The organism is Clostridium grantii DSM 8605, assembly GCF_900129965.1.
GTDB lineage: Bacteria > Bacillota > Clostridia > Clostridiales > Clostridiaceae > Clostridium_AF > Clostridium_AF grantii.
The window spans coordinates 1-57,671 of record NZ_FQXM01000011.1 but is presented as its reverse complement, the minus strand read 5'-3'; the positions used below and the strand labels follow the sequence as shown (position 1 = coordinate 57,671).

Here is a 57,671-nt window from a genome sequence, read left to right as displayed (position 1 = left end):
GCTCAATGTTGAACTAATAAACATGTTTAAAAAAGTGCATATATGGTAAAATTATAAGTATGAGAGGAAGTGAATTAGATGGAAAACTCAAATAAATTAATAAGATTCGATTGGTTTATAAAAAAGATGTTACGAGATAAAAGCAATTTTAAAGTTTTAGAAGGATTTCTAACAGCACTACTTAAAAAAGATATTGTTATTTTAAATATTCTTGAAAGTGAAGGAAATCAAAGCAGTGAAACAAATAAATTTAACAGAGTAGATATTCTTGTAGAAGATGAAAATAAAGAGAAAATAATTGTTGAAATACAAAATGAGAGAGAGTCTGATTATTTAGAAAGAGTTCTTTACGGTAGCTCAAAGGTTATAGTTGATTATTTTAAATTAGGAGAAGAATATAAAGATATTTCAAAAGTTATTTCTGTAAGTATTCTTTATTTTAATTTAGGTACTGGAAAAGACTATATTTATTATGGAACCACAGAATTTTATGGAATGCACACAAATGAAAAATTGAAAGTAAAAAATAAAGTAGTACAGATAGATGATAAAGGGGAAAATAAAGTGACTTTTAAAGAGAAAGCAAATATATTCCCAGAGTACTATCTAATTAATATAGAAAGATTTAAGAATATTGTAAAAGAAGATATAGATGAATGGATATATATGCTTAAAAATTCAGAAATCAAAAAGGAATTCAAATCCAAGTATATCAAAGAAGCAGAGATGCAATTAAATCTTACAAAGTTAGAGCAAAAGGATCGAAGAGCTTATGAAAAACATTTAGAAACTATAGCAATTGAGAGAGATATAATGTCTACAGCTAAGGCAGAAGGATGGATTGAAGGAAAAGAAGAGGGAAGAGAAGAAGGAAGAGAAGAAGGAAGAGAAGAAGGAGCAGCCTCAGCAAGAAGAGAAGATATATTGGATAATTTAAATGAAATAGAAATTGTCACTGATGAGGTGATTAAGCTGATTAATGAAGAAGATAACAATGATACTTTAAAGAAATGGTTGAGATTTTCTGCAAAAGCAGATAGTTTGGAAGATTTTATTTGCAAAATCAAACAATAAAGCAAGACTTTGAATTCTTAAGTCTTGTTTTTTTTGTGTTCTATTTTGTTGACAAGTAAGATAGCTGGGCATATAATACTTATATACTCATATGAGTATATAAGTATTAATGTGTAAATGATTATGAGGAATTATGAGAACATAAAAATATATTAATATAGCATATTTATGTATGTGGGAGATGATATTTTTGTCAAAAAATATTCAAGTTAGTGTGGGCATAATTGGTGGAGGGCCAGCAGGTTATGTTGCTGCAATCAAAGCAGCACAACTAGGGGCTAGCGTTGCAATGGTTGAAGAAAGAGAGATTGGAGGAACTTGCCTTAATAGAGGGTGTATTCCTACAAAAGCATTACTAAGGACTTCGGAAGTAACTTATTTAATTAAAAAATCCAAGGAAGTTTCAATAGATTCCACATTAAATTCTTTGGATTGGAGTACTGCAAATTCTAGGAAAGATAGAGTTGTTAAAAATCTAAGAATGGGTATAGAACATTTAATGAAAAAGAACAACATTCATGTAATAAAGGGTTCAGGAAGAATAGTTAATTCATCAGAAATAATGGTGGAAACAGAAAGTGAAGAAATTCATATAAACTGTGAAAAATTAATAATAACTACTGGTTCAAAGCCCTTAAAGCCTGATATTTCTGGTATTGATCTAGAAGATGTTATTACAAGTGATGAAGCCCTAGAATTAAAAGAGGTTCCTGAAAATATAGTAATAATAGGGGCTGGAGCTATTGGACTTGAGTTTGCAACTATGTTTAATTATGCGGGATCAAAAGTTACTGTTATAGAGCTTATGGATAATATACTACCATCAGAGGATAAAGAAATCACAAGTGAGCTTGAGAAGATAATGAAAAGACAAGGAATTAAAATAAATTTGAATACAAAAGTAATAGATATTGTGGAAAGTGAAAAAGGATTAATATTACATACAAACGAAAATGAAAAAGAAAAATTTATTGAAACCCAAAAAGTTTTAATAGCAGTTGGACGTAAGCTAAATGGCGTATCAAAAGATATTGTTCAATTAGGAATTAAGACGGAAAAAGGTAAAATACTTGTAAATGAAAACATGGAAACAAATATAAAAAATGTTTATGCAGCTGGAGATGTAATCGGAGGAAAATTACTTGCTCATCTTGCTTATGCAGAAGGTCGAGTTGCAGCACAAAATGCTTTAGGAATTAAAAGTAAAGTTAATTATAATGCAGTACCAGCTTGTGTTTATACACATCCAGAAATAGCTTCTGTAGGTTTAAATGAAGAAGAAGCAAAGAACAAAAATATAGAAGTTAATATAGGTAGATTTAATTTTAGAAATAACAGTAGAGCATTGTGTCTTAGCGAGAGAGAAGGATTTGTAAAAATAGTTGTGGACAAGAATTCTAATATTATATTAGGGGCTCAAATTTTAGGAGCTAATGCTTCAGAAATAATATCTGAACTTACTTTGGCGGTGAGTGCAGGAATTAAAGCTGAGATTATGGCAGAAATAATACATCCACACCCAACTTTAAGTGAAGCAATAATGGAAGCTTGTGGGGATGCAGTAGGTTTAGCAATTCATAAATAAATGATAATAATTTTGCAAAAGCAAAGTTATAAAAAACAAAAAAAGTGGAGGAATATTTTTATGGAAGAAAAACAATTGCCAGGATTTATTATGTGTGTGTGTACAGGAAAATGTCCAGGATTTCAAGCGATGGATATTTGGGATTTTATCAATCAGGTTAGAGTTGAATTACCTGTAGAGTATGGATTTATACATCCGCAACTTTGCGAAGAAGATGGAGATAGATTTTTAGCAGATTTCTTAAAATCTCATAGAAAAGTGGTAATAGGAGCATGTGCACCTAATATGCAAAAGAAAATGTTTAAAGATGCATTTAAAGAAGCAGGTTTAGATATAGAAAAAGATGCAGTTATGCTTGATATCAGAGATATGACCAATGAAAAAGCTATAAGTGTAGTAGAAGAGGCATTAGAAAAATTAGGGTTGGAGGTATAAAAATGAGCGAAACAACTTTCATGGGAGTTCCAAGAGATAGCATTGATTGGAGTCCAATAATAGATTTTGAAAAATGTAATTATTGTAATGATTGCGTAGAATTTTGTCCTCATAAAGTTTTTGAAGTGAGAGAAAATGAAGAGCAAAAGCTAGTTGTAAAAAATCCAAATAATTGTGTAGTTTTCTGTAGAGCTTGCGGAAAAGCATGTGGTCTTGATGCAATTGATTTTCCAAATAAAGCAGAGGTAACTAAAAAAATCAAGGAAACAAGAAAGGCGATGAAGGAAAATGAGTAAAAAGTATGCTATTTTACCTTGTAATGGTCTTGATAAGTGTGCAGGGTGTATTTCTAGTGAAGTAGCTATAAAAGTTTGTGAGGAATCTGAAAGTGAATTAATTTGCCCAGTTTTATATAGAGTGGCTGAATCTAGATATAACAAAGTGGCAGAAGAAAATCCACTTCTTGTAATTGATGGATGTGCAACTAGATGTGCAAGTAAACTAGCAGTTGAGAAAGGGCTAAAAGTAGTAAAGAAAATTACTGTAACAGAAGAAGCAAAGAATAATGATATTATCATAGGTAAAGCTTTAAGAATTGATTCGGAAGAACAGAGATTAGTTGATATTATAAGTAAAGATATTTTAAAAGAGGAGGACAAGGAGGAAAAATCATTAGATAATAAGGTTGGTTTTCCTGAAACAATAGAGTATGAGATTTATAAAAAAGACAAATTTATATTTAAAGTTCCCAAAGAAGGTTTTTATTTTAATGAAAATGATTCATGGGTTTATATCTCAGGAAATATTGCAAGAATAGGGGTAACTGATTATGTACAGCAAAGTCTTTCAGATATCATGTTTTTTAATGAACCAGCAATTGATTCAGAAATAGAACAATTTGGGGAGCTAGGAACAATAGAATCAGGAAAAGCAGTATTTGAGGTTGTTTGTCCTGTTTCAGGAAAAATAATTTCCATTAATGATGAGATTATAGCAGCGCCTGAATTGATTAATGAAAATCCTTATGAAAAAGGATGGATAGCAGAAATTGAACTTGGGGATTTAGAGGAAGATAAAGATTTTTTATTGAATTTTGAAGATTACTTTAAAATATTGAAGAGAAAGGTTGATGATTTCCATGTCTAATAAAATTAAAGTTATTCCTTGCAGTGGTATGGGTAAGGTTTTAGGATTAGTTTCTAGAGAAGTAGCTCTCAAGGTTGCTAATGAATTATGTGCCCATCAATCAGAAAATATGTGCCTTGCTTTTGTATCAACAGATGGCGAAGCTTCTGGTAAATTAATAAAAGGGAAAAAATGTATTACTATTGATGGATGTCCTAAAATGTGTGCGGCAAAAAATGTTGCTAATGTTGGGGGAATAGTGAAAGAAGAATATAGAGTTATAGATGCTTTTAGAAAGCATAAAGGGGCTAAGGCTGGAACTGCTACTGAACTTACTGAAGAAGGCTGGGAAATAGTTGATGAAATAGCTGATGAATTAGCTAAAAAGGTAAAAGAATTAAGTAAGGAGGGTAATTAGTTATGGCAGAAAATAAAGACAACTTAAAGATTGGTGTAGTATCCTGTAGTGGGGAAGATTGTTTAGGTGGAACTATATCTAGATTGGCAACAAGAAAGATGCTTGACGAGATTATGCCTGAAAAAACAGTTACTATATGTTTACCACTTTTTAATGCAGGGGGAGAAGAAGAAAGAGGATTTGCAAAAAAATATCCTACCATTGTAGTAGAGGGCTGTGATAAATGTTGTGCAAAAATAGCTACCGAAAAGTATAGTGGTAAAGTTAGTGATACAATAATAGTTTCTGATATTTTAGGCAAGGAAATAGCGGAATCAAAATTAGTATCCACAAGATATTTAACAGAAGAACATAAAGAAATGGTGGAAAAAGTTGCAAAAGAAATCGAAAAAGTTATGATGAAATACTTATAACAGCAACAAAATTTGGTTGAGATAAAGCTTAATAAAGCACTCTTCCTAATGAGAAAAGTGCTTTATTAAGTCCTAAGAAAATGTGACACGAACAGTGAACCATATTTATTGTAAATAGCCAAGAATCTTTTATTTAATTGAATTTTCTTCTATTATGGTATATTGCCAAAATTAATATAATGGATGAAACAGCTGCAAAGAATATAAAGGATTGGATAAAAGGAACAAAATTATAGCTACCACCTTGCCAAAAATCTATAAATTCTCCGCTGATATAAGTTGTTGGAAAAACATATGCCACAGCCTTTAGTGCATCTGGAAAATCCTTTGCTTGCACACCAAACATTCCGCTTAAAATCATTATTAAAAAATATAATATCATAGTTATGGCAAAAGTTGGTCCAAATTTCTTGAAAAATAATGATATTCCATGAGCTAACATAAACAAAATTGTAGATAGTAAATATAAGGATACTATTAAAATAAGTGCTGAGCTTAAAGTTGGTACCTGTATTTTTAATACTGAGATAACTACTGCTGTGTAGATAACCAGTGATATGGTTATAAAAATCAAATGGGCACATATTTTAGAAATCAATATAGTTTTTTCACTATACCCAAACAACCGAAATCTTAATGGTGTGTTTTTTTCTAGTTCCTGGGAAAATATTGCGGAATATCCTACAAGAATAGATGCTAAGGGAATAATTAAACTTTCAGTAATAAAAATACTTGTTAAAACAACATCTCTCATATCCTCAGGCACATTGCCTACCAATATTTTTCCAAAGAATATGGTCATTCCAATGGGAAAAATCACCCCAAAAATTAGGGTAAATGTATTTCCCATTAAATTTCTAAGTTCATATTTTATTAGCGCTAAATTAAATAGCTTTGTATTCATTGCTTATACCTCCCTTTAATTCACCATTAAATCTTGCTTTTGCATTAATAGACATAATTTCAATATCATTATTACTTCTTTTGAAATTTATATTTTGTTCTATTAATACCTTTACTATTTCTAATTCCTTATTCTCATTTAAGCAAGAAAGAGCTATTAAATGTTCAGGTGCAATTATTTTGGGTAAGTTTTTACTCAATTCTTCATTTCTTTTATTGTTTTCAATAGTTATTGTTGATTTGCCGCAGTATTTTTGGAATAACTGTTCCTTAGTTCCGAAATCAACTACTTCTCCATTATCTAAAATCAATACCTTACTAGCTAGTTTTTCCAGCTCTTCATAGTAATGAGATACAATGCATATGGTAGCTTCTTTATTTTCATACCACTGAGTTATTTTATTCATTAATTGTTGACGAGTTTCAAAATCTAATCCTGAAGTAACTTCATCAAAGAATACCAAAGGAGTATCTTGAATTAAAACTAAGATGATCGTTAAACGTTGTTTTTGTCCTCCAGATAAGGCACTGAATTTTTTATTAAGACAATTCTCAAAATTAAAAAAACTAATTAATTCCTGTAATACTTTATTACTTTTTATTTTTGTGTTCAAAATAGCCTCAATTATATACTTAATTGCCATAGTGTCCACATAATTATTTTCTTGCATATGTGCGGACATTTGCTCTGGCTTTAAATTAGTTTGAATTCTACCATTATAATTTGTAAGCCCTAATATTGATTTTACTAAAGTGGTTTTTCCAGCACCATTTGACCCAATTATCCCTATCCTGTCCCCAGTTTCAAAAGTTATTGGTGATTTTATTGATAATGCAATTTGCTGTCCATATTTCACTTCTAAATTATTTATAGTTACCATAATTAATCTCCTTATTTAACAAATTTCTATAGTTAAATTATACCAAACTCATATGAATTTCATATGAAGATTATATGTGAATATTATGGTGATTGTATGAAATACAAAGAGCCTTCAACACCCTCATTAATATTTCTAAGGGTAATTTGATAATTCAATAGTTTTGCGTAATAGGCTACAATGTAAAGCCCTAAGCCATGTCCACGATTTTCGCTATTACTTGAAACAAAGGGGTCAAAAATATGTGGCAATAAATCTTCTTCTATAAATGAATCATAATTAATAATTGTTAATGCTTTATAAGATAAAGTTATTTTTATATGACCATCTTTTGGAGTATAATTTATAGCATTATTTATTAGATTATCTATTATTTTAAAAATAAGCTTTTTATCTGTATCTATATTTACTGTGGTTATTTCTTTTTCTATAGTAATACCTTTTAGTTTCAGTTGCACTTCATAGGATAAAAGACTTTCTTCAATTACCTTACCAATATCTATGCTTTCCTTTTTAATAGTTTCAATGGAATTGTTAAGATTTAAAATATCATCAATTATTTTTCTCATAGATTGCAATTGAAGTTTTACTTGTGGCAAATATTGTTTTGTATCTTTGTATTTTCCGATTTCATTAATCATACCCTCTACCAGTAATAAAGATGCTGCCACTGGAGTTTTTAATTGATGGGAGGATGCTCTCAAAAATACTTCTTGCCTTTTATTTTGCTTTGAAAGATAGTTATTCCTTTTCTCAAGTTCCTTAAAGTTTTCATTTAATTTTAAATATAATTCATTAAGAGTCTCACCTAAAATTGCAATTTCATCCTGACCTTCTATTTTCATTAGTTCAACTTCTCTATGAGTATTTTCTTTCATAAACACAGCATGATTTACCAGTTTTTCTATTGGAATCACTATTTTTCTTGAAAATAAAATAGTTGATACTAATATTAATAAAAAAGCGGTGGCAATAATCATTGGTAAACTTTGAAAAATTATTGGTTTTATTTCTTCTATCTTTGGAGTCATTGCAGTGAAAACCGATACAATAATATCATTTTTGTAAAGACTCAAAGCTATATAGTTAGTATAATAATTACTTCCATCAAATACTTTACCTTCATAAATAACGGTATTATCATCTATTACATTAATTTTTGAGGATATTTCTTCATAAATATTAGTAGAATCATTTTCTAAAAATTCAAAGGTCAAAGGTAAACTATCCTTAAATAGCTTATTTTTAAAAATTTCTTCAATGTTATTAGTAAAATCAAAATCTTTCTTTTCTAAATTTTCTATTTCATCCCTGTGAGTAGAATAGTATCTTACTTTTTCAAGAATTTTTAATATTTCATCATCATTAATAGTGACTTTTATAGAGCCTAGTTTATTAGAGATAAAAACTTTATTACCCTCAGCTGGTATTTTAATAGTAGCTGACCCTACAGGATTACTTGAGGATATATTTTTATAATTTCCATCAATTATATAATTTTCTTGTATAGATTTTATTGAATTATAATTAAGTTTTCCCATATAATCTACATATAAAGAAGGTAACATAAGTACAAAATATGCTATCATTAAAGCCACTATTGTTCCTGATATAATGGCACTATAAAGAAAGGTTTTTTTTGATAAATTCATCAATTAACCTCCTGATCAAACTTATAGCCCACACCAGTTACCGTTTTTATATATTTTTTGGGTAGTTTTTTTCTCAGGTTCTTCACATGAGCATCTATTATTCTGTCGTTGCCAAAGTACTCATCATTGAAAATTTTCATTATTAATTTTTCACGAGTAAAAACATGTTTTGGTTCTTTCATTAATGTTTGTAGAAGTAAAAATTCACTTAAAGTTAATTGTAAAGAATCATTGTCGTAGTAAGCTTGAAATTCTTCATCATTTATATACAAACCTTTTGATTCTGATATTTTTGCGCTATTTCCCATGGTTCTACGCAATATTGTTTCTATACGTTTAAGCAATAATAAAGGTGAAAATGGTTTTATTACATAATCATCCGCATAAAAGTTAAAGGCTTTTAACTGTGTTTGTTCATCTTCAAGGGCGGTGAGCATTATTGTAGCTATTTGAGGATTTGTTTTCTTTATATGTTCAAGAACAACTAATCCACTTACTTTTGGCACCATTATATCTAATATAGCTAAATCAAAAAAATTGCTTTCTAGTAAATCTAAAGCCTCTTGCCCATCCTTAGCACAAACTACTTCGTATTTCTGCATTTTCATATATTCTGTGGTTACTTCTGATATAGTGGGTTCGTCCTCTAAAAATAAAATTCTTGCCATCTTTCATTTCCCCTTTATTATAATTTATAACGAAGTTTTTCTATATATAAATCAGCTCTTCTTTTACTTTGGAATCTATAATTTAAACTGGGCTTAATTTCTGGATATTTTTCTTTAAAATAATGATACAGAATTATTTTTCCCATCTTGTGATTTTCAGATTCCTTTATAACTGCAAATTTCCATTTATTAAATCACCTCAAAATAAAATAATATCTATACTCTTATTATTTTATCATAATTTGCTAATATTGGAGTTATTATTAATTATGAAAAAAGTTTAGTGGAGAATATAGATTTCTATAAAAAAAATAAATAAAATTTAAAAATAACTCTTGACCACTGGAAACCGATTACCTATAATAGAAGTATAAACTTTATCACTTATGAAATAGCATATCTTTGAAGAATGCTATAGTTTGTTTTGTGAGCATATATATTTTTGCTTTTCAGGAAACCGGTTTCTTGAAAAAGGAATTAGAATTAGCTCTATTAAAGGTTAGATCAGGCTATATTTTGAAAATAATAATTAAAAATTGGGAGGTTTTATTATGTGTAAAAATTTAATCAGTGACAAAATAGCTCTTGCATCTCAGTGGGTTGCCCCTAAGATTTTGGATTTAAATAGTATTCAAAAGGGTGATATGCCGGGAGACAAAATTAGTATTGATGAAAATCATTTAAAGAAAGCTGAAAAGATTTTTCCGGAACTATTAAAACTATTAGTACCTGTATTTAATAACCAAAGTAATCAAAAAGCAGTTATTTCTGTACATGGTGGTTCGGGTGTAGGTAAATCAGAGACAGGCTCTTTACTTGCCTATTATTTTAATAATATGAACATAGGTAGCTATATTTTATCAGGAGATAACTATCCACATAGAATACCCAAATATAATGATGCGGAAAGATTGAGTGTTTTTAGAGAAAGTGGTATAAAGGGGTTAGTAGCAAGAGGGGAATATAATAGCGAGAGAAATGATAAATTAAAAGAATTACAAGAAAGTGGTAATGACTCTAATTCTGAATACTTCAAAGAGTTTCCTTGGTTAGAAGTTTATAAAGAAGAGGGAATTAAGGGACTTAAAAATTACTTAGGAACAAATAATGAAATAGATTTCTCAGAATTAAGCAATATTATTGCACAGTTTAAAAATGGAACAGAAAATATTATGCTTAAAAGAATGGGTAGAGAAGAAAATGAATTATGGTATGATTCAGTTGACTTTAGCAATACAAATGTTTTGATAATTGAATGGACACATGGAAACAATCCAAATTTAGAAGGAGTGGATATTCCAATACTTTTAAATAGTACACCAAAAGAAACTCTTGAACACCGTAGATCACGTAATAGAGATGGAGCAATAGACAGTTCTTTTACAATGATGATTTTAGAAATTGAGCAGGGTAAATTGGTTTCTCAAGCACATAATGCAAAAATCATTTTAACAAAAAATGGAGATATAATCTCTTTTGAAGAGTATACAAAATTAATGGAAGAATAGCAGGCTTAGGAGGAAAAAAATGAACATTAATTCTATTGAGAAAAAAGAAGAAAGAGCCATCAAGGCTGGAGCTATGCTAAATGCATATCCAGATAGTATAGGTGGAACCTTAAAAGATATTGTAGAATTTATAAAAAATCCTAATGTTAAAGGTGCTTTTGAATCATTTTATATTTTACCAAGTATTTTTAATACTGATTTGGATAGAGGATTTTCCGTAATAGATTATGAAATGAATGATATGCTTGCATCCAAAGAAGACTTAAAGGAACTAAAAAATAATGGAATTGCATTTAAGTTTGATTTTATTTTAAATCATGCATCAGTGTTATCAAAACAATTCCAAGATATTTTGAAAAATGGTGAAGACTCTAAATACAAAGATTTTTTTATCAATTGGAATAAATTTTGGGAAAATCATGGAGAAATGACTACAGAAGGGTATATTCAACCCAATGCGGATTTAATTAAAGACATGTTTTTTAGAAAACAAGGACTTCCTATTCTAAATGTAAGAATGCCAGATGGAAAAGAAGTTCCTTATTGGAATACTTTTTATCAAGAAGTAAAGTATGAGACAATAGATGCGCAAGATCTTATGAGAGAAATGAATATTCAATATTCTTCAGCAGAAATATTAGCTAATATAGTTAATAAAGCTTTAAATTCAGGAAAAAAACCTAATGAAATTGAATTTGATAGATTCACAAAATATGAAGAAGATGTCATTAATTTACTTGAGTCAAGACGTAAGTATTTAGGACAAATGGATTTGAATATTAAATCCCCGTTAGTTTGGGAATTCTATGAAGATACTTTGAAAAAGCTTTCTGGATATGGTGCTGAAATAGTAAGACTTGATGCATTTGCATATGCTCCAAAAGAGCCGGGAGCTAAGAATTTTCTTAATGACCCTGGAACTTGGGATTTACTTCTTGGGGTAAAAGAGTTAGCGGATAAATATAATTTAAAACTTTTACCAGAGATTCATTCAAAGTATGAGGAAAAAATTCATGAGAAAATAGCAGATATGGGATTTATGACTTATGATTTCTTCCTGCCAGGACTTATTATTGATGCTTTTGAAAGAAACACACATGATTGTTTAATTAAATGGATTAATGATATTCAAGAAAAAAATATTAAAACTGTAAATATGCTTGGTTGCCATGATGGTATTCCTCTTCTTGATTTAAAAGGGTTGTTGCCAGATGAACAAATAGATACACTTATAAAAACAGTTATCAATAGAGGCGGTTACGTTAAAGATCTCCACGGGGCTAAAAATATTTACTATCAGGTAAATGCTACTTACTATAGTGCATTGGGTGAAGATGATGAGAAACTTCTTTTAGCTCGTGCAATTCAAATGTTTATGCCAGGAAAACCACAAGTATGGTATCTAGATCTTTTTGCAGGAAAGAATAATCATGAAGCAGTAGAAAAAGCAGGTTCTGGGGGACATAAAGAGATTAATAGAACAAACTTAAGTTTAAAGCAGGCTCAAGAAGGGGTTAAGAATAAAGTTGTGGAAGAACAACTTCAACTTCTTAAATTTAGAAATACTTGTCCGGCTTTCGGATTTGAGGCTAAATTAAAAGTTTTAGAAACTGACCATCATATTCTAAAATTAACTTGGGAGAATAATGGTTACACTGCAAGCTTAGAAGCTAATTTAAAGGATTATAGTTATACAATTGAATCAATTGATCCAAAGGGGAAAATTGTAGAGTATTCATTAACGAAATAATTATATTGAATTAAAATATACAATTATCTTGACAACGGGAAACCGATTACTTATAATAGAATTGTAGATGATTTAAGAACAAATTTTTAACAGGAGGAAACAGTAATGAAAGCAACTATAAACGATGTAGCAAAAATGGCAGGAGTATCTAAAGCTACTGTTTCTAGAGTACTTAATGGAAGTAAACCTGTTAGTGATGATATTAGAGACAAGGTTATGAAAGTAGTTGAGGAAACCAATTACAAACCAAGTTCTTTAGCAAGAAGTTTGGTAAGTAAAAAAACCAATATATTTGGAATTATAATACCAGATGTATCAAATCCTTTTTTTTCAGAGTTAGTAAAAGGTGTTCAAATGACAGCAAATGAAAATGGATATAATATTTTACTTTGCAATACCTATGATGAATTTGATAAAGAAATGGAGTATCTTAACATCTTAGATGATAAAGAAGTTGACGGAATAATATTTTTAACTAGTAAAATTGAAGAAAAGCATAAAGAATTTTTTTCTTCTTATAAAAATCCTATTGTAACTGTTAGTAGAAGGTTTGAAGATATGCCTATTTCAAGTGTTGATATAGATAATTTCAGTGCTGCTTATGAAGTAATGAATTATTTGATAAACTTAAATCATAAAAAAATTGCTATGATAAGAGGACCTTTGTATGACAAGTCTACAGGGTATGATAGATATAAAGGATATGAAAAAGCCTTAGAAGATAGCAATATTAAATTAGATGAAAATTTGATTGTTGAAGGAAAATTCAAAGTAAAAGATGGCTACAATGCAATGAGCAAACTGTTAACTTTAAAAGAATTACCAACAGCAGTATTTTGTGCTTGTGATGAGATGGCTATAGGAGCAATAAAATGTATTTATGAAAGTGGTTTTAAAGTTCCAGAAGATATATCTGTAGTAGGATTTGATGATATACCTATAGCATCAATGTTTATACCGTCAGTAACTACCGTAAGACAACCAGTATTTGATTTTGGAGAAAAAGCGGTAGATATTTTGTTGAGACAAATCAACAGCGGAGTACATGAAGAAGAGAACATAGTTCTTCCTACTAAAATTATTATAAGAAAAAGTACAAAAAGAAAATAAAAGTACTTTTTTTTAAGAAACAGGAAACCGATTTCCTTGGTGGAGTTATAGTTTTTTAAACAATTATGTTTTTGTTGAAAGTTTTGTGTAAATTAAGTTTCACAGTGGGAACTCTATACTATACAAAACTACATAAAATAAATAAAAAAATTATGGGGGGTATTTTATTATGAAAAAGAAAAAAGTATTATCACTAATTCTTACAGCGGCATTATCAGTATCTTTAATGGCTGGATGTGCTAAAACAAATAATGCAACTAATTCAGGTAACAAAACAGAAGGTTCTACAACAGAAGTAGTTAAAGTTACTTTTGTAAATTCTAAAGGAGAAATACAAACTCAATTAGAGGAAGCAGCAGTAGCATTTACAGCAGCTAATCCTAATATAGACGTAGAAGTTATCCCTTGCCCAGATGGGACATCCCCATTTGAAAAAATTTCTGCAATGTATGCATCGGGTAATGCACCTACTTTAGCAATGATGGATCCTAACGATATTCCAAAATTCAAAGATAAATTTGCAGATTTATCAAGTGAAAAATGGGTAGCAGATACATTAGAAGGAAATCTTGATGCAGTTACTATAGATGGAGTAGTTAAGGCTTTTCCATTAACAATTGAAGGATATGGACTTATCTACAACAAATCTGTATTAGATGCTGCTGGCGTTGACCCAACAACTATAAATACAACTGATTCTTTAAAAGCAGCTTTTGCTAAAATTGATGCATCAGGAGTAGCACCTATGATTCTATCACCAATGGATTGGTCACTTGGAGCTCACTATTTAACACTTGCTTATAATCAACAAGATAAAGATTTAGCGAAAGCAGAAGAATTAATTGCAGGATTAAAAGATGGAAGTGCAGATCTTTCTAACAATGCAGTATTTAATGGTTACATGGATACATTTGATGTATTAAAAGAAGCTAACATAGATAATGCAGATGCATTAGCAGGTACTTATGATAGAGCTGCTGAAGTGCTTGGTAAAGGAGAAGTAGGATTTTGGTTCATGGGTAACTGGGCTTGGCCACAAATTAAAGAATTTAATGAATCAAACTCTGATTTTGGATTTATACCTGTACCAGTAAGTAATGATGCTGCTGATTATGGTAACACACAAATAACTGTAGCACCTTCTAAATTTATCGGATTAGACGTAGAGCAAAATTCACAAGAACAACAAGATGCTGCTAAAGCATTCTTAAACTGGTTAGTATATGATGAAGCAGGTCAAGATATTTTAGTTAATAAAGCTAATATAATTCCAGCTTTCAAAAATATTACTCTTGAAGCACAAGATCCATTAGCAAAATCTATTAAATCATACATGAGTGAAGGAAAAACTTTAAGAAGTATTGCAACTCTTCCAGGAGATCACTGGGCACAAGTTGGAGCAGCTATGCAAAAATACTTAGTTGGTCAATCAGATAGAGCTACACTTGCAGAAGAAATAAAAGCATATTGGGGAACAGTAAAGTAATCTCAATTAAAATCAATAGCGGATATAATGTTGTATATCCGCTATTTTAATAAAAGGTCAGATAGTAACAGGATATTTGTTAAAAAAGGGGTGTTAAAATGAATAATGAAAAAAGTTTTATTCAAAAATTAAAGACTTATACAATTTTTGCAGGACCATCAACTTTTGCTTTTCTAACAGTAATGATTATCCCCTTCTTGTTTGGGATATACTTGACTTTTACTAATTGGAATGGAATAGATAGTGAACATATTCTTGTAGGTTTTAAAAATTACGGAGAAGTTTTTAAGGATGGAGTATTTTGGACATCATTTGGGTTTACATTAAAATATGTGTTTGTTACAGTGATTCTTGTTAATGCAGTAGCTTTCTTTTTAGCATTTATATTAACTAGTGGTACAAAGGGTCAAAATTTCTTTAGAGCAGGCTTTTTTACTCCTAATTTAATAGGCGGAATTTTACTTGGATTTATATGGCAGTTTATTTTCTCAAATGTTTTAGTTTATATAGGTAAAAACTTTAATATACCAATATTCTCATCATCTTGGTTATCTGATCCAAATAAAGCATTTTGGACATTAGTTATAGTAACAGTATGGCAATTATCTGGTTATATGATGATTATATATATTGCAGGCTTTATGAATGTTCCTGGAGATATACTAGAAGCAGCAGATATAGATGGGGCTAGCCCTTTCATAAAATTGAAAAATATTATCTTACCTATGATGATACCTTCTTTTACAGTATGTATATTTTTAACACTGCAAAGAGGATTCATGGTTTACGATTTAAATATATCCTTAACTGGCGGTGGGCCATTTAAAAGTACAGAAATGATAGCGATGCATGTTTATAATAAAGCTTTTTTAGCACAACAATACGGGGTAGGACAGGCACAAGCATTTTTCTTATTCTTGATGGTTGCTAGTGTTACTTTAATACAAGTTTATTTAACTAAGAGGATGGAGGTAGAAGCTTAATGAAAAGAAATAAGTTTATAGTTAATGCATTAAAATTAGTTGTATTAAGTATATTTTTTATTATATATATAGTTCCTTTTGTGTTTGTGTTAATAAACTCTTTTAAAGATAGAAAAGAAATTATTGCAAATCCTTTAGCTCTTCCTACAACTTTTAGCTTATTTAATTATATTGATGCATTCAAGAAAATGGATTACCTTCATGGCTTTACAAATTCATTAATAATAACATTTTTTAGTGTTTTAATTATAACAATTTTTTCATCCATGACAGCTTATATTTTTGTAAGAAAAGATTGGAAAATGAATAAAATAATGTTCTTTGCAATGTTAGCATCTATGATTATTCCTTTCCAAGGTATTATGATTCCTTTAGTTAAAATTTATGGTACCATTGGATTTCTTAATAGCAAATGGGCTTTAATTTATATGTACTTAGGATTTGGTTCTTCGCTTGCAGTCTTCATGTATCATGGGTTTATAAAAAGTATACCAAGGTCATTAGAAGAAGCGGCTATGATTGATGGATGTAATGAATTCCAAACCTTTTGGAAAGTTGTATTTCCATTATTAAAACCAACAACAATGACTATCGTTATTTTAGACGTATTATGGATTTGGAATGATTTCTTGTTACCATCTTTAGTGTTGATAGGACAAACAGAAAGAACATTACCATTATCAACTTATTATTTTTCAGGAACATATACAGTTGAATATGGTTTATCTATGGCAGGTTTAATGCTGACAGTAATCCCAGTAATAATTGTATATTTGTTTATGCAAAAACATATTATAGACGGAGTTCTTCAGGGTTCAGTAAAATAAATAAATAAAAAATAGTTAACTTTAAATAGTTAACTATTTTTTATTTATCCTTGATTTTGAATACCTATGCATTCCATTCAAGTATTTTATTTAAAAATGTTTTAACTTCTTTTGATTTAGGATTTTTAAATATTTCAGTGCTTTTTCCACTTTCAATAATTTTATTATCCCCTAAAAATATAACTTTCTCACAAGCATTTTTAGCAAAACCCATTTCGTGAGTTACAATTATAGTATCTAACCCATCTCCTTGAAGTTCTTTTAGCATATCTAATACTTCAGAAGTATATTCCGGATCTAAGGCTGATGTTGGTTCATCTAACAATAAAAGCTTAGGTTTAATGGCAACGGCTCTTGCTAAAGCTATTCTTTGCTGCTGCCCTCCTGAAAGCTGAAAAGGGTACTTGTTTTTTTCTTTGGATAAACCAAATCTAGCGAAAAGTTTGTCCGCTATTTCTACCGATTGTACTTTATTAACCCCAAAGGTATATATAAGAGGCAAGGTTACATTTTCTAATGCTGTAAGATGTTCAAAAAGTCCTTTAGATTGAAAAACAAAACCTATATTTCTTCTGTAAATTTGCAAGGATTTTTCATCAAAATTAATTTTATCCCCATCTAAATACATTTCTCCACTGTCTGGAACAATTAATCCCCCCATAATTCTTAATAATGTGGATTTTCCGCCTCCAGAGGGGCCGATAATTGCAATAGAATTTATATCATCCTGAAAACAAATATCTTTTAATACTACTTTATCTTTAAAATCTTTACATATATTTCTAAGCTCTATTTTCATGTTTATACCTTCTTTCAAAAATTCCTGATATCATGGAAACAGTAAAGGTAAGTATAAAATATAAGAACCCAACAAATATATAGTTCTCAAACATTCTAAAATTATCTGCGGATATTTCTTGTATTGTTTGGGTAAGTTCAATTAAAGCAATTACTGACAATAGTGAGGAATCCTTAATTATAGATGAAAATTGCCCTGCTAAAGCTGGTATTATACGAGCCATCAATATAGGAAAGGTTACAAGTCTAAAAGTTTTAGCCGGAGTAAGCCCAATTGATTTTGCAATTTCATATTGTTGATTGTCTATACTTTCTAACCCACCTCTAATAATTTCTGAAATGTACGCTCCTTCAAAAATAGAGAGTATTATTATACCAGCCACATATCTGTTAGCTACCCCCCAAGCTGTTCCTATAATATAATAGAAAAAGTATATTTGAACCAATAAAGGTGTTCCTCTTATAAGTTGTACATAAACCTTAGAAAAATAACTTATAGCTAATATTCTAGATTTTTGACCAATAGCTGTTATTGCTCCGATTAACAAGCTTATAATTAAACTTCCTATAGAAATAACTATAGTCATTACAAACCCATCCCATAGTCTTTGTTTATATTTAAATAAAGTGGTGAAATCCAATTTTAAATTAATAGAATCTACTGAAAACCACATAAATAAAACAAATACCATCACAACAAAAAAAGCACTAAGTATTTTATTCACTAAAGTTGGCTCTTGATTAATTCTATTTTTCATATAATCTCCTTAATCAAAGAACCATGGAAAATCAAGTTCGTCAAAGATTTTCTTTTCCTCTGCCATATATTTATTTGTAACTTCTTCAAATCCGTCTTTTTCTTTATACTCTTTTATGAAGGCATTTATTTCACTTAATAACTCTTCATTTCCTTTATTTACAGCCATTCCCCAACTTTCACTATCTTGAAATGGTATAAGAACTGCCTCTGTAGTTTCTTTATTTAATTGATTTTGACGATAAATCGTTAATTGATCATAAATAAAAGCATCAGCTTTTCCTTGAGTAACTTCTGTAACACAAGCATTTTCAGAAGAAAGAGCATTGATAGTTGCTTTTGTTAAATTCTTATTTGCATATATATATCCTGTTGTTCCTTTTTTTACATCAATAGTTCTACCTTCTTCATTTAAATCTTCAATAGACTTAACATCAGAATCTTTATTTACTAATAAAGCAAGATATGAATGAGCATAAGGATCGGAAAAATCAATTACCTCTTTGCGCTCATCTGTAATAGTCATAGAGGATATAACTACATCTACTTTATTTGTTTGAAGTGATGGAATAAGACCATCCCAATTAATATTTTCAATTTTTACAGGCCTATTTAAATATTCCCCTAAAGCTTTTGCTAAATCTGCACTAACACCAGTGGGATTTCCATCTGAATCTTTTGTTTCAAAAGGGGGATAAGCAAGCTCCATACCTACAATCAATTCTTCATTTTGATCATTTGTATTTGCTTTATTATTATTGGCAGTACAACCGGTAAATAACATGCTGATAAATGTAGTTGCTAATAATATCGCTACTATTTTTTTCATTAACTTCACTTCTTTCCTATAATTTTTATAATCTTAAGTATACCACTTTTGATTGATTTAAAAAACAGAAATCTTAGTTGCATAAGTTATACAACTAAGACTTCTTATATTCTAAAATAAATCAAAAACAAAGTAGGATTTACTTTTCTATTAGATAACAGTAATTATTTCTTCTTCTTTTAATCTTGATTTAGGTAAATCAGCATTAAAGTCATTAGCACTTCTGTAACCAAGTGCAACTATACCAATTGCTGTATATCCTTTTTCAATTAAACCTAGCTCTTCATTTAAAACTTTTGCATCAAAACCTTCCATTGGCACAGCATCAATACCAAGAGCAGCAGCCCCTAATAAAAGATTACCCATGTTTAAATAAACTTGTTTTGCTATCCAATGTTGCAAATCTTTTAAATCATTACGATGTATATTTACAAAGGTTGAGCGACCCATATGTTGATTGTTTTTAAAGTCTTCTTGAGTAAAACGACCGTCAGCATCTTCAGATTCTAATACATGAAGTAAATATTCTTCATCCATATCAGTTCTTGCACAAAATACAACAACCTGAGGTGCATCTAACACTTTAGCATCATTAAAACTAAAAAATCCTTGAGTACTTTTACTAATTTTCTTTTTACCTTCATCTGTATTTGCAATTACAAAGTGCCATGGTTGACCATTAACACTAGATGGACTAAGTTTTAAAAGGTCTTTGATTTTGCTAAGATCCTCATCTGAAATTTTCTTTGTGGCATCAAATTCTTTTACAGAGTAACGTTTGTTTAAACTTTCAATTATATTCATATTTTTTTCTCCTTTTAATTTGGTGTATAATAGTATTCATATTATTTATCGAATGTCACTATTTTATTATCAAAATAATGTGTGATTTCTAACAATATAGTTAGTTTAACTTAGCTATAAAAGAAATACAACTACAGTCTTTTTTGTCATATGCATGCAAAAAGTAAAGAATTGTGATTTTATAATGGTTTTGAAGAAAAATATTTAATTATAGAGTTCCATAAATGTAGTAAATGGATAAATACTATCCTTAATTCAAGCAGATATATTGACTACTAAAAAACTATGAAGTATTATGTGAGAAGATTATACTATTAAAAAATAGATTCTAAGGGGATAGTTATATGAAACTTAATGAGATAAAAGAAAGAATGAAATCACAAAAATTATATTTCTGTGATAATGCAGAATTACTTGAAGAACAAGAAAAACAATTGGAGTTGCTTTATGATTTTAATCAAGCAAGGCCTAGCGAACATGAAAAAAAGAAAAAATTGTTAAAGGCTATGTTTTGTGAGATTGGTGAAGATTGCTATATTCAATCACCTTTTAATGCAAATTGGGGCGGAAAATTTGTTCATTTTGGCAACGGAGTTTATGCTAATTTTAATTTAACATTAGTAGATGATTGTGATATTTATGTAGGTAATAATGTGATGTTTGGACCAAATGTTACATTGTCGGCAGGCACACATCCCATTCATCCGGGGTTAAGGAGCAAACAAGTACAGTATAATGTATCTATAACAATTGGTAACAATGTTTGGATAGGTGCTAATTCAGTTGTACTACCAGGGATATCAATAGGAGATAACACAGTTATTGGTGCAGGTAGTGTGGTTACAAAAGATATTCCAGCAAATGTAGTTGCTGTAGGAAATCCTTGTAGAGTATTACGCCCTATAGGTGAAAGAGATATGGACTATTATTATAAAGATTTGAAAATAGATATGGAGCTGTAAAATGAAAATAAGAGTACCGGATTATTTTAAAAACTTTAGATGCATAGCTTCAGAATGTGAAGATACATGTTGTGCTGGATGGGAAGTTGTAATTGATGATGACACATATAATCATTATCAAGAGGTAAAGCTGGACTTTGGAAAAAGATTAAGAAATGAGATAGTACATAAAGATGGAGAAAATGTATTTGTATTAAAAGGCAACAACTGTCCATTTTTAAATGAAAATAAAATGTGCGACATATATAGTGAAATTGGAGAGGATAGCCTTTGCTATACATGCAAACAGTATCCAAGATATATGGAGGAATTTGGAGGTTTGCGTGAGGTCGGAATCTCATTATCATGTCCAGAAGCGGCAAGACTAATATTAAATGATAGCAGCAAAACAGAATTTAAGGTTAGCGAAAATCAAGAGGGAATAACTTCATATAATGATATTGATGCTATGTTTTATATAAATCTTATGCGATGTAGAAAATCAATTATTGATATTCTTCAAAATCGTGAGATTGATTTAGATAAAAGGGCTTGTTTAGTTCTTAAATTTGCCAGTGAAATTCAAGAAAAAATAGATGAAGATAGTATACAGGGTATAGAGGAAGTCAAAGAAAAATACTCAGATAGTAATTTTATAAAGGAATATATTAATAGCTTACATAATCATAAAAGCAAAGAAAGTATTAAATATAAGAATATGCATGAATTCTTTAAAGTATTTAAGGAATTAAAACATATAAATCCTAATGATCCATTGAAATTAAATGATGTAGTAAGATGTTTTTGGGAAAGTGACAATGAAGAGCTTTATTTAGCTAAACATAAGAATTTCAATAAGTATTATGAAGATAAGATGTATAAGTTTGAAAATCTATTAGTTTATTTTGTATTTAGATATTTTATGAAGGCGGTTTTTGACTGGGATGTATCTGCAAAAATAAAGCTAGCTGTAGTTAGTTATTTAATGATTAAGGAATTATTTGTATTAAGATGGATAGAAAAGTGTGAATTTACTGATGGAGACGCAGTAGATATAATGCATATGTATTCTAAAGATATTGAACATTTAGAGGAAAATATAGAAACACTAGCAGAAATTTTTGAAATTAATCATGTATTTAAAGTAGATGAGCTTTTAAATGTATTAAGTTGCAACAGCTAGAATAAAAAAAGGAAGTCGACCAGTTCCCCTTAAAATATAGGTATATTAAACAAAAAAAGAATTGCCATTAAAATAGCAATTCTTTTATTTTGTAAATTTAAGATGCAATTCTTATAGATTCAGTATAAGGAAAGGTAGCCAATGCAAGTGTAACAAAAAAAACAATTAAATTAAGTTTCACAGTGGTATCCCTATAATATAGGAATATATCATTTAAAGTAACTTAATAAGTGATTCTAACTCTTGAGCTAAACTTTTTGCAAGCTCAAAATCAGTGTTTTTTATAGCTAATTCTATTTTCATTTCAATTGATTTTTTCTTTTGTTCAATTTCTAAATAGTCTTTATCAAAATAATCAGCATAAATCATCTTTCTAAATTTTCTCATACGCATTTTTCTAATAGTTTTATCTTCAATGATTAAAACATAATCCATACAATTTATTATAGAATAGTAATCATGAGAAATCATTATAATGGCACCGTTATAATTCTCTATGGCTTTTTCAAGAGCTATTTGTGAATAAGTGTCTAAATGACTTGTAGGTTCATCCAAAAGTAACATGTTTGCTTTACTAGCAGCAACTTTAGCTAGTTGAAGAATATTCTTTTCCCCTCCAGACAATGACCCTATTTTTTGCTCAAGTATTTCTCTTTCAAACCCATAGTTTGAAACATAGGATTTGATTTCTTCATGAGTTTCGAATCCTATGCTTAAGAATTCTTCAAGGATTGTATTGGATTCATTTAGTATTTCTCCTTGAAGTTGAGATAAATAAGCTACTTTAATTTCAGGATTTATTTCAATAGAAGCTTGATTGTTTTTAAATATATCTCTGAGTAAAGTGGTTTTACCGGTGCCGTTTGAACCTATAATAGCTACTTTATCAGAAGATTTAATCTCAAAGTTAACATTTTCTAAAAGTGTTTCATCAAAAGCAACATTATAATCAGTAACTTTTAAGGCTATGATTTCTTCTGCTTCATTATAAGTTGTTAAACGGATATCTGGTTGTTTAATGTCTAGAAAAGGAGCTTTGATTCTACGCTCTTCTAATCTTTCTTGAATTTTAATTCTAGCTTTTAAAGCTTTTCCATTGGAAGCATCAGAATAAATGGATGCGAAAAATCTTAGTTTATTGATTATTGCTTCATTTCTTTCAATTTCATCATCATCAGCAATAGCAAGTTCTAGTAACTCAATTTTAGTTTGAAGTAATGAAAAATTATAATCAATATATCTTCCGTCAAATTCTTGAAGTTCCATATTTTCAAGGTGAATAATTTTGTTAAAGCAATGATTTAATAGATATCTATTGTGGGTAATAATTAACATTGTTCCTTGGTGAGAATTAATTAAATTTTTAAGAGAATTAAGATTTTCAAAGTCTAAAAAAACATCAGGTTCATCCATAAGCATTAAGTCTGGACTATGAAGCATTTCCTTAACAACTTGAATAAGTTTAAATTCCCCCCCACTAAGAGCAGATATCCTTGAATCTTTATGTTTCATTAAATTTGCAAGATTTAGTTTTTTATTAAGAAGGCTTTCGAAATCATCTCCACCAATTGCATCAAGTGAGTCTAAAGCTTGTTGATACTTTTCTAGTAAAAAATCAATATGGGAAGAAGTTTCCATTTCAGTACAAATAGATGTTATTTCATTTTGTAGTTTGAAAAATTCTTCTCCTAGATATTCAAAAACGGTGGTTTCTTTTGTTTTATCTAGTTGAGAAAATTGACTAACATACCCGATTTTACAATTTGGTTTTATCTCAAGGTTACCATCGAACATATATCTTTCGGGATCCATAATTATATCTATTAGTGTACTTTTTCCACTACCACTTGTTCCAATAAAAGCACAATGTTGATCATCTTCTAATGTAAATGAAATTTTATTGTATAAATCCTTTTGCGGAAATGAGTAGGACAAATTTTCAATTTTTATCATATTATTACCTCTCTTTATCATTTGAAAAGAGCTTATAAAAATAAGCTCTTTAATATAGTCGTACCAATGCAATCCTTATAGCATAACACTTTTTTAGATTAATTTCAATCTTCTTGGCAACAATACATTAAAAAGAAGCAGTTGTTTTAATTATTTTCATGGATAACTATAAAATTTGTAATTACATATCAAATGTTGTAAAATTAATCATGGAATTGCAATAATGTGTAATTAAGGTGTGTAATTAATTGGTAATGGCTGCAAGGCAAGAAAAGGAGTTAAAGAATGTATATTCTAATAAATTTTGAGCTTACAATATGTATAAACCTTTTATATAACCATTTGTTTCTTACTAGAAAAAAAAGTATGAAATACTCATTAGTTATATTTATAATTAATCAATTAATTGTATTATTAGGAATACTTTTTTCTACTATTTTTTTTAAAGATACTGTTTTATATAATTATGCACTATTTATTTTAGGATTTTCTTTTATTATTTATATTTCTTTTGTTTTTGAAGAATCTTTTTCAAAAAAAATATTTAATATGTTCACAATATGGGTTCTTTCAAATATTTTATTCATTTTATGTAGTTATACAATAGGTTTATTTTATATAAAAGATTATAGTATATATAAAATTTTAGCAAGGATATTTAAAGATGTTGTTCAAGTGATACTTATCCCCATAATATATCTATATTTTAAAGACTCTTATAAAGAAATGCTAAAATTAGTGTCTAACAAGGTTATTAATATAATATCTGTTTATAGCATTATGGTGTTGGCGTTTTTAATTAAATATTATGCTTCTGACCCTAATATGATTATTAGCCATTATAATTTTTTAGATAGTATGATATTTGTAGTTATAATTGTATTATCATATGTAATAATTTTTATTGCCATTTATTCTGTAAATAAAAATGTGGAACTAGAATATAAATTTAAAATTATAGATGCTGAAATGGAATCACAAAAACAAAATTACAAAATGTTAAATAACTCTATGGAAAATTATTATTCATTTAAACATGATATAAGGCATCATATTTTAACAATAAAGTTAATGATAGATAATGAAAATTATACAGAAGCTGCAAAGTATTTAGAAAAATTCAGTGAAAATGAAAAGTCTCAAAGTATAGGAATGATATGCAAAAATTTTACAATTGATTCTATATTAAAATACTATATGAATATTGCAATGAGTCATAAAATTGATTTTAAAGTAAATGCGAATATACCAAAAGATATTAATATAGACAATATTGATTTAACTAGTGTTGTAAGTAATTGTGTTGAAAATGCTGTTGAAGCTTGTGCTAATATTATTGATGAAATGAAAAAGTATATAAATATAAAAGCTGAAATTAAAGGGGATTACTTAATATTTAAAATTAAAAATAGTTTTAATGGACAAGTTATTGAAGAAAATAATATTCTAAAAACCTTTAAGAGTAGTGAGGAACATGGTATGGGATTGTCTAATGTTAGAAAAATAGCAGATAAATATAATGGATATTTTAAAATTAAATATGATGATAATGAGTTTGAAGTAGATATTATATTGAATTATAAATAAGAAAATGTAAAGTTGGTGACAAAATGTTAAATATAGCTATTTGCGATGATGAAAAAAAGGAATTGGAAATTATTTATTCGCTAGTATCAAAAAATCTTACAGATATAGACCAGCAATTTAAAATAAACTATTTTGATGAAGGAGAAGACCTTATTGAACATATGGATTCTTTTAAAGAGCTATATGATATAATATTTTTGGATATTTATATGAAATTTTCTAATGGTATTGATATTGCAAAAAGAATAAGAGAGTTTGATAAAGAATGTAAGATTATATTTATTACTTCTTCAAAAGAGCATGCTATAGATAGCTATGATGTGAAAGCACTTCATTATATTTTAAAACCTATAAATGAGGAAAAACTTTTTAATGCTATTAAAACAGCTATAGATAGTTTGAAAAAAGAGAGAAAAGAAATAGTGATTACTAATAAAAAAGGAACCTATAGAGTTATTTATAATGAAATTTTACATGCAGAAAGCAAAGCTAGACTTGTAAATATATATTTGAAATCAGGCAAGATAATTACATTTTATTCAAAACTCCAAGATTTCTTTGAAAGTCTAGAGGATGAAAGATTTCTTAAATCTCATAAAAGTTTTATTGTAAATATGGATTATATAACAAAAATAGAGAATGCTTCTATAACTATTATTAATGATAAAAAGATACCTATAAGTAATTCTAATATACAAGCCATTAAGGAAGTATATTATAGATACTTATTAAAATAATTACTATTAATAAAAACATACATAAAAAAACATTATGTATGTTTTTTCTATGAAATTTTACATTTTAGGGTTCGATTTTTACATCAATAGCGTAAATAATCAAATTTATGTAAAAATAAGATAAGTAATTAAATAAGGTTATATTTTGAATTAAACAAGGAGGTCATTAAATGGAAAATTTATTAAAAAAAGCTAAAAATAACGATTGGAAAGCCATTCAGGAAATTATAAATAAGTACATGCCACTGGTACTAAGTGAATCATCTAAGTATGACATTCCCGGATATGACTTTGAAGATATAGTACAACATAGTATATTGAGTATTATTAAGTCAATAAAACTTTATAAGACAGGTTTAAATTCCTTTGATTCTTTTGTGGTTACAAATATAAAATCAAATAATACTAAACTATTAAAAAGTAAAATGAAACACAATAGAGAAATTCAAAATTTAAATAATATGGAAATATCAGAAGAAAGCTATGTATTTACTATAGGGGACCAGGCTATTGCTTATAATTTGGTTGAAAGTTTAAGCAACACTAGAAATACTTTAAAGTATTTCTAGTATTTCTACAGTATAATTTTCTGCGGGAGCGTTGACTTCAACGATGTCACCAACTTTTTTCCCACATAAAGCTTTTCCTAAATCAGATTCCATGTTAATAACCATATTTTCAGGGGATGCATCCATAACAGTTACTAGAGTTATAATTTCTTCTTCGCCATCCTCTATAAAATTAATTCTAGCCTTAGAATTAATTCCTAATATGGATTTATCTACAGTTTTATCATCTATTACAGTTGCTGTTGAAATCATATTAAATAGATATTGAATTCTATTATCATTTTCTCTATAGTTTCTACAAGCCTCTTTATATTCTGCATTCTCTGATCTATCTCCATGAGCAGCAGCTTCCAATTTTTCTTTTGCTATTTCACCACGTTTAACAGTCATACGATATTCTAATTCTTCATTTAATTGTTTTATATTAGTTTCTGTCAATGCATTATTCATAAAAAAGCCAACCCTTCAACGATATTTTGTATATTAATATTATATAATATATAAATAAAAATATATAGAAGAAAAATTTTTTATCTAAAAAAGCTTGAAATTTCTGAAAAATATGGTATGATTTTATTAACTAATAATTATTATTGATTGAAAATATTTTGCAACTTGTGCAATTAGTTTTAATAATACATATTTACAGGGGTGATTAAATGAAAGATTTATTGATACAATTTAAAGCTTTCTTGTATGATGAAAAAAAATATGAGTCGGTAGATTTAATTATGAATGAATTAAAAAGTAATAGTATAGATATTGTAACATTGTATACGAATATATTAGCACCTTCTTTAAACACAATGATTTGTGAGGAAGAAGAAAAAGAAAGTTTTATTTGGAAGGAGCATATAAGAAGTTCCATAATTAGAACTATTATTGAAAATTCATTTTTTTACGTTATGAAGGAAAAAAATGATAAATATAAATTTGAAAAAAAGGGTAAAGTATTGGTTATTTGTCCAGAAGAAGAATATCATGAGCTAGGAGCAAGGATGGCAGCGGATTTCTTTGAGTTAGCTGGATATGATTCTATTTTTGTAGGAGCTAATACTCCTAAAAATGATTTTATTAATTCTATTAAGATTTTAAATGTTGATTATGTAACTATTAGTGTGACAAATCCGTACAATGTTTTTTCAATTAAAGATACTATAAAAAGAATAAAGGAAAAAAATCCAGGGATTAAGATAATAGTAGGTGGACATGCATTTGATTCAAATCCTTTGTTATTACAACAGGTTAATGCAGATTATCATGTTAAAGAATTTAAGGATATTTTAGCTTTAGAAAAGGAGGCGATTTTATGAAACTTCCATTGAAAATAGCTATAAGATTCTTAGGATCTAGTAAGGGACAAACAACTTTAATAGCCTTAGGTATTGCTGTTGGAGTTTCGGTTCAAGTTTTTATAGGTTCATTAATATTTGGACTTCAAAAAAGTTTAGTAAATACAACTATAGGAAGTTCATCACAGATAACCATAATATCCACAGAGGATTATATTGAAGACTATGAGGATAAGGTGAGCAAAGCATCAACTTTGGATGAGGCAATTGTTAAAATATCAGAGGCATTGGATTCACCAGCTTTTATTAGTTTCAATGATAAAGAAAATTCTATTTTATTTAGAGGATTAAATATAAATGAAAGTGATAAAATTTATAATATAAAAGATAGATTAGTAGAAGGAAAATTACCTGACACAGATAATGAGGTAATTATAGGACAAGCATTAAAAGAAGAATTAAATATAGCCTTAGGTGATGAAGTAGAGATTATTACCACAAAAGGCCAAAAGTCCAATGTAAAAGTAGTTGGAATATTTGATTTAAAAGTAGCCGCAATAAATAGTTCTTGGCTTATTTCTAATATAAATACTGCTCAAAGTATTTTTGATTTAAAAGGAAAAATAACATCTATCGAAATGCAAGTGGCAGAGAATAAAGAGTTTAATGTAAGATTAATAGCTGAAAATGTTGAGAAATCTTTGAATGATGATTCTTTAGAAGTTAATAATTGGATGGATCAGAATGAACAATTGTTAAGTGGGCTTAATGGACAAAGTGCATCTAGTTATATGATTCAGTTTTTTGTAATTATATCAGTGGTACTAGGTATATCAAGTGTACTAGCAATTTCAGTAGTGCAACGATCCAAGCAAATAGGTATACTTAAGGCTATGGGAATAAAAGATAGTGATTCCTCAAAAATATTTTTATATCAAGGAATTATCTTGGGTATATTTGGTGCAATTCTTGGAATAATTTTAGGATTAGTTTTAATGTTTGCTTTTTCTAAATTTGCTTTGAATCCAGATGGAACGCCAGTGGTACCACTATATATAGATTATAAATTTATAGCTTTCTCTGCTTTAATAGCAATAGTAGCATCAACACTAGCAGCTTTAGTGCCAGCGGTAAGATCTTCTAAATTAAATCCAATAGAGGTGATAAAGAATGGCTAATATTATTGAACTAAAAAATATTAATAAAATATATGGAGATAAAATAAAAACCCAAGTGTTGTATGACATCAACTTGGATATAAAAGAAGGTTCTTTTAATTCTATCATAGGACAATCAGGTTCAGGGAAAAGTACCATTTTGAATATAATTGGGACCTTAGATAAACCCACCTCTGGAGAAGTGATTTTCGCAGGAAAAAGAACTGATAAAATGAGGAAAAATGAACTTGCTTTTTTGAGAAATCAAACTATTGGATTTGTTTTTCAATTTCATTATCTATTACCAGAATTCACAGCTTATGAAAATGTGATGATACCATACTTAATGAATAATAGTAAGCCTCCAAAAGAAATAATAGAAAGAGCAAATGAGTTATTGCATTTGGTAGGATTAGATGAAGTGAAAAACAATAAAGCAAATAATATGTCCGGCGGACAGCAACAAAGAACAGCCATAGCAAGAGCGCTTATTAATAATCCTAAGGTTATTTTAGCGGATGAACCTACAGGAAATTTAGATTCAGAAACCACAGAAAATGTATATAATATTTTGAGGAAAATTAATGAAACCTTTAAAACAACTTTTATTGTGATTACTCATGATAGAAAAATTGCAGAAAAAGCGGATAGAATAATTGAAGTAAAAGATGGTAGAATTTATATGGATTTAAATGTTGCAGGAGTATAAATCATAAAATTATGTAGCTGTCATATAAGTTTATGGAAAAATGTGCACAAGCACAACGAAAAAAAAGGAGTATATATATTTGTTTTATACAAATATATATACTCCTTTTTTCTTTAAAGAAAATTAATTATTTTTTATATAATTTCTATTGATTTATTTCGTTTTTTACAATAATTATTAAATTAATAATTATATAATACAAAACAAGGGATATAAATATTAAATTATCAAAATAATGCATGTTTATATAACAAATTAATAATTAGAAACGGTTTATTACTATAAAGTTATATTTATAGGTAATAAATAAATTAAAAGGAGGAATATTGAATGGAAATTGCAAAAAAGTTTAAAAACATTGATGTTGTAAAAGGTGATGATAAAAAACAATTAGGATTAGTTAGTGCCATATCAGTAGGGATAGGTCTTGTTGTTGCAACTAGTGTACTTGTTTCGTTGGCACAAGGAGTGGGGATAGCTGGAAAAGGATTTGTTATAGCTATGGTAATTGCTTGTATTTTAAATATGCTGACAGCATTTAGTTTTTCAGAATTAAATTCTTTAATGCCTGTTACAGGTGGACTTGCTCAGTATACTTTACCAGCATTTGGTCCTTTGGTAGGTATGGTAGCTGTTTTAGGTGGATATGTAATATGTACTTTCTTTGCAGGAAGTTCTGAAGCGGCAATGATTGGAATTGTATTTACTTCCACATTTATGCCAAGTGTTAATCCAAGTATTGTTAGTATAGTTTTTGTTTTAATTTTAATGATAGCAAATTTATTTGAGGTAAAAAATTATGCAAGGATTCAAATTGTAACTACATCAGCAATGATTATTTCTATGATGCTTTTTGGAATTATAGGTGCCATGGGAATAGGGACAGGAGAAATGGTAGTTCAAGAGACTGTAGCTTTTAACCCAATGGGAATGGGTGTTTTATCATTAGTATCATTAGCATTTTGGTTATTCGTAGGTATAGAATATGTTACGCCACTTTCAAAGGAATTAAAAGACCCTGATAAAACAGTTCCACTGGGAATGATTTTAGGTTTAATAATTGTATTAGTGGTTCAAGTTGCAATGGTTTATGGAATATATAAATATGTACCCATGGGAGCATTGTTAGATTCCTCACTACCACACATGTTATATGCATCTTCTTTATTAGGTAAAGTAGGAACTTATTGGATGGCAGCAATTAGTATATTTGCTGTAGTAAGTACTTTAAATACTATTTTAGGAAGTGTATCAAGAATGATTTATGGTATGGCTAAAGATGGTATGTTACCTAAAATATTCACAAAAACAAATAAATATGATATACCATATGTTGCAGTAGTATTAATAGGCGTAGTATTTATCATTACTTTAAGCACAGGAATTTCTACTGCAGAACAATTAGTTCTATATATATTAACAGGGGCTGTATTTTGGATGGTAGCTTATATTGTTGCTCATTTAGATGTATTAGTATTAAGAAAGAAATATCCAAATCATAAAAGAGGATTTCAAATAAAATTATTCGGATTACCTCAAATTATAGGTATATTAGGCATGATTTATATGATTGTAAATGTATCGCCAGACCCTGAAATGAAAGTTCAAATATTAAAAAGCGTTGGTGTTTGGTTTGTTATTTTAACAGTTTATGGAGTTATCTGGATAAAAAAAGTTATGAAAAAGAATTTGTTTGAAACAGTAAGTATTGAAGAAGTACTTGAAATGGATAAATCAAACTAAAATATAATATTAAGGGGATGGAAAATATGAATAATAATACAAAAGTAGATTTTCTTTATTTAAGTGAGCCAGATATGATTAAAGCAGGGGTTAAAGATATGGCTGGTTGTGTAGAAGCTATGGAGGAAATGTTTAAACTTCTTAAAGTTGGAGATTTTAGAATGGGTGGATCTAATGGGTTTTCTCATGGGTGTATGGTGACTTTCCCAGAAACATCGTCTTTCCCTAATATGCCTATAGATGGCCCTGACAGAAGGTTTATGGCAATGCCTGCTTATCTTGGAGGAGACTTCAATATGGCCGGAGCAAAATGGTATGGTTCAAATGCTGAAAATAGAAAAAAAGGATTACCAAGGTCAGTTCTTATGTTAACACTTAATGATAAAGATACTGGTGCACCAGTAGCACATATGTCAGCTAATGTACTTAGTGCTTATAGAACTGGAGCTATTCCGGGAGTTGGAGTTAAATACTTAGCACGTGAAGATTCAAAGATCGTTGGAATCGTTGGTCCAGGAGTAATGGCAAAAACTGCGCTTGCTTCATTTATGGCTGTAAGACCAGCTATAGAAACAGTAAAGATAAAAGGTAGAAGTCAAAAATCAATAGAAGATTTTGTGAAATATGTAGAAGATGAATTTCCAACTGTTAAAAATATTGAAGTTGTTGATGACATCCAATCAGCTGTAAAAGATGCAGATGTTGTATGCTTAGCTACTTCTGCAACCATAGGAAATCTTGATGAATATCCATATGTAAAAGAAGAATGGATAAAACCAGGTGCAGTAATATGTTGTCCTGCAGCAGGAAGATTTGATGAAGATTTTGTATTGAATAGAGCTAGAAATGTAACAGATTGTTTGCATCTATATGAAGCTTGGTCAGAAGAATATCCATATCCTACATTTTTAAGCATACCTATACCCGCTGTAAATTGTATGGATTTAATACATGAAGGAAAAATGAAAAAAGAACAAATACATGATCTTGGGGATATATTAATGGGTAAACTTCCTGCTCGTCGTAATGATGAAGAAATCACAATATACTCTGTTGGTGGAATGCCTGTTGAGGATATTGCTTGGGGGACAATAGTATACAGAAATGCACTAGAAAAAGGTATTGGCACAAAACTAAATCTTTGGGATGAACCGGAATTGGCTTAAAATATGAAAATTGAAGGAGGAAATCTCATGAGAATAAAGGAACATCCGATTCTAGGTGAAATTGAAAAAGGCAGATTGGTTCAGTTTTCTATGGACGGTAAATTAATAAAAGGATATGAAGGAGAACCAATAGCTGCAGCCTTAAAGGCTGCAGGGGTTATGGTTCATAGACATACAAAAAAACATTCTCCAAGAGGCGTGTTTTGCGCAATTGGACGTTGTACAGATTGTGTTATGGTGGTTAATGGTAATCCGAATATAAGAACATGTGTTACACCCTTAGAAGAAGACATGATAGTACAAACTCAATATGGTGTGTCAGCAAAATCTGAATAAATAAAAACTTTAAATATAGGTATCCCAGTTAAACTATTATTTTATATATGTCCCAAAACTCTTAAAATAGGAGATTTTAAAACAATTATAAATTAAGTTTCATAATGGGATTGCTGAAGAATAGCAAGAAAGGACGGTATCAGTTATGAAAAGGTATGATCTTATAGTAGTTGGTGCAGGACCAGCAGGATTTTCAGCCGCAATTGAAGCTGCTAAAAGAGGTCTTGAAGTAGCGGTATTCGATGAAAATTCTAAACCTGGTGGACAATTATTTAAACAAATACACAAGTTTTTTGGCTCCAAAGAACACAAAGCTAAAATAAGGGGATTTAAAATTGGAGAGGAATTGCTGGAAAAAGCCAAGGAACTTGGAGTTAAAGTTGTTTTGAATGCTATTGTTATTGGAATTTACGGGGATAAAGAAATAACAGTTAATATAGATGATAAAGTAATACACTACAAAGCAGATTCAATTATAGTTGCAACAGGGGCATCAGAAAATATGGTTACTTTTGATGGGTGGACACTTCCGGGAGTTATTGGTGCTGGCGCTGCTCAAACAATGATGAACTTACACGGAATTAAACCCGGTAAAAAAATACTTATGCTTGGTAGTGGAAATGTTGGATTGGTAGTTAGTTACCAACTTATGCAAGCAGGATGTCAAGTTGTTGCTGTTGTAGATGCAGCCCCTAAAATTGGGGGATATGGTGTTCATGCTGCAAAAATTGCAAGAGCAGGAGTTCCATTTTATTTATCACATACTATTATAAAAGCAGAAGGAAATGAATTTGTAAATGGGGTTACTGTAGGTGAAGTAGATAATAAATGGCAAATAGTAGAGGGAACACAAAAATACTTTGATGTTGATACTATATGTCTTGCTGTAGGTCTTTCCCCTATGTCACAACTTCTTAAAATGTCAGGATGTGAAATGGAGGAAAATCCTAAAAAAGGAGGATTAGTCCCCATTTGTGATGAATATGGTGAAACTTCTATAAAAGGTATATTTGTAGCTGGAGATGTTTCAGGAATTGAAGAAGCAAGTTCAGCCATGATTGAAGGAAGAATTGCTGGTGTAGCAGCTGCATATAAATTAGGTTTTATTGAAAAAGAGGAATTAAAAGAAAAATCACAAGAATTTGAAGCGTCTTTAACCTCTTTAAGACAAGGAATGTTCAGTCCTGAAAATAAGGGGAAAAAGATTTTAGAGACAGAGGAAGGATATAATGTGTCAATGAATCTTTTGAAAAAGGGATATATGACTGAGGAAGAAGTGAGGAACTATCCTGGTGTAAAATCATTAAAAGGAATTCATCCAGTAATAGAGTGTTCACAGAATATACCTTGCAACCCATGTCAGGATGCTTGTCCAAAGAAATGTATTAAAATTGGAGACAAAATAACCTCTCTTCCTATTGTTGATGAGGAAGCAACATGTACTGGATGTGGAATGTGTGTAGCGGCTTGCTCTGGCCAATCTATATTTCTTATAAATGAAGATTTTGAAGAGGGTTATACTAAAGTAACAATTCCTTATGAGTTTTTGCCATTACCCGAAAAAGGTATGAAGGTTATTGCTCAAGATAGAAGCGGGAAAGAAGTATGTGAAGCTGAAATTGTGGAAGTTAAATCTCTTAATGCATTTGACCACACTAACTTAGTTACTATAAAGGTTCCTATAGAAATGGGAATGAAAACTAGATTCTTTAAGCAAATGTAGGAGGTGTTAGCGTGAATAAAGTAAATGATAGGTCTAGAGATATAGGAAAATATATACCACAGAAAGATGATGATATGATAATTTGTCGTTGTGAGGAAATTACAAAAGGCGAAATAAGAAAAGCAATATACGAGGGAATGTTCACTGTCACTGAGATTAGAAGATATCTAAGAACAGGTATGGGGCTTTGTCAAGGGCAGACTTGTGGTAAATTGGTAAAGAGTATTGTGGCAAGAGAATTAAAAATTCCTTTATCTGATTTAGAAGCAGCCGTATCTCGTGCACCTATGAGACCTATAGAAATGAAAGTTCTTGCAAATGAAAAAAGAGGAGGAGAATAACATGAAGAATAGTGCGGATGTAATAATTATTGGTAGTGGTGTAATTGGAAATGCCACAGCATATTATCTTGCAAAAAAAGGCTGTTCAGTTATTGTTCTTGAGAAAAGTGACAATATAGGGGATGGAGGTTCTTCAAGAAACGGTGGAGGAGTACGTCAATCAGGAAGGGATAAAAGAGAACTTCCCCTAGCTATGTATGGAGCAAAAAATCTTTGGCCAACATTGTCAGAAGAGTTGGGAATGGATGTTGAATATTATCAACAGGGTAATTTAAGGCTTGGTAAAACACAAGCACATCTAAAAACTTTAACAAACCTAACTAATAAAGCAAAGGAATGTGGGCTTGAAGTAAATATGATTTCTGGCCAAGAGGCAAGAAATATTTGTCCTTACCTTTCAGAGGAAGTTATTGGTGCAAGTTGGTGTCCTACTGATGGACATGCTAACCCTATGAGAACAACTTTAGCTTATTATTCAAAAGCAAGACAATTAGGAGTTAATTTCATTACCGGTGAAGAAGTTGTAGATATAGAAAAAGTTAAGGGTAAAGCAAAACGAGTGATAACTAAAAATAATATATATGAAGGCGATAATATTATACTTGCTGCAGGCTATGAAAGCCGTAAAATTGCAGCTACTATTGGAATTGATATTCCATTAAATCATGTTTTATTGGAAGTACTTGTAACAGAGGCTCAACCTTCCATGTTTTATCAAATGTTAGGTACAGCAGAAGCAGATTTTTATGGCCATCAAAGTACACATGGATCTTTTGTTTTTGGAGGTACATCTGGTTATGAAGCTTTTAATAAAGATAATGGAATACAAGCTACATCAAGTATTTCAGCTTCTTGTACTTGTCGAGGAATTTTAAAATACTTTCCTTGTTTACAGGATGCAAAAATTGTTCGTACCTGGGCAGGGTGGATTGATGATTGTGCAGACCATGTGCCTGTTATAAGTTATGTAGAAGAAGTTCCTGGTGTTATACTTGCATGTGGATTTTCAGGACATGGATTTGGAATTTCTCCAACGGTAGGTATGTTATTATCAGAAATGGTAGTTGAAAAGGATACAACACTTGATATAAGCGCCTTCCGTTACGATAGATTTAAAGCAAAAATATAAATTATATTTAAAGAAGTTCAAAAAGGGGATAGATAGATGGAATTAACTAGAATAAATTATTCATCTGGTTCACCGCTGGAGGAGAAAACAGGGTACTCACGAATGGTGAAAGTAGGATCACATATATATATAGGGGGAACCACATCTGTTCAACCTGATGGCACAGTTTATGGTGAAGGAAATGCATATGAGCAAGCTAAATATATTTTTGACAAACATATAGCTTTGTTGGAAAAAGCACATTCAAAAAAAGAAGATGTTATAAAAGTAAAAATATATACAACGGATATGGTCTATGCACCAATGGTTGCCAAAGCTTTTACAGAAATATTTTTTGAAGTAAAACCTTTGTTTACAATGGTAGGAATTAATATGCTTAACAGACCTACACAATTAGTGGAAATTGAGATGGAAGCCATTATTGACTAAATAAGTAAATGATAATATAATAAAAAATATAGATAATAATTATTAAATAATTAAAAAATGGAACTTATTAATTAAAAATAATCAATATAAAGCTTTGAAATTAATTGAAATAACAAAAGGAGGTTATATCATGAGCACTTTAATCAATAAAGATATTGAGGAATTTTATCCTGTTCAACCAGGTTTTAAGATTAATACTCAGTATTATTTAGAAAAAAAAGTATTAATAAATAATAAAAATTTATTGTTTTATCAATTTAAAACAGATAAAATACCTGATAAATTTATACAAGTACTTCCTGATGGGTGCTTTGATATTATCTTCAGTTGCAACCCAGGAGTATATGGAGCAAATATATATGGACAACTATTACAAAGTAAAATGATTAATTTTGGTATTTGTCAAGAATACTTTGGGATTAGAATGTTACCACAATATAGAATAAAAAGCTTAAATATTTCCATGAAGGAAATAATAGAAAATAAAATTCCATTAAATAAAGATTTTATAATGGAACCTAATTGGATTGAAAAGATTGTAAAAAAAGAATCTTTTGAAGATAGAATTGATTATTTCACAAAAATCGTAAATAATTCACCCATTGAAGTGGAGGATGGGCCAAAACTTATAATTAATTGCATAAAAAAAATATATTCAACTAATGGCAAAATATCCATTACAGATTTATCAAAAAAAATAGGTTATTCAGAACAATATATAAGAATTAAATTTCAAGAATTTATTGGAACTTCCCCAAAAAAATTCTCTAGTATAGTTAGATTTCAAAAAGCTTTAGAAATGCTTATTAACCAAAGAGATAATAATTATTCAGAAATCATGTATCAAAATGGGTATTATGATCAAGCTCATTTAATAAAGGAATTTAAGAATTTTGGTATTTTATCACCTAATAAATACTTAAAAAGTTTAAGAAATTCTTAGCAGGTTATTTGATTAATAGAAAATTATAAAGAAATGACATTTATTTGTGGATTCTTTTTTTGTACAATTATATATAGCAAAAGAAAACTTAGAAAATAGATTATTTCTAAGTTTTTTTATTTTAATAAAAAAAGTAGGTGGAAAAAATAAAAATTAATAAAGTCTAGGAACTTGTCCATAGTTGTAAATAGAATAAATAGATTGATTAGAAAGCTTCTAGTGAACGTCCCCTTGTAAAAGCTTTTTCTGCATTACCAATTCGGTATTGCCAGAAATACCAACCTGTATATGGTATGATTACTATGAAATTTATAATACCCCAATATTTAAGAACCATAGGATTTTGCCAAGCAGCTGCATTCATAACTGAAGGAAATAGCAATGGCAAACAAGAACGAATAAGTAAGTGGGCTCCTAAAGTTTGGCTTCTTGCCATAATATAAAGCTCAGGTTTTCTTTTAATTAAAGGATATAACTCTGCAGCCAAAATTATACAAAGTGATGAAGCAAAGTAAGTTGGAGTTTCAGCATAAACAAAACATGCATTCCAAGTTGTGTATAATAAATTCCAAGAAAGTGTTGTGAAAGCGATATAATCTGCATATTTTGTTGTTGAATATTTAAAATATTTTTTAGGTAATGGAATTGTAGCACAAAGTAAAAAACCACAGATAGCATTAAAATAATTATTCATGGAAATATCTTTAATACTAGCTTCCATGATATTTAAGAATAATATTGCATAGGTAAATCTTATAATCCAACCCTTTTGAAAGAATTCCCAGAACTTGCCTTTCTTTTTCTCGAAGGTAGAAATTCTGCAAAAACTTACAATTATTATAGGAATTAGAATACTAAAGTTTTTTGCCCATCTAAACCATCCTTCAACTCCGCCCATAATCCACAGTGGAATTGTAAATAATGCAGCTATCCAAATAATTGCAGATAGCTTGTGATGTTTACGCATAAATTCTACAAGCAGTAATAAAAAAACAAGATAAATACCCATTGAAAGTACATAACTCCAAACAGGAATGTCCATAATACCCCTCCATCTTTAAGTGTGATAATTTTTTCATAAAACATATTAAAAAGTCTTAATATTTGCAAAATTCACTCATTAGAATTTTAACAAAATATTAACAATTAGTCAATGAAATGTTAATTAAGCCATTATAAAAGATTTCATACGATATATTGCCAAATGGAACATCTTTTATAGAAAATAGCATTTTTGTAAGAGGAGTTCAGCAACTAGGAGTAAATCCTGAAAGTGGAGTGGAAATAGAAACTCATAATTTATATGGCTATCATATGAATTATGAGTTTCACAGTGGGATACCTATAATATTAATCTTTAAAAAATTCTACTCTATTTCTACCAAGTGATTTTGCTTTATACAAAGCTTTGTCAGCTTGATAATACAAGTCTTCAAATAAGGGGAGCTTGTCTTTTTCAATATATGAAATACCCATACTTGTAGATATTTTTATAGGTTTATTTTTATAAATAATTTCAGTTGATTCAAAGGCTTTTCTTATATCCTCGGCTATAATTTTTATGGAATCTTTGTTTTTATTTATAATCAATATAGCAAATTCTTCTCCACCAATACGAGCAATTAAATCAACTTTATCAGCATAGCCATTTAAAATTTTCCCTATTTTTTTTAATACTAAATCACCAGCCATGTGGCCAAAGGTATCATTGATTAATTTAAAATAATCTAAATCTAACATAATTATTGATGTACTTTTAATATTTGATGAGTTGTTACAAGCAAATGTAGCATAACCAAATGTAAAGCCACTACGATTATTTAAATTGGTAAGTGTATCAATTAATGAAAGATTTTTAAGTTTTTCTGCTTGTTTAGTATTTACTTGAGCAATAGCAATATAAGAAGAAATAATCTTGAAAATTTCAAATTCCTCAGAAGAATAAGCGTTTTTTTTGTAACTTTGAATGGTGAAAACACCTATAATCTCATCTTTTACAATAAGAGGAGCAAAAAATAGAGATTGTGTAGGAGTGCTATTAATAAAAAAATTGATTTCGTTGATTTCATCTACATATAAAAAATATTCATTAGAAATATCATTCAACATGATTTCTTTTTTATTGGCTACAGACCATACCGAAAAACTAGTTTTGTTTTTTAAAGATGTTTTACTAGAAGGAACTTTTTGATTATCTTGATAACAGTGATTATATACTATAAAATCATCAATTATTTCTCCAATCCCTATAAAATCCACATGCATTAGGGTTTGTAGTTTTTGCGAAACTTCTAATAATATATCATCCATTAATCCCATGGTAGTTAATTCTCTTCCAATTTTAAAGATTGTATCAAGCCTATCTCTTGTTTTCTTTAATTGAATGTTTAGTAAGTTATTAATAATGCTTTTTCCGTTGGCCTTCTCTAATACTTTGGTTATTTCTTTGCATTTAACACCACTATAGTATGCTTCTTTAAAGTTCTCTAAACCTTCAGCAATTTTAGCTTTACGTTCATAGAATTGAAGAGATACCAAATTATTATTAATGTTATTTATTACTACTTCATTATTAATAAGCAAAGATTCAGCTTTATCTAAATCTTCAATAGAAATATAGATATCTATTAATTCAAATATTATATCTAGTTGTGGTCTTATAGCCTTTTCTTTTTTTTCATATTGAAGTGTTTCTTCTAAAAGAGCTACAGCTTTTAGATATTGGCCTTGTTTTCCATAAATTTGAGATAAGCCTATAGAAGAATCACTTAGAATAGCTATATCACCTAATGCAACTGCAGAGTTATAAGCCTTTTGAAAATTATCTCTAGATTTATCGATTAAATCCAATTTTAAATAAGTATATCCAAGATTATTATAGCAATACATGGAGTCCAATATATCATTTTTAGATTCATGATAAACTAATATATCTTTCAATAATTCAATACCAGTATGATAATTTTTGTTTGCAAGATGAAGTACGGCTAAATTACCTTTTAAGCGCATAAGCATAGATTTATCATCAAGGGCCGTTGCTTTTTCAATACCTAATTTGCAATACAAAGCAGCTTTTTCTTTGTCACCAATCACATCACAATAATACACTGTGTAAGCATTATAAAGGCAGAGATAATTAATTTCATTTAAGTTATATTTTTTAATATATGATTCACATAATTGGATGTATTGAAGAGCTTCTTCTTCTAATCCAATATTACAATTATGAAGGCCTAGCACACAATAACCTATACAAGCCCCTTCAAAGTAGTGTACTTTTAATGAACGGGTTATGGTTTCTTCCACATAGCACTGAATATCTATACCGTCTACTTGGGATGAACCGTAGAGATTTTGAGCTTTTTTATTACGTTCCATGAGAATCTTGATTTCGGAATTTTTCATAAAGTCATGCACTGTATCACCTCCCGTTAAGTATAATAAAGATTTATTGGAAACAATGGAATTCTTTTTCTATAATGAAGTTGAAAAAACCAATAAAATCTTATATATACAAAATTATAACATTTATGAGCAATAAAAACTATATTCTTATGTTTAGTTATATTTAAACTAAATTTGTATTCATAAATAAAACCAAAATAGCTAAATATAACTAAAATATTTAGCTACATTGATTTTAGTAAATCAATAAATTAAAAAACATATAATTATTAAAATCACAACCATCAGCTTGACAGATTGATAAATGTTTAATATAATTTGAACATGATAAAATAATGTAATTTCATTATATTTGTTTTTTTTAGTATCATACAAAGTATATTTGGTTTTTTGGGGAGAGAGGTTATTATATGATAAAAATGGAAAATGTAAATAAATATTTTGGTGACTTACATGTATTGAAAAATGTGAATTTAGAAATTGCAGAAGGCGAAAAACTTGTTATAGTTGGACCATCTGGTTCTGGAAAATCCACAGCTGTTAGATGCATGAATTTTTTAGAGGAACCAACAAATGGACATATATATATTAATGGGCAAGAAATGACAGCAAAGAATAAAACTAAATTGGTTAGAGAAACTACATCTATGGTTTTTCAACAGTTTAATTTGTATCCTCATATGACCATACTTAAAAATCTAACACTGGCACCAATTAAGCTTTATAACAAAAGCAAGAAAGAAGCAGAAGAATTAGCATATCACTATCTTGATATTGTTGGACTTACAGATAAAGCCAATGTTTATCCAACTACTTTGTCAGGTGGACAACAACAGCGTATTGCTATTGCTAGGGCTTTGTGTGCACAAACAAAGATTATTTTGTTTGATGAACCAACTTCAGCACTTGATCCTGAGACAATTCAAGAAGTATTGGATGTAATGATAAAATTAGCTAAAGAAAATATTACTATGGTAGTTGTTACTCATGAAATGGGATTTGCACGTGAGGTTGCAGACCGTATTGTTTTCATGGCAGATGGAGAAATAATAGAAGAAGGTGTTCCAGAACACTTTTTCAATAATCCAGAAAATCCTAGAGTTAAGCAATTCCTTAGCAAAATCATACGTTAATAAACTATAAAAGTTTTAAAAAATATAGATAACTTATTTAGGGAGGATATTTAAATGAAAAAAGTAAAGAAATTTTTAACGGTAATGCTTAGTGCAATACTAGCGGTATCTCTTTTGGCAGGATGTTCAAGTAAAGAAAATGAAGGCACAAATTCTAATAGTGGTGCAGAAACTAAGGAATATGCTGAAGATGTGCAAGCTATTGTTGATCGTGGAGTTTTAAGAGTTGGAGTTAAGAATGCAGTTGTTGGTTTTGGTTTCCAAGATCCATTGACAAATGAGTATAAAGGACTTGAGATTTCTATAGCAGAAAAAATTGCTGAAGAATTAGGTGTTGATATTGAATTTACAGCTGTTACTGCTGCAACACGTACAGCATTACTAGATTCAGGTGATATTGATTGTGTATTAGCAACATTTACTATAACTGATGAAAGAAAAGAAAGTTGGGATTTCTCTACACCTTACTTTACAGACTATGTAACTGTATTAGTTGAAAATGCTTCAGGTATTACATCTCTTGAAGGTTTAGTTGATAAGAAGGTAGGAGTTTCATCAGGTTCTACTTCTGCAAAAGCGTTAGTTACAGCTATGATTGAAGGTGGATTTATCAGTGAAGAAGGATTTGATCCAGAAACATTTGATCCATCTACATGGACAACAGGAGTAACTTTCCAACAATATGATGATTATCCAACAATCTCTACAGCACTTAGTGCAGGAGAAATAGATGCTTTTTCTGTAGATAAATCTATTTTAGCAATTTACAACACAGATAGTAGATCTTATATTGAAGATAAATTTGCACCTCAAGATTATGGTGTTGCTACAAAAAAAGGAAGTGGATTTTCTTCTTTTGTAGAAGAGTTAATTACAGCTTGGATAGCAGATGGAACTATTAAAGGTTTCGTGGCAGAGAACAGTTTGGAATAATTGATTTGATAAAGAATCTTTTACAAGGCTTCTCCTAGTGTGAGGCCTTGTTTTTTTAAAAAGACAGGGGGGAAAATGAAATGTTTGATTTATTTTCTGCAGATAAATGGTTGAAATTATGGACATTTAAAGATACATTTATAATGGGTTTATCCAATACTGTAAAAATGTCAATATTTGCATTGATTATATCATTGATTTTAGGAATAATATTTGGATTAATGGCAACTAGCGGAAAGAAATTTCTTGAAGGGATTAGTCGTGTTTATGTAGAATTAATACAGAATACACCACTTATTCTTCAATTATGTTTTTTATATTATGGTTTAGCATTTTCGGGTAAAGCTATAGGAATTATTGAAACTGGAATTATATCACTTGGAGTTTATCATGGAGCTTATATGGCTGAAGTAGTTAGAGCTGGTATAGGAGCTATTTCAAAAGGTCAATTTGAAGCAGCAGAATCTCAAGGCTTTGGTTATATCGGTAAAATGTATCATATAATTCTACCTCAAAGCATAAAGATTATTCTACCACCAATGGTAAACCAAGTAGTAAATTTAATAAAAAATACTTCTTGCTTATATATTATTGGGGGAGCAGACCTTATTTCAATGACTTATAGTTTTGTAACAGGTGCTTCTACAGGTGGAGCATATGCACCAGCTTATTTAGTTTGTGGATTGTTATTCTTTATTATCTGTTTTCCTTTATCAACAATGGCGAGTTTATGGGAAAAATCTCTTAAAATGCGTGACTTGAAGACAGTTGATGTAGGAGATACAATTAATGAAGGGATGGTGACTAAATAGTGAGTACATTAGAAGGTAGTTTATCCATTTTAAAAAATCAAGCAATACTTAGTTATCTTTTTAAAGGAGTTGCTTTTACGCTTATATTATCTGTTTTAGCAGTTGGAATTGGTCTTTTGTTAGGGTCTGTTCTTGCTTTAGTAAGAAATTATTGTACAACTAAGAAAACAATAGTTTTTAAAGCTTTTGCAGTTACTTACATTGAAATCTTTAGAAATACTCCATTACTTCTTTGGATTTTTGTTTGTTTGGTGTTTTTTCCATTTCCTGAGGCTTTATCTAGGAAGATGTTTGGCCTAACTTCTGTTGAAGTTAAACTTTTATTTAAAGCTTCTGCAGCTTTGATTTTGTTTACTTCTTCTGTTATTGCTGAAATTGTACGTGGTGGATTAAATTCAATAGCACAAGGTCAATTTGAAGCAGGGTATTCCCAAGGATTTAATACAGTTCAGGTTATGATTTATATTATTTTACCGCAAGCATATAGAAACATTATACCAACATTACTTAGTCAGGTTATTACTACCATAAAAGATTCTTCATATTTAGCTAATATTGCAGTTATAGAGATAATGGCTAGAGTAAAGACATTGCTAAGTTCAGCATATAATTATAATGGCACTGGAAATGTTAATGTATCAGATGTTTTTGTGTTATTTGGTTTTGCGGCTATTCTTTATTTTATTATTAATTTTTCTCTTTCTTCAGTGGTTCGATATATGCAGAAACATCCTCGTACACCAGTAGGGACATCTGGTCAATCATAAGCTGAATATAATACAAAATTTTATATAAGATAGTATAGGAGGAAATTTTATGGAGAAATATGTAATTACAATTTCAAGGCAGTTTGCTAGCCTTGGACGTTCTATAGCACAGAAAATGTCAGAAAATCTTGAGATTGAATTTTATGATAGAGATATTGTAGAGCAAACAGCTAAACGTATGAAACAACCTATTTCAATTATAAGCAAGGAAGAAGAAAATTTGCATTCAAAATTCTTTCGAAGAAAATACCCATTAGGAATGGGTGCTGAAAATATGCAGGAAGAGATATTCAATGTTCAAACAAACATCATCCGTGATTTTGCTAATAAAGAATCTTGTATTATCGTTGGTAGATGTGGTAATTCTATTCTTAAGGGTAATGCAAGGGTATTAAATATATTTGTTTATGCACCTTATGAAGCTCGTTTAAAAAATTGTACAGAAGTTTTAAAGATGGACCCAAAGGTTGCTAAAAAAATGATTAAGGAAGTAGATAAAGCAAGAGAAAATTATCGCATTCGTTTTTCAAAAGATGTGGAAAATGACTTTGACGGTTATGATATTATGATTGATAGTAGTCGATTTGGTGTTGAAAAAACAGCAGAAATTCTTTGTGACATTGTAAAAAGTAATTTTTTATAGAATAAACTATGCCCTAGTAGAAACTAAAATTTCTAATGGGGTTTTTATTTTTACTGATTTCAGTATTTTATTATTTTTTATAACATATGAATATTATTTCGATAATCAGTAGGAGATAAATTAGTTATTTTCTTAAAATTTTTAGAAAAAAAACGATAATCTGTATAACCTACCATTTTGGAAATAGTTGTAATTTTATACTGGCTTTTAAGTAATAATTCACAAGCTTTATCTATTCTTATTTTTTGAAGATAACTAAAAATGCTCATACCCATTGTTTTTTTAAACAAAAAAGAAAAATAGCTTTTGCTAAAGGATACATAATTACAGATTTCTTGTAAAGAAACATCTTTTGTATAATTTTCTTGTAGATAGTGAACACCTTCAAAAACAATTTGATGAGTATGAAGGTGTTCAGGGGTTATAATACTAGGATTTTGTACAGAATATCTATAAATTAAGATAAGTAATTCACAAAGATAAGAAGAAAGCATATCAGCATAATAGTATTCTTTTAAAATATATTCCTCATACATTCTCTCATAAAGGGCACTGATCTTACATGAAGACAAATCACAAAGAGTAAGTTTTAAAAAAGTATCATTGTAAATAGAATAATATGATGAAGAAAAAAAGGTGGTAAGTTGATTTTTAAAGCTTGGTTCAAATTTCAGATTATGAATACTATCTAAAGGAAAGATACAATTAAAAATTATGAGTTTACTAGGATTTTGTGAGCTACAAGGTTGAAAAGAATGTGGCACAAAAGGTAATATAATAAAAATATCTCCTTTAGTAACTGCATATTCTTTGTCATAAATCAAATGTATCCCATTACCGCTATAAACATAGGCAATCTCAATAAATGTATGGACATGCATACCTATGTTGGATTTTTTTTCTATGCTATCTTTGTTCATGTAAAAGGGAATTTCATTTTCAAAAATACTTTCGTTTAAAATAGGTAAAGTTTCCATGCTTGCCTCCTTTTTTATTTTTTGATTTCAACAAACATTAAATTAATCTTACTATTACTTTATCATAGTTCAGTAAAATTAAAAATAATTTCTCTTACAAAAATATATATAAAAAGTAATATACACCTACTTGAAAGTAATCTAGGGGATACCATCTAATAAAGTATTTAGTTATACTTTATATATGGTATTTATATAAACTTAAAATTAGGGGTGAAGGATATGCTTTTTTTAGAAAAAATACGATGCGAATATTTGGAAAATCCTATAGGAATAGGAGAAAATAAACCTAGATTTAATTGGATTATTGAATCAGATCAAACAAAAGTAGAGCAAGTTAGTTATCAATTACAAGTAAGTAATGATGTAAATTTTATAAAAATACTTTGGGATACTGAGGTAGTGAGTAGTTCAAACTCTACCCATGTAGTATATGAAGGTCCAGAACTACAGTCATGTACTCAGTATTTTTATCGTGTCAAGATTTGGGACAATAAAGGGGAAGAAAGCGCTTGGAGTGAAATTCAAATTTTTGAAACAGCTATGATGAATAATCAAGAGTGGAAGGGTATATTTATTTCAGCTGATGATAAAAATGCACCAAATTCCTCAAAAGGTAAACATTTAAGACATGAATTTAATTTAAAAGGAAATATTATTTTTGCTAGAATATATGCCACAGCTTTAGGAATATATGAACTTCATTTAAATGGAAAAAGAGTAGGAGAAAGTTTATTGACTCCAGGATGGACTAACTACAAAAAACGTTTGCAATACCAAACTTATGATGTGACGGAAATGATAAAAGAAGGCAGAAATGCTATTGGCGCAATTTTAGGTTGTGGATGGTATAAAGGTGAGCTGGGTTGGAATGGAAAGCGTAATACCTATGGTAAGCATACAGCCTTACTATTTCAAATGTTAGTTAGATACGAAGATGGCACAGAAGAATTAATTGTTTCTAATGAAGAGTGGAAATCGGCAGAAGGCCCTATAGTTTATTCAGAACTTTATCATGGAGAAATTTATGATGCAAGATTTGAGCAACAAGGGTGGAGTGAACCTAACTTTTACGAAAACGAATGGAAAAAGGTTTACCCAGTAAAGCAAGATTTTTCTATAATCATGCCGCAAGATGGAGTACCTGTAAAGAAGCAAGAAAGTATCAAACCTATTGAACTTATCATTACACCAAAAGGAGAAACGGTAATAGATTTTGGTCAAAATATTGCAGGTTGGGTTAAATTTAAGGTTAAAGGAAAATCAGGAGATCGAGTTCTACTTAAACATGCAGAAGTTTTAGATCAAGAAGGAAATTTTTATACAGCGAACTTACGAAGAGCAAAGGCTACTATAGAATATACGCTTAAAGGAGGAGCAGAAGAAGTATTTGAACCTCACTTTACCTTTCAAGGCTTTAGATATGTACAAATAGTAGAATATCCAGGAACTATTGACTTAGAAAATATAGAAGCTATTGTTATTCATTCTAATATGGAGCAAACAGGTGATTTTAAGTGTTCTTATCCACTTATCAATCAACTTGCAAAAAATATTTTGTGGGGTCTTAAAGGTAACTTTGTAGATTTGCCTACGGATTGTCCACAACGTGATGAACGATTGGGATGGACTGGAGATGCACAGGTATTTATGAGAACAGCCTGCTTTTTAATGGATACAACTAACTTTTTTAAAAAATGGTTAAGAGATCTTAAGAGTGAGCAATTTGAAGATGGAGCAGTACCTTATGTTATTCCAGATATTCTTTCGGGAAATTTTGCTTGTGGGGCAAAAGAAATAGAAAAGCAAGCAGGAGCTACCGGGTGGGGAGATGCGGCCGTGATTTGCCCTTGGACTATTTATGAATGTTATGGTGATAAACGTATTCTAGAAGAACAATATGAAAGCATGAAGGCATGGATAAATTATATAAAAGAAAATGCTCAAGAAGGTCTGATTTGGAATAAAGGATTTCATTTTGGAGATTGGGTGGCACTAGATGCTAAAGAAGGAAGTTACTTTGGAGCAACGCCTAATGAATTAACTGCTACAGCTTTTTATGCTTACTCCACAGAAATTATGATAAAGGTAGCAAAAATATTGAAACAAGAGGAAGATGAAGGATATTTTACACAATTACATCAATCTATTTTAGAGGCTTTTAAAAAAGAATTTTATACATCTAGTGGCAGTTTAACAGCAAGAACTCAAACGGGTCATATATTAGCATTAATGTTTAATTTAGTGTCTGATGAAGATAGAACACAAACAGTAGATAGCTTAATCCAACTTATCAAAGAAAATCAAGGGCATTTAACCACAGGTTTCTTGGGTACGCCATATATTTGTAAAGTATTAAGTGAAAATGGTAGGCTAAAAGAAGCTTACGACCTTCTTTTAAAAGATGATTATCCATCTTGGCTTTATCAAGTAACTAAAGGAGCAACCACTATATGGGAGCATTGGGATGGCATCAAACTAGATGGAACTATGTGGAGTGAAGATATGAATTCGTTTAATCATTATGCATATGGAGCTATAGGAGAATGGATTTATACAGTAATAGGAGGATTAGATACGGATAGTGATAAGCCAGGATATAAACATAGTATAATAAAACCACAACCAGGTGGGGGGTTAACTTATGCGGAGTTAAACTATACAAGTTTATATGGACAAATAGCTATAAAATGGGAAATGAAAGGCAGGAGAATGAATGTTGGAGTTATAATACCGCATAATACAACAGCTGATGTGATTTTGATAAATGCAAATAATGAAATTATAGAAACACATGTAGTTGGATCAGGCAAGTATAACTTTGAATATGATTATTTTATAGATTGATTGATTTAACAAAAAATATATAAATAAGAATTAAAAGTACAAATCATTAAGTTTACATTATAATAAATGATTTGTACTTATTTTCAATTATTAAAATATATAGTGATTATAGTTACAATTAGTTTATTTAGATGTACTAATAAAAATTATTAAAGTATACTTAAAAAAAACATCTTTAAATTGTGTAGATAAGAAAAGAGAGGAACAATAATATGAAACAATATAAGTACTTAGGAATTAAAATAAAAATAATGATTTTTGCTTTAATTATTTCAGTGGTTCCGCTTATCATTGTGGGGGTATTGTCTTTCATAAGTGCATATAAAGCTGTGGAGAATAATATTGATGATTACGCAAAGAACATTACAGAGCAAATTGCTATTAATATTGACAACTATTTAGATAAATATAATCAAAAAATAAAAGAAATAGGGTTTTCAAGTGAAATTCAGAAAAATTATACTCAGTTAGTAGAAGTAACTAATACTAACGAAGGTGATATTATCTCATTAATGAATTATCGCTTTAATATAGAGGATTCTTTTTATAATACTTTAATAAGTAATAAAAACATTGGAACTATTTGTTTTTATCCAACTTCAAATATTACACCATTTTCAGCAGGAATTCAGTTACCGAGTGATAGCTATAAAGAGGACATTTATTATAAAAAATTGATAGATGAAAGTGACTTTGTACATTGGGAGAAAGAAACAAGTTTATTCAAAAAAAGATTTGGTAAAAGTTTTTTAACACTTTTATATTTAGTTAAGAATATAAATTACTATAATGATATGGGGGTAATAGCTATGACCATATCATTGGATGAGCTTACTGAAATTTATGATGACAATATTCCAAAACAAGGGATATTATACATAATTAATGAAGACGGTAGTGTTATATCTTCTAATGATAGCAAAAGCATAAATGGTTATTTGGATAAAGAATTATGGGAAAAATTTATAAGAACAACAGATTATGAATGCAAAACAATAAAATATCGTTTGGATGGAAAATCCATGCAAGTGGCTGCTAGAAAACTAAAAAATAATAACTGGTATGTAATTAATGCGCTTCCCTATAAAACATTTATGGAAGGAACTATTGATACAATAAAAATAATAGGAGTAAGCATATTGCTTTGTATGTTAGGGGCGGTTTTTGTTACCATAAAAATTTCTAGGTACATATCTATGCCCATTACAGAGATGAAATTAATTATGGAAGAAATAGGAGAAGGAAATTTTGATGTAAGGGTAGAAAATGGTTATAAAGATGAATTTAAAGAACTAGCAAATGGATTTAATACTATGATAGATGAAATAAATACCTTAAGAGAAAATGAAAAGAAAGTTTACATTGAAATAGGAAAAGCACAATTTTTAGCGTTGCAGGCTCAGATAAATCCGCATTTTATTTATAATACATTGGATACTATAAATTGGATGGCTAATATGATAGATGCAGACAATATAGCACTTACAGTTACATCTTTAGCTAATATATTAAGATTTTGTATGGATAAAAATTTGAATACAACTTCGGTAGCAAACGAAATAGATAATTTATCTAATTATATTAAAATACAACAGCAAAGGTATAAAAATAAATTAGATATAGAAATAAAAGTAGATAGTAGTTTAGAAAACTATAAAATCATTAAATTTCTATTACAACCTTTAATTGAAAATAGCATTTACCATGGATTCGAAAGAATTAATGAAGATTGTATAATAAAGGTATATGGAAAGTTAGAAGGTGAATATATGATTTTTGAAGTTATAGATAATGGAATTGGTATAAAAGATGAAATAATAAATAATTATAAAAGCAAAATCAGAAATGATGATAAAAATGGATATGGACTTTACAATATTATGCAAAGACTAGAATTATTTTATGGAGATAAAAGCCAGTTTTTGGTAAAAAGCCATTGTGGAAAGGGAACCCATATTATTATTACTATTCCCAGTATAGGATTGGAGGATTTAGAATGGAAAAAATAAGAGTATTGCTTATTGATGATGATGAAGTTATAAGAGAAGGTATGAAAGACAGCATTCCATGGGATGAATTGGGATTTGAAGTTATAGGAGAAGCAGATAATGGTAAGAGTGGAATAGATATTATAAATAACAAAGAACCGGACATGGTTATTCTTGATATAAAAATGCCACAAATGGATGGATTAGAAGTAAGTACTTGGATTAGAAAAAATTATCCAGAAATAAAAATTATGTTGTTGAGTGGGTATAGCGATTTTGAATATGCTAGAAGAGCAATTAGGGAGAAAGTTATTGAATATGCTTTAAAGCCAGTATATAAACCAGACTTTATTGATCTATTAAAGAACATAAAAAGTAAAATTATAATAGAGCAGGATAATAAAATACAGGAAAGTATACATATTAAAATAAATGAAAAATACAAAGTAGATGAGAAGAGTGATAATAAAATCAATGAAAAAAGAATAATTAAAGAATGTGTATCTAACATGAGACAGCAATATAAAACTGCAACATTAGCCAGTATAGCAGAACAAAGCTACTTATCTCCAAATTATTTGAGTTTTTTATTTAAAATGGAAACAGGACAAACCTTTATTGATACATTAACACAAATAAAAATAGATAAAGCAAAAGAGCTTTTAAAGAATAAACATTATAAAATCTATGAGGTAGCAGAGGAACTAGGATACAAGGATTCACGCTATTTTAGCCATATATTTAAAAAATATACTGGTATTTCCCCTAAAGATTTTTAATGATAATAATAAAAGCCACAATATCGTAAGTTTATGTCGTTGTTTTAATTCTTGAATCGTTTACAATAGATACTATAGCAAGGACATTACAAGTTTTTGTTAATAAAATGGGGGTGTATGTATGAAAGTTAAGAAAATTATTAAAAAGATCACAGCATGTTTATTAGGTAGCATAATGGTCCTTTCTGTTGTTGGTTGTAGTCAAGGAGAGGGAAAGAATAATAAAAATTCAACAAACTCAGGCACTACTAATGCTACAGATACTACAAAAGCTGAGGAGCAAATTACTTTAAAATTCTTATATATCTGGCCAGAATATGAAGAAACTATGACAAAGACTATCGAAGGATTTGAAAAAGAAAATCCTAATATAAAAGTAGAAGTGGCAGTTTGCCCTTGGGATCAAGTTCAAAAAGTTTTACAAACAAGGATTGCCTCAGGTGATCAGCCGGACGTTTCTTTTATGTGGCCACATAGAATGGCACCTTATGTAGAAAATGGTCAAGCATTGGATATTACACCTTATATGACAGATGAATGGAAAAATACATTTGCTTCTGAAGATGAGCTAATAAAAGATACTAAAGATGGTAAACTATACAATATTCCATTTAAAGGAACAGCGCCTGTTATATTTTATAATAAGGATATGTATGATGAAAACGATATTACTTTTCCACAATATGTAGAGGATGTACCAGCTATAGGAGATAAACTTAAATCAAAGGATATTACTATGTTTGGTTTAGCAGGTAAACCAAATGGATTTGGATTTATTAATATATTAAAACAACTGACCTATGCGGATACAATATATGATTTAAAAGTAAGCAAGACAGACGAGTGGGTTACTGGAAGAATGTTTACTGATGACATAAGTAATAGTTACGCTAAAGCTATGCAGAATATAAGTGGTTGGGTTAAAAACGGGTATGTAAGTACAAATAATCTTACTCAAACAGCTAGTGAGGCTCAAACATTGTTTGCCAATGGTAAGGTTTCTTGTATTGCAGGTAACAATAACGAATTAAATGCAATAAAAGAACTTGTTGACTTTAATGTTGGAGTTACTACATCACCTTTATATAAAAGTGTAAATGAAAAAGCTCTTATTGCAGCAACTTTTGACGGTTTCTTTGCTTCAGGGACTACTAAATATCCAGAGGAATCAGCGGCATTACTTAAATATCTTACATCAAAAGACGTTCAAACTATGTGGGTTAAAGAATGTAATGCTACTCCTGTTGTGAAAGATATACAAATAGATGATCCATCACAAGCAGAAGTTGCAAAATTATTTGAATATTTTGTTCCAGATCAACAATTTCTTGATTATACAGTAGATCAAGAAGCAACATGGGCAATGCAGGCCGAAATTTTAGCTAACAAAAATGCTACTGAGAAAGATTACCAAGAATATGGTAAGAAAATGACAGAATACTTTAAAGAAAAAGCTGAAGAATATGATGCAAATAAATAGTTTTACTGCAACTAAAGAAAAAAGTATCATATAAAATTAAATGTAATAGATGCACAGGTTAATAGCTGTGCATTTATTATATTAAATAAGTTTATAGATTATAGGTGGATTATGAGGAGGAATATTATGGCACTTAAATATAAGACTAAAAAAAATATATTGGGGTATATACTACTTATACCAATAGTAACTTGCTTGTCAGTTTTTTTGATTTCGCCAATCATTATTAGTATTATAAGAAGTTTTACTAATTGGAGTGGTTTTTCAAACGATTTTAGATTTGTTGGGTTTAAAAATTATGTTAATGTATTTACTAAAAGTCCTCAATTTTGGAATGGACTTAAAGTATCTATTTTATTTTCAATTGGTACACTTATTTTACAAACAATAATAGGATTTACTATGGCATATCTTATTTATCATTGTGGTAAAAGATTAAAGAAATTTTTACAAGTAGTTTTATATCTTCCGGTTATTCTACCTGCTACAGCAGTAGGTATATTATGGATGTTTATGTATAATCCTGATTATGGTCTTATTAATTCTTTTTTAAAATTTATAGGATTGGGATTCTTGGGTAGAAATTGGATTGGTGATTACTCTACAGCATTAGCTTCTGTTATTGTTGCGAATACATGGAGATATGCGGGATTTACAATGATGCTATATTTAATTGCTTTTTTAAACATACCTAAAGAATTATTAGAAGCTGCTGAAGTAGACGGAGCTAATAAATTAGATATTTTAAAAAAAATATTTATTCCACTCACTTTAGCAACTACAGAAATTAATGCAATTATAAGTTTTTCAGGATCTATGAAAGCCTTTGATATGTTTTATATAACGACTCAAGGGGGACCAGGAAATGCCACAAGAGTTGTTTCAATGGTTACGTATAGTACAGCCTTTCAAGAACAATATTTTGCAAAAGCTTTAGTTATGTCACTTATAGTTTTTACCTTTATGCTTGCATTAACAATTACTTATAGAAAAATTGTTTTATCAAAAGGGAGGGATTAAAGCATGAAGAATTTAAATGAAAGAATAAACAATACTGAAAAAATCAAGAAAAGTAAAAGTAATGGTAATACTGGATTAAATATTCTTAGAAATACTATTATAGCTATTTTTTCTATTAGTGTTTTATATCCAATATTTTATATAGTAATGCTTTCTTTTAGAACACAGCAAGATGTTATTAAGAATCCTATGGGAATGAATTCATTTAAACCACAAAACTATACTACTGCATGGGTACAAGGAAAAGCAGGAGAATATTTTTTGAATAGTGTGTATATATCAGTTACTGCTGTAATTATTTTGATTGTTATAATTATTGCTACTTCTTATACAATAGCCTGTTTAAAACCACCAGGATATAAGATTATTTTTATTATCATTATTGCAACTCTTTTGGTAAGTGCAGATATGACTATTATACCTAACTTTATGACAATTAGAAAATTAGGGTTATTCGATAAAAGAGAAGGCTTGATTCTTATATATGTTTCCACATTGTATGGAATGGGAGTATATATATTAACCAATGCTTTTGATAGTATTCCAAAGGAGCTTGAACAAGCAGCGGTCATAGATGGTGCAGGTGTTATAACTACTATGATTAAAGTGTATTTACCACTGGTTAAACCTTCCATTGCAACAATTACAGTATTATTATTTCAAGCTGTATGGAGTGAATTTTTTTGGGCACTTATTCTTATTCAAACAAATACAAATAAGACTTTAATGTTAGGAATAATGAGTTTTCAAGGTCAGTTTATAACTGATTTTGGACCATTGATGGCGGGGTTGGTTATAACAACTATACCTTTAGTAATAATTTATATGTTTTGTTCTAAATATTTTATTGGTGGACTTGCTAGTGGTGCTGTTAAGGGTTAAATATATGGATATAAAAAATAATATTTATAAAAAAAACTATAGGGATATATTCGAGGCGACTGAAAAACTTAAAAACGTCATCAATTTAAAGATGATGTTTTTGAGTAATTTTTAAAATCAAAAAGGATTTTTGGTATTTATGTGGAATATGCATAGTAGGATAAAATTAAAGAAGCCAGGCTATTATGCTAAAAGGACAGTTAGAAATAGAAGTTAAGAAATTATATAATCTATATTCATTAACTATACTTAAAGAGAATAGTTTAAAACAAATCAATCCACTTACACAAGTGGTGGTAGTTCACTGTGTGAGTACTTTGATTTTGATTGTATAATATCATCTTGTAATTCTATTATAAAGACATAGTACAAAGTTTCTGTGGAATTATGTTGAAATGATAGAAAAACACACAAATAAGTTATATATAAGTTTATTATGTGCATAATTATGTTTATTTTATTTATTTAATGAAGAGTATATTTATACTACAATATAAAGTAGAATGCAAAGAAATTAATGAATTTCATAAAATTATTTGTAAAAATATTTTGTTAAACGGCCAGAAGGAATACAGTCAAAGGTTAAAATATACGAGGAGAGATAACATGAGAGATTTTAAAAACTTGAAGTTTGAAGAACTAGATGATAATTTAGAAGCGATATCTGAAAATCTACAATCTAAAGTTAAACACATGATCATAAGTATGGGTAATAAATCACCCCATGTAGGAAAAAATGGTATATATGATGACATGCGTATTGATTGGTGGACTTCTGGTTTTTGGCCAGGTATTTTATGGATAATGAATGATATGACTGGAAAAGATATATACAAAAATGCAGCTTGGGATTTTGATGAACGTATTGAACAATGTTTTGTTAGGGAATCTAATCTGCATCATGATGTTGGTTTTCAATTTCTTCCAACTGCTGTGGTAAAATATAAAATCACAGGAGACATGGACGCAAGACGTAGAGGGCTAAATGCTGCTAATTTTCTTGCAGGACGATTTAACATAGTGGGTAATTTTTTACGTGCCTGGAATCAAGATAAAATTGGGTGGGCTATTATTGATTCATCTATGAATATATCATTATTATTTTGGGCGGCTGAGGAGATAAAAGACCCAAGATTTAAGCATATTGCTAAAGCACATGCGGATACAGTAGTAAGACATTTTATTAGAGAAGATGGTTCAGTATGCCATATTGGCAGCTTTGATCCAGAAAGTGGAGAGTTTATTGAATCTTTAGGAGGTCAAGGATATGGTCCTAATTCTGCATGGAGTCGAGGGCAGTCATGGGCTTTATATGGTATGGCCAATGCTTATAAATATACTGGAGATATGAAATATCTTAGAGCAGCTCAAAAAGTAGCACATTTCTTTTTGGCATCTTTATCAGAGGATTATATCCCCTGTTGGGATTTCAGAGTTCCAGAGCTTCAGGATGAACCAAAAGATACATCAGCAGCAGCTTGTGCAGCTTCTGGATTATTGGAAATTGCAAAACACCTTCCAGAAGAGGAAGGTCGTATGTATATATCCGCAGCAAAAAGAATTATACATGCGCTAACTAAACAATATGTGACTTGGGATGACATGGATTATGAAGGTTTACTTGTTGAGGGAACAGGGAATAAACCTAATAATGAAAATGTAAATGTTTCGCTTATTTATGGAGATTATTTTTATGTTGAGTGTATTGCAAAATTACTTGGGTGGGAGAATAATATATTTTAAGTGAATAATAGAAATTAAAGTTAGAAGTGAAAAAATATAACTATTTAAGATATGTGACAGTTCCTAATAAATAACATCAGCACACTAGTTATTAGGAACTGTTTTTTTATACAGAATTACTTTGAGTATGATTATTTAGATATTTTAAAAATAGAGTCTATAAATACATAGAGTTATTGATTTTTCTGAATTTTGCAGGTGTAACTTGGAAATTTTTTTTGAATAAGTGATAGAAATGGCTTAAATTTTCAAAACCACTTTCCATTGAAATATCTAATATACTCATATTAGTATTAGTTAGTAAATTTTTTGCATATG

Annotated in this window: 56 protein-coding genes; 41 read left to right on the top strand and 15 right to left on the bottom strand. The window is 29.3% G+C overall.

The window, feature by feature from the left end; all coding sequences use genetic code 11:
• The first annotated feature begins 78 nt into the window (after positions 1-78).
• From BUB83_RS10920 to BUB83_RS10890, 7 genes are all read left to right on the top strand, one after another.
• A complete protein-coding gene (locus BUB83_RS10920) occupies positions 79-1,074 on the top strand; it encodes a PD-(D/E)XK nuclease family transposase (RefSeq protein ID WP_073338509.1) in 996 nt (331 codons plus the stop codon).
• Between the two features lie 181 nt (positions 1,075-1,255).
• Entirely contained in the window at positions 1,256-2,659 is a 1,404-nt protein-coding gene (gene lpdA / locus BUB83_RS10915; RefSeq protein ID WP_143160529.1) for a dihydrolipoyl dehydrogenase, read from the top strand.
• Between the two features lie 60 nt (positions 2,660-2,719).
• On the top strand, positions 2,720-3,094 hold the full coding sequence (locus tag BUB83_RS10910) for a hypothetical protein (RefSeq protein ID WP_073338507.1): 375 nt from the start codon (positions 2,720-2,722) through the stop codon (positions 3,092-3,094).
• 2 nt (positions 3,095-3,096) lie between these two features.
• The gene (locus tag BUB83_RS10905; RefSeq protein WP_073338506.1) at positions 3,097-3,390 is read left to right on the top strand and encodes a 4Fe-4S dicluster domain-containing protein; all 294 of its coding nucleotides are present in this window, start codon (positions 3,097-3,099) and stop codon (positions 3,388-3,390) included.
• Positions 3,383-4,240 (top strand): putative zinc-binding protein, encoded by an 858-nt coding sequence (locus tag BUB83_RS10900; RefSeq protein WP_073338505.1) that lies wholly within the window; start codon positions 3,383-3,385, stop codon positions 4,238-4,240. The genes BUB83_RS10905 and BUB83_RS10900 overlap by 8 nt, the downstream gene beginning before the upstream one ends.
• Positions 4,233-4,637 carry a putative zinc-binding protein gene (locus tag BUB83_RS10895; protein WP_242950664.1) on the top strand — a complete coding sequence of 135 codons (405 nt, stop codon included), beginning with the start codon at positions 4,233-4,235 and terminating at the stop codon, positions 4,635-4,637. Before BUB83_RS10900 ends, BUB83_RS10895 begins: the two co-directional genes overlap by 8 nt.
• Before the next feature lie 2 nt (positions 4,638-4,639).
• Positions 4,640-5,050: a putative zinc-binding protein gene (locus tag BUB83_RS10890; RefSeq protein ID WP_073338503.1), complete on the top strand. Its 411-nt coding sequence runs from the start codon at positions 4,640-4,642 to the stop codon at positions 5,048-5,050.
• A gap of 133 nt (positions 5,051-5,183) precedes the next feature.
• On the opposite strand, the gene BUB83_RS10885 is transcribed toward BUB83_RS10890, so the two are convergent.
• The 5 genes from BUB83_RS10885 to BUB83_RS23060 all read right to left on the bottom strand — a co-directional run bounded on the left by BUB83_RS10885 (position 5,184) and on the right by BUB83_RS23060 (position 9,324).
• A complete protein-coding gene (locus BUB83_RS10885; protein ID WP_073338502.1) occupies positions 5,184-5,954 on the bottom strand; it encodes an ABC transporter permease in 771 nt (256 codons plus the stop codon).
• Positions 5,935-6,834, bottom strand: a complete 900-nt coding sequence (locus BUB83_RS10880; RefSeq protein ID WP_073338501.1) for an ATP-binding cassette domain-containing protein — start codon at positions 6,832-6,834, stop codon at positions 5,935-5,937. The genes BUB83_RS10885 and BUB83_RS10880 overlap by 20 nt, the downstream gene beginning before the upstream one ends.
• Positions 6,835-6,917: 83 nt before the next feature.
• Positions 6,918-8,486: a sensor histidine kinase gene (locus tag BUB83_RS10875; RefSeq protein WP_073338500.1), complete on the bottom strand. Its 1,569-nt coding sequence runs from the start codon at positions 8,484-8,486 to the stop codon at positions 6,918-6,920.
• Positions 8,486-9,154, bottom strand: coding sequence for a response regulator transcription factor (locus BUB83_RS10870; protein ID WP_073338499.1), 669 nt, complete (start codon positions 9,152-9,154; stop codon positions 8,486-8,488). Before BUB83_RS10870 ends, BUB83_RS10875 begins: the two co-directional genes overlap by 1 nt.
• A gap of 17 nt (positions 9,155-9,171) precedes the next feature.
• Positions 9,172-9,324, bottom strand: a complete 153-nt coding sequence (locus BUB83_RS23060; RefSeq protein ID WP_479723233.1) for a competence protein CoiA family protein — start codon at positions 9,322-9,324, stop codon at positions 9,172-9,174.
• Between the two features lie 381 nt (positions 9,325-9,705).
• Here BUB83_RS23060 and BUB83_RS10865 point away from each other — a divergent pair, with 381 nt between their 5' ends.
• The 6 genes from BUB83_RS10865 (at position 9,706) to BUB83_RS10840 (ending at position 16,818) form a co-directional block, all read left to right on the top strand.
• Positions 9,706-10,662 (top strand): ATP-binding protein, encoded by a 957-nt coding sequence (locus BUB83_RS10865; RefSeq protein WP_084133521.1) that lies wholly within the window; start codon positions 9,706-9,708, stop codon positions 10,660-10,662.
• A 19-nt stretch (positions 10,663-10,681) separates the two neighbouring features.
• Entirely contained in the window at positions 10,682-12,412 is a 1,731-nt protein-coding gene (locus BUB83_RS10860) for an alpha-amylase family protein (RefSeq protein WP_073338498.1), read from the top strand.
• A gap of 105 nt (positions 12,413-12,517) precedes the next feature.
• Positions 12,518-13,522, top strand: coding sequence for a LacI family DNA-binding transcriptional regulator (locus BUB83_RS10855; RefSeq protein WP_073338497.1), 1,005 nt, complete (start codon positions 12,518-12,520; stop codon positions 13,520-13,522).
• A 169-nt stretch (positions 13,523-13,691) separates the two neighbouring features.
• Positions 13,692-15,008, top strand: a complete 1,317-nt coding sequence (locus BUB83_RS10850; RefSeq protein ID WP_073338496.1) for an ABC transporter substrate-binding protein — start codon at positions 13,692-13,694, stop codon at positions 15,006-15,008.
• A 98-nt stretch (positions 15,009-15,106) separates the two neighbouring features.
• Positions 15,107-15,991, top strand: a complete 885-nt coding sequence (locus BUB83_RS10845) for a carbohydrate ABC transporter permease (RefSeq protein WP_073338495.1) — start codon at positions 15,107-15,109, stop codon at positions 15,989-15,991.
• Complete coding sequence (locus tag BUB83_RS10840) at positions 15,991-16,818, top strand: carbohydrate ABC transporter permease (RefSeq protein ID WP_073338494.1); 828 nt, start codon at positions 15,991-15,993, stop codon at positions 16,816-16,818. The genes BUB83_RS10845 and BUB83_RS10840 overlap by 1 nt, the downstream gene beginning before the upstream one ends.
• 64 nt (positions 16,819-16,882) lie before the next feature.
• Here BUB83_RS10840 and BUB83_RS10835 read toward each other — a convergent pair whose 3' ends face one another.
• The 4 genes from BUB83_RS10835 to nfsB all read right to left on the bottom strand — a co-directional run bounded on the left by BUB83_RS10835 (position 16,883) and on the right by nfsB (position 20,006).
• Positions 16,883-17,617: an amino acid ABC transporter ATP-binding protein gene (locus tag BUB83_RS10835; RefSeq protein WP_073338493.1), complete on the bottom strand. Its 735-nt coding sequence runs from the start codon at positions 17,615-17,617 to the stop codon at positions 16,883-16,885.
• Positions 17,601-18,374 carry an amino acid ABC transporter permease gene (locus tag BUB83_RS10830; protein ID WP_073338492.1) on the bottom strand — a complete coding sequence of 258 codons (774 nt, stop codon included), beginning with the start codon at positions 18,372-18,374 and terminating at the stop codon, positions 17,601-17,603. The genes BUB83_RS10835 and BUB83_RS10830 overlap by 17 nt, the downstream gene beginning before the upstream one ends.
• A gap of 9 nt (positions 18,375-18,383) precedes the next feature.
• A complete protein-coding gene (locus BUB83_RS10825) occupies positions 18,384-19,202 on the bottom strand; it encodes a transporter substrate-binding domain-containing protein (protein WP_073338491.1) in 819 nt (272 codons plus the stop codon).
• A 150-nt stretch (positions 19,203-19,352) separates the two neighbouring features.
• On the bottom strand, positions 19,353-20,006 hold the full coding sequence (nfsB, locus tag BUB83_RS10820; protein ID WP_073338490.1) for an oxygen-insensitive NAD(P)H nitroreductase: 654 nt from the start codon (positions 20,004-20,006) through the stop codon (positions 19,353-19,355).
• 344 nt (positions 20,007-20,350) lie between these two features.
• On the opposite strand from nfsB, the gene BUB83_RS10815 reads away from it, so the two are divergent.
• Both BUB83_RS10815 and fliB read left to right on the top strand, forming a co-directional pair.
• Positions 20,351-20,968, top strand: coding sequence for a sugar O-acetyltransferase (locus BUB83_RS10815; protein ID WP_073338489.1), 618 nt, complete (start codon positions 20,351-20,353; stop codon positions 20,966-20,968).
• Position 20,969: 1 nt separating this feature from the next.
• Positions 20,970-22,130 carry a flagellin lysine-N-methylase gene (gene fliB / locus BUB83_RS10810; RefSeq protein ID WP_073338488.1) on the top strand — a complete coding sequence of 387 codons (1,161 nt, stop codon included), beginning with the start codon at positions 20,970-20,972 and terminating at the stop codon, positions 22,128-22,130.
• 213 nt (positions 22,131-22,343) lie between these two features.
• Here fliB and BUB83_RS10805 read toward each other — a convergent pair whose 3' ends face one another.
• Positions 22,344-24,083, bottom strand: coding sequence for an ABC-F family ATP-binding cassette domain-containing protein (locus tag BUB83_RS10805; protein WP_073338487.1), 1,740 nt, complete (start codon positions 24,081-24,083; stop codon positions 22,344-22,346).
• Positions 24,084-24,368: 285 nt separating this feature from the next.
• Here BUB83_RS10805 and BUB83_RS10800 point away from each other — a divergent pair, with 285 nt between their 5' ends.
• From BUB83_RS10800 to BUB83_RS10790, 3 genes are all read left to right on the top strand, one after another.
• Positions 24,369-25,670, top strand: a complete 1,302-nt coding sequence (locus tag BUB83_RS10800; protein ID WP_073338486.1) for a sensor histidine kinase — start codon at positions 24,369-24,371, stop codon at positions 25,668-25,670.
• Between the two features lie 23 nt (positions 25,671-25,693).
• Complete coding sequence (locus BUB83_RS10795) at positions 25,694-26,407, top strand: LytR/AlgR family response regulator transcription factor (protein ID WP_073338485.1); 714 nt, start codon at positions 25,694-25,696, stop codon at positions 26,405-26,407.
• Between the two features lie 170 nt (positions 26,408-26,577).
• On the top strand, positions 26,578-26,976 hold the full coding sequence (locus tag BUB83_RS10790; protein WP_073338484.1) for a sigma factor: 399 nt from the start codon (positions 26,578-26,580) through the stop codon (positions 26,974-26,976).
• Here BUB83_RS10790 and BUB83_RS10785 read toward each other — a convergent pair.
• Positions 26,962-27,426: a GreA/GreB family elongation factor gene (locus BUB83_RS10785; protein ID WP_073338483.1), complete on the bottom strand. Its 465-nt coding sequence runs from the start codon at positions 27,424-27,426 to the stop codon at positions 26,962-26,964. The two genes, BUB83_RS10790 and BUB83_RS10785, sit on opposite strands and share 15 nt — an antisense overlap.
• 209 nt (positions 27,427-27,635) lie before the next feature.
• On the opposite strand from BUB83_RS10785, the gene BUB83_RS10780 reads away from it, so the two are divergent.
• The 11 genes from BUB83_RS10780 to BUB83_RS10730 all read left to right on the top strand — a co-directional run bounded on the left by BUB83_RS10780 (position 27,636) and on the right by BUB83_RS10730 (position 37,944).
• Positions 27,636-28,289: a cobalamin B12-binding domain-containing protein gene (locus tag BUB83_RS10780; RefSeq protein ID WP_073338482.1), complete on the top strand. Its 654-nt coding sequence runs from the start codon at positions 27,636-27,638 to the stop codon at positions 28,287-28,289.
• On the top strand, positions 28,286-29,446 hold the full coding sequence (locus tag BUB83_RS10775) for an ABC transporter permease (protein ID WP_073338481.1): 1,161 nt from the start codon (positions 28,286-28,288) through the stop codon (positions 29,444-29,446). Before BUB83_RS10780 ends, BUB83_RS10775 begins: the two co-directional genes overlap by 4 nt.
• The gene (locus BUB83_RS10770) at positions 29,439-30,134 is read left to right on the top strand and encodes an ABC transporter ATP-binding protein (RefSeq protein ID WP_073338480.1); all 696 of its coding nucleotides are present in this window, start codon (positions 29,439-29,441) and stop codon (positions 30,132-30,134) included. Before BUB83_RS10775 ends, BUB83_RS10770 begins: the two co-directional genes overlap by 8 nt.
• A gap of 330 nt (positions 30,135-30,464) precedes the next feature.
• Positions 30,465-31,877: an APC family permease gene (locus tag BUB83_RS10765; protein WP_073338479.1), complete on the top strand. Its 1,413-nt coding sequence runs from the start codon at positions 30,465-30,467 to the stop codon at positions 31,875-31,877.
• A 26-nt stretch (positions 31,878-31,903) separates the two neighbouring features.
• Positions 31,904-33,043, top strand: coding sequence for an ornithine cyclodeaminase family protein (locus BUB83_RS10760; RefSeq protein ID WP_073338478.1), 1,140 nt, complete (start codon positions 31,904-31,906; stop codon positions 33,041-33,043).
• Positions 33,044-33,070: 27 nt separating this feature from the next.
• The gene (locus tag BUB83_RS10755; protein ID WP_073338477.1) at positions 33,071-33,379 is read left to right on the top strand and encodes a (2Fe-2S)-binding protein; all 309 of its coding nucleotides are present in this window, start codon (positions 33,071-33,073) and stop codon (positions 33,377-33,379) included.
• A gap of 145 nt (positions 33,380-33,524) precedes the next feature.
• A complete protein-coding gene (locus BUB83_RS10750) occupies positions 33,525-35,102 on the top strand; it encodes an FAD-dependent oxidoreductase (protein WP_073338476.1) in 1,578 nt (525 codons plus the stop codon).
• 11 nt (positions 35,103-35,113) lie between these two features.
• Positions 35,114-35,443: a (2Fe-2S)-binding protein gene (locus BUB83_RS10745; protein ID WP_073338475.1), complete on the top strand. Its 330-nt coding sequence runs from the start codon at positions 35,114-35,116 to the stop codon at positions 35,441-35,443.
• 1 nt (position 35,444) lies between these two features.
• Entirely contained in the window at positions 35,445-36,572 is a 1,128-nt protein-coding gene (locus BUB83_RS10740; protein ID WP_073338474.1) for an NAD(P)/FAD-dependent oxidoreductase, read from the top strand.
• A gap of 36 nt (positions 36,573-36,608) precedes the next feature.
• Positions 36,609-37,001: a Rid family hydrolase gene (locus BUB83_RS10735; RefSeq protein WP_073338473.1), complete on the top strand. Its 393-nt coding sequence runs from the start codon at positions 36,609-36,611 to the stop codon at positions 36,999-37,001.
• A 130-nt stretch (positions 37,002-37,131) separates the two neighbouring features.
• Positions 37,132-37,944, top strand: a complete 813-nt coding sequence (locus BUB83_RS10730; RefSeq protein WP_073338472.1) for a helix-turn-helix domain-containing protein — start codon at positions 37,132-37,134, stop codon at positions 37,942-37,944.
• Between the two features lie 205 nt (positions 37,945-38,149).
• Here the strand turns inward: BUB83_RS10730 and BUB83_RS10725 are convergent, their stop codons facing one another.
• Positions 38,150-38,986 carry a hypothetical protein gene (locus BUB83_RS10725; protein ID WP_073338471.1) on the bottom strand — a complete coding sequence of 279 codons (837 nt, stop codon included), beginning with the start codon at positions 38,984-38,986 and terminating at the stop codon, positions 38,150-38,152.
• Between the two features lie 308 nt (positions 38,987-39,294).
• Complete coding sequence (locus BUB83_RS10720) at positions 39,295-41,361, bottom strand: tetratricopeptide repeat-containing diguanylate cyclase (protein WP_073338470.1); 2,067 nt, start codon at positions 41,359-41,361, stop codon at positions 39,295-39,297.
• A gap of 398 nt (positions 41,362-41,759) precedes the next feature.
• On the opposite strand from BUB83_RS10720, the gene BUB83_RS10715 reads away from it, so the two are divergent.
• From BUB83_RS10715 to BUB83_RS10695, 5 genes are all read left to right on the top strand, one after another.
• Positions 41,760-42,482 (top strand): amino acid ABC transporter ATP-binding protein, encoded by a 723-nt coding sequence (locus tag BUB83_RS10715; protein WP_073338469.1) that lies wholly within the window; start codon positions 41,760-41,762, stop codon positions 42,480-42,482.
• Positions 42,483-42,536: 54 nt separating this feature from the next.
• Positions 42,537-43,415 carry a transporter substrate-binding domain-containing protein gene (locus tag BUB83_RS10710; RefSeq protein WP_073338468.1) on the top strand — a complete coding sequence of 293 codons (879 nt, stop codon included), beginning with the start codon at positions 42,537-42,539 and terminating at the stop codon, positions 43,413-43,415.
• An 80-nt stretch (positions 43,416-43,495) separates the two neighbouring features.
• The gene (locus tag BUB83_RS10705) at positions 43,496-44,227 is read left to right on the top strand and encodes an amino acid ABC transporter permease (protein ID WP_073338467.1); all 732 of its coding nucleotides are present in this window, start codon (positions 43,496-43,498) and stop codon (positions 44,225-44,227) included.
• The gene (locus tag BUB83_RS10700) at positions 44,227-44,994 is read left to right on the top strand and encodes an amino acid ABC transporter permease (protein WP_084133520.1); all 768 of its coding nucleotides are present in this window, start codon (positions 44,227-44,229) and stop codon (positions 44,992-44,994) included. The genes BUB83_RS10705 and BUB83_RS10700 overlap by 1 nt, the downstream gene beginning before the upstream one ends.
• A 49-nt stretch (positions 44,995-45,043) precedes the next feature.
• Positions 45,044-45,637, top strand: coding sequence for a cytidylate kinase-like family protein (locus BUB83_RS10695; RefSeq protein ID WP_073338466.1), 594 nt, complete (start codon positions 45,044-45,046; stop codon positions 45,635-45,637).
• A 77-nt stretch (positions 45,638-45,714) separates the two neighbouring features.
• On the opposite strand, the gene BUB83_RS10690 is transcribed toward BUB83_RS10695, so the two are convergent.
• Positions 45,715-46,614 (bottom strand): AraC family transcriptional regulator, encoded by a 900-nt coding sequence (locus BUB83_RS10690; RefSeq protein WP_073338465.1) that lies wholly within the window; start codon positions 46,612-46,614, stop codon positions 45,715-45,717.
• A gap of 222 nt (positions 46,615-46,836) precedes the next feature.
• On the opposite strand from BUB83_RS10690, the gene BUB83_RS10685 reads away from it, so the two are divergent.
• From BUB83_RS10685 to BUB83_RS10655, 7 genes are all read left to right on the top strand, one after another.
• Positions 46,837-49,461 carry an alpha-L-rhamnosidase gene (locus BUB83_RS10685; protein ID WP_073338464.1) on the top strand — a complete coding sequence of 875 codons (2,625 nt, stop codon included), beginning with the start codon at positions 46,837-46,839 and terminating at the stop codon, positions 49,459-49,461.
• 212 nt (positions 49,462-49,673) lie between these two features.
• Positions 49,674-51,470, top strand: a complete 1,797-nt coding sequence (locus BUB83_RS10680; RefSeq protein ID WP_073338463.1) for a sensor histidine kinase — start codon at positions 49,674-49,676, stop codon at positions 51,468-51,470.
• The gene (locus BUB83_RS10675) at positions 51,458-52,228 is read left to right on the top strand and encodes a response regulator transcription factor (RefSeq protein ID WP_073338462.1); all 771 of its coding nucleotides are present in this window, start codon (positions 51,458-51,460) and stop codon (positions 52,226-52,228) included. The genes BUB83_RS10680 and BUB83_RS10675 overlap by 13 nt, the downstream gene beginning before the upstream one ends.
• Positions 52,229-52,349: 121 nt before the next feature.
• Positions 52,350-53,708 carry an ABC transporter substrate-binding protein gene (locus BUB83_RS10670; RefSeq protein WP_073338461.1) on the top strand — a complete coding sequence of 453 codons (1,359 nt, stop codon included), beginning with the start codon at positions 52,350-52,352 and terminating at the stop codon, positions 53,706-53,708.
• Positions 53,709-53,834: 126 nt separating this feature from the next.
• Positions 53,835-54,728, top strand: coding sequence for a carbohydrate ABC transporter permease (locus tag BUB83_RS10665; protein WP_073338460.1), 894 nt, complete (start codon positions 53,835-53,837; stop codon positions 54,726-54,728).
• 3 nt (positions 54,729-54,731) lie between these two features.
• Positions 54,732-55,610 (top strand): carbohydrate ABC transporter permease, encoded by an 879-nt coding sequence (locus tag BUB83_RS10660; protein ID WP_073338459.1) that lies wholly within the window; start codon positions 54,732-54,734, stop codon positions 55,608-55,610.
• 606 nt (positions 55,611-56,216) lie between these two features.
• The gene (locus BUB83_RS10655) at positions 56,217-57,353 is read left to right on the top strand and encodes a glycoside hydrolase family 88 protein (RefSeq protein ID WP_073338458.1); all 1,137 of its coding nucleotides are present in this window, start codon (positions 56,217-56,219) and stop codon (positions 57,351-57,353) included.
• 157 nt (positions 57,354-57,510) lie between these two features.
• Here BUB83_RS10655 and BUB83_RS10650 read toward each other — a convergent pair.
• A partial coding sequence (locus BUB83_RS10650) for a helix-turn-helix domain-containing protein (protein ID WP_143160523.1) occupies positions 57,511-57,671 on the bottom strand: 161 nt, incomplete at its 5' end.

What these genes read in the sequence shown, in the direction of transcription:
- BUB83_RS10920 (WP_073338509.1), top strand. Translation starts at nt 79, where the DNA reads ATGGAAAACTCAAATAAATTAATAAGATTCGATTGGTTTATAAAAAAG.
- lpdA (WP_143160529.1), top strand. Translation starts at nt 1,256, where the DNA reads ATGATATTTTTGTCAAAAAATATTCAAGTTAGTGTGGGCATAATTGGT.
- BUB83_RS10910 (WP_073338507.1), top strand. Translation starts at nt 2,720, where the DNA reads ATGGAAGAAAAACAATTGCCAGGATTTATTATGTGTGTGTGTACAGGA.
- BUB83_RS10905 (WP_073338506.1), top strand. Translation starts at nt 3,097, where the DNA reads ATGAGCGAAACAACTTTCATGGGAGTTCCAAGAGATAGCATTGATTGG.
- BUB83_RS10900 (WP_073338505.1), top strand. Translation starts at nt 3,383, where the DNA reads ATGAGTAAAAAGTATGCTATTTTACCTTGTAATGGTCTTGATAAGTGT.
- BUB83_RS10895 (WP_242950664.1), top strand. Translation starts at nt 4,233, where the DNA reads ATGTCTAATAAAATTAAAGTTATTCCTTGCAGTGGTATGGGTAAGGTT.
- BUB83_RS10890 (WP_073338503.1), top strand. Translation starts at nt 4,640, where the DNA reads ATGGCAGAAAATAAAGACAACTTAAAGATTGGTGTAGTATCCTGTAGT.
- BUB83_RS10885 (WP_073338502.1), bottom strand. Translation starts at nt 5,954, where the DNA reads ATGAATACAAAGCTATTTAATTTAGCGCTAATAAAATATGAACTTAGA.
- BUB83_RS10880 (WP_073338501.1), bottom strand. Translation starts at nt 6,834, where the DNA reads ATGGTAACTATAAATAATTTAGAAGTGAAATATGGACAGCAAATTGCA.
- BUB83_RS10875 (WP_073338500.1), bottom strand. Translation starts at nt 8,486, where the DNA reads ATGAATTTATCAAAAAAAACCTTTCTTTATAGTGCCATTATATCAGGA.
- BUB83_RS10870 (WP_073338499.1), bottom strand. Translation starts at nt 9,154, where the DNA reads ATGGCAAGAATTTTATTTTTAGAGGACGAACCCACTATATCAGAAGTA.
- BUB83_RS10865 (WP_084133521.1), top strand. Translation starts at nt 9,706, where the DNA reads ATGTGTAAAAATTTAATCAGTGACAAAATAGCTCTTGCATCTCAGTGG.
- BUB83_RS10860 (WP_073338498.1), top strand. Translation starts at nt 10,682, where the DNA reads ATGAACATTAATTCTATTGAGAAAAAAGAAGAAAGAGCCATCAAGGCT.
- BUB83_RS10855 (WP_073338497.1), top strand. Translation starts at nt 12,518, where the DNA reads ATGAAAGCAACTATAAACGATGTAGCAAAAATGGCAGGAGTATCTAAA.
- BUB83_RS10850 (WP_073338496.1), top strand. Translation starts at nt 13,692, where the DNA reads ATGAAAAAGAAAAAAGTATTATCACTAATTCTTACAGCGGCATTATCA.
- BUB83_RS10845 (WP_073338495.1), top strand. Translation starts at nt 15,107, where the DNA reads ATGAATAATGAAAAAAGTTTTATTCAAAAATTAAAGACTTATACAATT.
- BUB83_RS10840 (WP_073338494.1), top strand. Translation starts at nt 15,991, where the DNA reads ATGAAAAGAAATAAGTTTATAGTTAATGCATTAAAATTAGTTGTATTA.
- BUB83_RS10835 (WP_073338493.1), bottom strand. Translation starts at nt 17,617, where the DNA reads ATGAAAATAGAGCTTAGAAATATATGTAAAGATTTTAAAGATAAAGTA.
- BUB83_RS10830 (WP_073338492.1), bottom strand. Translation starts at nt 18,374, where the DNA reads ATGAAAAATAGAATTAATCAAGAGCCAACTTTAGTGAATAAAATACTT.
- BUB83_RS10825 (WP_073338491.1), bottom strand. Translation starts at nt 19,202, where the DNA reads ATGAAAAAAATAGTAGCGATATTATTAGCAACTACATTTATCAGCATG.
- nfsB (WP_073338490.1), bottom strand. Translation starts at nt 20,006, where the DNA reads ATGAATATAATTGAAAGTTTAAACAAACGTTACTCTGTAAAAGAATTT.
- BUB83_RS10815 (WP_073338489.1), top strand. Translation starts at nt 20,351, where the DNA reads ATGAAACTTAATGAGATAAAAGAAAGAATGAAATCACAAAAATTATAT.
- fliB (WP_073338488.1), top strand. Translation starts at nt 20,970, where the DNA reads ATGAAAATAAGAGTACCGGATTATTTTAAAAACTTTAGATGCATAGCT.
- BUB83_RS10805 (WP_073338487.1), bottom strand. Translation starts at nt 24,083, where the DNA reads ATGATAAAAATTGAAAATTTGTCCTACTCATTTCCGCAAAAGGATTTA.
- BUB83_RS10800 (WP_073338486.1), top strand. Translation starts at nt 24,369, where the DNA reads ATGTATATTCTAATAAATTTTGAGCTTACAATATGTATAAACCTTTTA.
- BUB83_RS10795 (WP_073338485.1), top strand. Translation starts at nt 25,694, where the DNA reads ATGTTAAATATAGCTATTTGCGATGATGAAAAAAAGGAATTGGAAATT.
- BUB83_RS10790 (WP_073338484.1), top strand. Translation starts at nt 26,578, where the DNA reads ATGGAAAATTTATTAAAAAAAGCTAAAAATAACGATTGGAAAGCCATT.
- BUB83_RS10785 (WP_073338483.1), bottom strand. Translation starts at nt 27,426, where the DNA reads ATGAATAATGCATTGACAGAAACTAATATAAAACAATTAAATGAAGAA.
- BUB83_RS10780 (WP_073338482.1), top strand. Translation starts at nt 27,636, where the DNA reads ATGAAAGATTTATTGATACAATTTAAAGCTTTCTTGTATGATGAAAAA.
- BUB83_RS10775 (WP_073338481.1), top strand. Translation starts at nt 28,286, where the DNA reads ATGAAACTTCCATTGAAAATAGCTATAAGATTCTTAGGATCTAGTAAG.
- BUB83_RS10770 (WP_073338480.1), top strand. Translation starts at nt 29,439, where the DNA reads ATGGCTAATATTATTGAACTAAAAAATATTAATAAAATATATGGAGAT.
- BUB83_RS10765 (WP_073338479.1), top strand. Translation starts at nt 30,465, where the DNA reads ATGGAAATTGCAAAAAAGTTTAAAAACATTGATGTTGTAAAAGGTGAT.
- BUB83_RS10760 (WP_073338478.1), top strand. Translation starts at nt 31,904, where the DNA reads ATGAATAATAATACAAAAGTAGATTTTCTTTATTTAAGTGAGCCAGAT.
- BUB83_RS10755 (WP_073338477.1), top strand. Translation starts at nt 33,071, where the DNA reads ATGAGAATAAAGGAACATCCGATTCTAGGTGAAATTGAAAAAGGCAGA.
- BUB83_RS10750 (WP_073338476.1), top strand. Translation starts at nt 33,525, where the DNA reads ATGAAAAGGTATGATCTTATAGTAGTTGGTGCAGGACCAGCAGGATTT.
- BUB83_RS10740 (WP_073338474.1), top strand. Translation starts at nt 35,445, where the DNA reads ATGAAGAATAGTGCGGATGTAATAATTATTGGTAGTGGTGTAATTGGA.
- BUB83_RS10735 (WP_073338473.1), top strand. Translation starts at nt 36,609, where the DNA reads ATGGAATTAACTAGAATAAATTATTCATCTGGTTCACCGCTGGAGGAG.
- BUB83_RS10730 (WP_073338472.1), top strand. Translation starts at nt 37,132, where the DNA reads ATGAGCACTTTAATCAATAAAGATATTGAGGAATTTTATCCTGTTCAA.
- BUB83_RS10725 (WP_073338471.1), bottom strand. Translation starts at nt 38,986, where the DNA reads ATGGACATTCCTGTTTGGAGTTATGTACTTTCAATGGGTATTTATCTT.
- BUB83_RS10715 (WP_073338469.1), top strand. Translation starts at nt 41,760, where the DNA reads ATGATAAAAATGGAAAATGTAAATAAATATTTTGGTGACTTACATGTA.
- BUB83_RS10710 (WP_073338468.1), top strand. Translation starts at nt 42,537, where the DNA reads ATGAAAAAAGTAAAGAAATTTTTAACGGTAATGCTTAGTGCAATACTA.
- BUB83_RS10705 (WP_073338467.1), top strand. Translation starts at nt 43,496, where the DNA reads ATGTTTGATTTATTTTCTGCAGATAAATGGTTGAAATTATGGACATTT.
- BUB83_RS10695 (WP_073338466.1), top strand. Translation starts at nt 45,044, where the DNA reads ATGGAGAAATATGTAATTACAATTTCAAGGCAGTTTGCTAGCCTTGGA.
- BUB83_RS10690 (WP_073338465.1), bottom strand. Translation starts at nt 46,614, where the DNA reads ATGGAAACTTTACCTATTTTAAACGAAAGTATTTTTGAAAATGAAATT.
- BUB83_RS10685 (WP_073338464.1), top strand. Translation starts at nt 46,837, where the DNA reads ATGCTTTTTTTAGAAAAAATACGATGCGAATATTTGGAAAATCCTATA.
- BUB83_RS10680 (WP_073338463.1), top strand. Translation starts at nt 49,674, where the DNA reads ATGAAACAATATAAGTACTTAGGAATTAAAATAAAAATAATGATTTTT.
- BUB83_RS10675 (WP_073338462.1), top strand. Translation starts at nt 51,458, where the DNA reads ATGGAAAAAATAAGAGTATTGCTTATTGATGATGATGAAGTTATAAGA.
- BUB83_RS10670 (WP_073338461.1), top strand. Translation starts at nt 52,350, where the DNA reads ATGAAAGTTAAGAAAATTATTAAAAAGATCACAGCATGTTTATTAGGT.
- BUB83_RS10665 (WP_073338460.1), top strand. Translation starts at nt 53,835, where the DNA reads ATGGCACTTAAATATAAGACTAAAAAAAATATATTGGGGTATATACTA.
- BUB83_RS10660 (WP_073338459.1), top strand. Translation starts at nt 54,732, where the DNA reads ATGAAGAATTTAAATGAAAGAATAAACAATACTGAAAAAATCAAGAAA.
- BUB83_RS10655 (WP_073338458.1), top strand. Translation starts at nt 56,217, where the DNA reads ATGAGAGATTTTAAAAACTTGAAGTTTGAAGAACTAGATGATAATTTA.